The 42,288-nt window shown below is 71.1% G+C and carries 37 protein-coding genes; 17 read left to right on the top strand and 20 right to left on the bottom strand.

Translation table 11 applies throughout. From position 1 onward, the window contains the following. Together Q0116_RS04185 and Q0116_RS04180 are read left to right on the top strand one after the other, a co-directional pair. The coding region (locus tag Q0116_RS04185; protein ID WP_297885801.1) for a M20/M25/M40 family metallo-hydrolase at positions 1–731 on the top strand (731 nt) is incomplete at its 5' end. Between the two features lie 210 nt (positions 732–941). Next, on the top strand, positions 942–1,547 hold the full coding sequence (locus Q0116_RS04180) for an isoprenylcysteine carboxylmethyltransferase family protein (RefSeq protein WP_297885799.1): 606 nt from the start codon (positions 942–944) through the stop codon (positions 1,545–1,547). A gap of 44 nt (positions 1,548–1,591) precedes the next feature. On the opposite strand, the gene Q0116_RS04175 is transcribed toward Q0116_RS04180, so the two are convergent. Together Q0116_RS04175 and Q0116_RS04170 are read right to left on the bottom strand one after the other, a co-directional pair. Further along, the gene (locus Q0116_RS04175) at positions 1,592–2,047 is read right to left on the bottom strand and encodes a Rieske 2Fe-2S domain-containing protein (protein ID WP_297885797.1); all 456 of its coding nucleotides are present in this window, start codon (positions 2,045–2,047) and stop codon (positions 1,592–1,594) included. Positions 2,048–2,051: 4 nt separating this feature from the next. Then, a complete protein-coding gene (locus tag Q0116_RS04170; RefSeq protein ID WP_297885795.1) occupies positions 2,052–3,422 on the bottom strand; it encodes a geranylgeranyl reductase family protein in 1,371 nt (456 codons plus the stop codon). Between the two features lie 167 nt (positions 3,423–3,589). On the opposite strand from Q0116_RS04170, the gene fer reads away from it, so the two are divergent. Next, entirely contained in the window at positions 3,590–4,390 is an 801-nt protein-coding gene (gene fer / locus Q0116_RS04165; protein WP_297885794.1) for a ferredoxin Fer, read from the top strand. A gap of 37 nt (positions 4,391–4,427) precedes the next feature. On the opposite strand, the gene Q0116_RS04160 is transcribed toward fer, so the two are convergent. From Q0116_RS04160 to Q0116_RS04140, 5 genes are all read right to left on the bottom strand, one after another. Beyond that, positions 4,428–5,480, bottom strand: coding sequence for an ABC transporter permease (locus tag Q0116_RS04160; protein ID WP_297885792.1), 1,053 nt, complete (start codon positions 5,478–5,480; stop codon positions 4,428–4,430). Continuing rightward, entirely contained in the window at positions 5,473–6,792 is a 1,320-nt protein-coding gene (locus tag Q0116_RS04155) for an ABC transporter permease (protein ID WP_297885790.1), read from the bottom strand. Before Q0116_RS04155 ends, Q0116_RS04160 begins: the two co-directional genes overlap by 8 nt. Continuing rightward, positions 6,789–8,396, bottom strand: coding sequence for an ABC transporter ATP-binding protein (locus Q0116_RS04150; RefSeq protein ID WP_297885788.1), 1,608 nt, complete (start codon positions 8,394–8,396; stop codon positions 6,789–6,791). Before Q0116_RS04150 ends, Q0116_RS04155 begins: the two co-directional genes overlap by 4 nt. 173 nt (positions 8,397–8,569) lie before the next feature. Then, positions 8,570–9,721 (bottom strand): BMP family protein, encoded by a 1,152-nt coding sequence (locus Q0116_RS04145; protein ID WP_297885786.1) that lies wholly within the window; start codon positions 9,719–9,721, stop codon positions 8,570–8,572. Positions 9,722–10,004: 283 nt separating this feature from the next. Then, entirely contained in the window at positions 10,005–11,468 is a 1,464-nt protein-coding gene (locus Q0116_RS04140) for a phosphomannomutase (protein ID WP_297885783.1), read from the bottom strand. Between the two features lie 83 nt (positions 11,469–11,551). Between Q0116_RS04140 and Q0116_RS04135 the strand changes: the two genes are divergently transcribed. Further along, the gene (locus Q0116_RS04135; protein ID WP_297885782.1) at positions 11,552–11,830 is read left to right on the top strand and encodes an acylphosphatase; all 279 of its coding nucleotides are present in this window, start codon (positions 11,552–11,554) and stop codon (positions 11,828–11,830) included. A gap of 22 nt (positions 11,831–11,852) precedes the next feature. Here Q0116_RS04135 and Q0116_RS04130 read toward each other — a convergent pair whose 3' ends face one another. Further along, positions 11,853–12,326, bottom strand: a complete 474-nt coding sequence (locus Q0116_RS04130; protein ID WP_297885780.1) for a hypothetical protein — start codon at positions 12,324–12,326, stop codon at positions 11,853–11,855. A 128-nt stretch (positions 12,327–12,454) separates the two neighbouring features. On the opposite strand from Q0116_RS04130, the gene Q0116_RS04125 reads away from it, so the two are divergent. Next, positions 12,455–13,357, top strand: coding sequence for a hypothetical protein (locus Q0116_RS04125; RefSeq protein ID WP_297885778.1), 903 nt, complete (start codon positions 12,455–12,457; stop codon positions 13,355–13,357). Between the two features lie 424 nt (positions 13,358–13,781). Here the strand turns inward: Q0116_RS04125 and Q0116_RS04120 are convergent, their stop codons facing one another. Next, positions 13,782–14,201 (bottom strand): helix-turn-helix domain-containing protein, encoded by a 420-nt coding sequence (locus Q0116_RS04120; protein ID WP_297885776.1) that lies wholly within the window; start codon positions 14,199–14,201, stop codon positions 13,782–13,784. Positions 14,202–14,270: 69 nt separating this feature from the next. On the opposite strand from Q0116_RS04120, the gene Q0116_RS04115 reads away from it, so the two are divergent. Beyond that, positions 14,271–14,720: a DoxX family protein gene (locus Q0116_RS04115; protein WP_297885774.1), complete on the top strand. Its 450-nt coding sequence runs from the start codon at positions 14,271–14,273 to the stop codon at positions 14,718–14,720. Between the two features lie 180 nt (positions 14,721–14,900). Beyond that, a complete protein-coding gene (locus Q0116_RS04110) occupies positions 14,901–15,383 on the top strand; it encodes a VOC family protein (protein ID WP_297885772.1) in 483 nt (160 codons plus the stop codon). An 85-nt stretch (positions 15,384–15,468) separates the two neighbouring features. Here the strand turns inward: Q0116_RS04110 and Q0116_RS04105 are convergent, their stop codons facing one another. Further along, positions 15,469–15,900, bottom strand: a complete 432-nt coding sequence (locus Q0116_RS04105; protein ID WP_297885770.1) for an SRPBCC family protein — start codon at positions 15,898–15,900, stop codon at positions 15,469–15,471. Between the two features lie 470 nt (positions 15,901–16,370). Between Q0116_RS04105 and Q0116_RS04100 the strand changes: the two genes are divergently transcribed. The 4 genes from Q0116_RS04100 to Q0116_RS04085 all read left to right on the top strand — a co-directional run bounded on the left by Q0116_RS04100 (position 16,371) and on the right by Q0116_RS04085 (position 21,128). After that, a complete protein-coding gene (locus tag Q0116_RS04100) occupies positions 16,371–16,886 on the top strand; it encodes a DUF21 domain-containing protein (RefSeq protein ID WP_297885768.1) in 516 nt (171 codons plus the stop codon). A 153-nt stretch (positions 16,887–17,039) separates the two neighbouring features. Next, a complete protein-coding gene (locus Q0116_RS04095; protein WP_297885766.1) occupies positions 17,040–18,077 on the top strand; it encodes an ABC transporter ATP-binding protein in 1,038 nt (345 codons plus the stop codon). Next, positions 18,074–20,089 (top strand): PrsW family intramembrane metalloprotease, encoded by a 2,016-nt coding sequence (locus Q0116_RS04090; RefSeq protein WP_297885764.1) that lies wholly within the window; start codon positions 18,074–18,076, stop codon positions 20,087–20,089. Before Q0116_RS04095 ends, Q0116_RS04090 begins: the two co-directional genes overlap by 4 nt. Then, entirely contained in the window at positions 20,082–21,128 is a 1,047-nt protein-coding gene (locus Q0116_RS04085) for an ABC transporter permease (protein WP_297885762.1), read from the top strand. The genes Q0116_RS04090 and Q0116_RS04085 overlap by 8 nt, the downstream gene beginning before the upstream one ends. Before the next feature lie 32 nt (positions 21,129–21,160). On the opposite strand, the gene Q0116_RS04080 is transcribed toward Q0116_RS04085, so the two are convergent. Further along, complete coding sequence (locus tag Q0116_RS04080) at positions 21,161–21,820, bottom strand: trimeric intracellular cation channel family protein (RefSeq protein WP_297885760.1); 660 nt, start codon at positions 21,818–21,820, stop codon at positions 21,161–21,163. Continuing rightward, positions 21,817–22,632 (bottom strand): DUF2797 domain-containing protein, encoded by an 816-nt coding sequence (locus tag Q0116_RS04075; RefSeq protein WP_297885758.1) that lies wholly within the window; start codon positions 22,630–22,632, stop codon positions 21,817–21,819. Before Q0116_RS04075 ends, Q0116_RS04080 begins: the two co-directional genes overlap by 4 nt. Before the next feature lie 136 nt (positions 22,633–22,768). On the opposite strand from Q0116_RS04075, the gene Q0116_RS04070 reads away from it, so the two are divergent. Together Q0116_RS04070 and Q0116_RS04065 are read left to right on the top strand one after the other, a co-directional pair. Beyond that, a complete protein-coding gene (locus Q0116_RS04070) occupies positions 22,769–23,134 on the top strand; it encodes a BsuPI-related putative proteinase inhibitor (protein WP_297885756.1) in 366 nt (121 codons plus the stop codon). A gap of 53 nt (positions 23,135–23,187) precedes the next feature. Next, entirely contained in the window at positions 23,188–23,637 is a 450-nt protein-coding gene (locus tag Q0116_RS04065; RefSeq protein WP_297885754.1) for a hypothetical protein, read from the top strand. A gap of 1 nt (position 23,638) precedes the next feature. On the opposite strand, the gene menD is transcribed toward Q0116_RS04065, so the two are convergent. Beyond that, on the bottom strand, positions 23,639–25,552 hold the full coding sequence (gene menD, locus Q0116_RS04060; RefSeq protein ID WP_297885752.1) for a 2-succinyl-5-enolpyruvyl-6-hydroxy-3-cyclohexene-1-carboxylic-acid synthase: 1,914 nt from the start codon (positions 25,550–25,552) through the stop codon (positions 23,639–23,641). 99 nt (positions 25,553–25,651) lie between these two features. After that, a complete protein-coding gene (locus Q0116_RS04055; RefSeq protein ID WP_297885750.1) occupies positions 25,652–26,044 on the bottom strand; it encodes a DUF5830 family protein in 393 nt (130 codons plus the stop codon). Positions 26,045–26,173: 129 nt separating this feature from the next. Between Q0116_RS04055 and Q0116_RS04050 the strand changes: the two genes are divergently transcribed. Further along, positions 26,174–26,539: a hypothetical protein gene (locus Q0116_RS04050; RefSeq protein WP_297885749.1), complete on the top strand. Its 366-nt coding sequence runs from the start codon at positions 26,174–26,176 to the stop codon at positions 26,537–26,539. A gap of 347 nt (positions 26,540–26,886) precedes the next feature. On the opposite strand, the gene Q0116_RS04045 is transcribed toward Q0116_RS04050, so the two are convergent. Continuing rightward, the gene (locus Q0116_RS04045; RefSeq protein WP_297885748.1) at positions 26,887–27,570 is read right to left on the bottom strand and encodes a helix-turn-helix domain-containing protein; all 684 of its coding nucleotides are present in this window, start codon (positions 27,568–27,570) and stop codon (positions 26,887–26,889) included. 342 nt (positions 27,571–27,912) lie between these two features. Between Q0116_RS04045 and Q0116_RS04040 the strand changes: the two genes are divergently transcribed. After that, entirely contained in the window at positions 27,913–29,016 is a 1,104-nt protein-coding gene (locus Q0116_RS04040) for a TIGR04053 family radical SAM/SPASM domain-containing protein (protein WP_297885746.1), read from the top strand. Positions 29,017–29,035: 19 nt separating this feature from the next. Here Q0116_RS04040 and Q0116_RS04035 read toward each other — a convergent pair whose 3' ends face one another. From Q0116_RS04035 to Q0116_RS04015, 5 genes are all read right to left on the bottom strand, one after another. Then, positions 29,036–31,120, bottom strand: coding sequence for a prolyl oligopeptidase family serine peptidase (locus Q0116_RS04035; RefSeq protein WP_297885744.1), 2,085 nt, complete (start codon positions 31,118–31,120; stop codon positions 29,036–29,038). 123 nt (positions 31,121–31,243) lie between these two features. Next, the gene (locus tag Q0116_RS04030) at positions 31,244–32,602 is read right to left on the bottom strand and encodes an MFS transporter (RefSeq protein ID WP_297885742.1); all 1,359 of its coding nucleotides are present in this window, start codon (positions 32,600–32,602) and stop codon (positions 31,244–31,246) included. A gap of 214 nt (positions 32,603–32,816) precedes the next feature. Next, the gene (locus Q0116_RS04025) at positions 32,817–35,720 is read right to left on the bottom strand and encodes an exodeoxyribonuclease V subunit beta (protein ID WP_297885740.1); all 2,904 of its coding nucleotides are present in this window, start codon (positions 35,718–35,720) and stop codon (positions 32,817–32,819) included. Then, entirely contained in the window at positions 35,717–38,299 is a 2,583-nt protein-coding gene (locus tag Q0116_RS04020; RefSeq protein WP_297885738.1) for a PD-(D/E)XK nuclease family protein, read from the bottom strand. The genes Q0116_RS04025 and Q0116_RS04020 overlap by 4 nt, the downstream gene beginning before the upstream one ends. Before the next feature lie 89 nt (positions 38,300–38,388). Beyond that, a complete protein-coding gene (locus tag Q0116_RS04015) occupies positions 38,389–39,579 on the bottom strand; it encodes an amidohydrolase family protein (RefSeq protein WP_297885736.1) in 1,191 nt (396 codons plus the stop codon). Between the two features lie 405 nt (positions 39,580–39,984). Here Q0116_RS04015 and Q0116_RS14340 point away from each other — a divergent pair, with 405 nt between their 5' ends. Together Q0116_RS14340 and Q0116_RS04010 are read left to right on the top strand one after the other, a co-directional pair. Continuing rightward, positions 39,985–40,407 (top strand): helix-turn-helix domain-containing protein, encoded by a 423-nt coding sequence (locus Q0116_RS14340; RefSeq protein WP_343230108.1) that lies wholly within the window; start codon positions 39,985–39,987, stop codon positions 40,405–40,407. Positions 40,408–40,444: 37 nt separating this feature from the next. Then, a partial coding sequence (locus Q0116_RS04010; RefSeq protein WP_297885734.1) for a PAS domain S-box protein occupies positions 40,445–42,288 on the top strand: 1,844 nt, incomplete at its 3' end.

The following is a 42,288-nucleotide window of genomic DNA, read 5'->3' as shown; positions in this document are numbered from 1 at the left end:
TGGCCGAGTCGGGCCACCTCGACGACGTCGACTACCTCTACGCGGTCCACGTCGGCCTCGATCACCCGTCGGGCGAGGTCGTCTGCGGCGTCGAGGGGTTCCTCGCGGTGCGGCACTTCCTCGCGGAGTTCACCGGCGAGCCCGCGCACGCCGGCGCCCGCCCCGAGCAGGGCCGCAACACGGTCCAGGCGATGGCGGCCGCGGTCCAGAACCTCTACGCCATCCCGCGGCACGCCGACGGGCCCACGCGCGTGAACGCCGGGCTCGTCGGCGGCGGTACCGCGACGAACATCATCCCGGAGGAGTCGCACATCGAGGGCGAACTCCGCGGACAGACGACCGAGCTCGCGGAGTACATGTCCGACCACGCCGACCGGATCCTCGGCTCCGCCGCGGAGATGCACGACTGCGAGGTCGACGTGTCCACGCTCGGCGAGGCGCCCAGCGCGACGAGCGACGACGCGCTCGCGGCCCTCGTCCGCGAGTCCGCGGGCGACGTCGAGGGCGTCGCGAACATCGTCGACAGCGACGAGCTCGGCGGCTCCGAGGACGCCACGTACCTGATGAACCGCGTCCAGGAGCAGGGCGGGCTCGCCTGCTACCTCGGCGTGGGCACCGACCACCCGGGCGGCCACCACACGACCGACTTCGACGTCGTCGAGGACGACCTGTCGGTCGGCATCGACGTGATCGCCGGCGCGATTCGGCGGGTCGCCGAGACGCAGCCGTAACGACACCGAGTCTGTAGGGGCACTGATTTCAACCGTAAAACCGACCGATTCGATGTCTGTGAGGGCGCTTCGGAACGCGAAATCTATGCGCCGCATCCCACCTACCTCTCGCGGCGCGCCTCCGAACGGAGTGACGGGGCCGCAGGCTCAAAAGGTCGGATAGTTGAACGGAAAAGAAATTTCAAACAGTTATCCGTACGATATGAGACGATGCTGGCGTACGTCCCGCTCGCCGTCGGGCTCCTCTGTGCCACGGTCCTCCTCGTTGGATTCACCGCCACCGCGCTCGGAGACGACTACCGGTTCTGGCCGCCGGGCACGGACGAGCGAAAACGGCGCGTGTACCTGCTCTGTTCGAACGGCTTCGTGTTGTGTACGCTCCCCACCGTCGTTCTCGATGCCGGCAGCGTGACAATTCCGCTCTGGTCGCAGGCGGTCGGTGGAGTAGTCGCCGTCTTCGCGGCCGGTCTACTCATGAGATCGGCCGCCGACCTGGGGGAGAAGGAGACGGAGGGACGGGTCGGAGAACTTCGTACGGACGGGCTGTACCGCTACACGCGAAACCCGCAGAACCTCGGAGGTATCCTCCTGTGGTGGGCCTTGGCGATTGCCTCGTCGTCACTCCTCGTCGCGATACTCGCCTGCGCCATCACCGCCTGGATGGTCGCACAGTCCCTCATCGAGGAGCCGTGGCTCCGAGAGCGGTACGACGGATACGCCGAATACGCCGAAAGCGTGCCGCGTTTCGTCGGGATACGGTCAGTACGTCGGGCTGCGGACGCGATTCGATCCACTCGGGCCGACGCCGATTCGTAACACTGGTGTCCCCGGGAGGGTATCCGTTTCGCCGAGCGCTCCGGTCAGAACGTCAGGTGCGAACTTGACGACGGGCCCTCGTCGCCGTCGCCGCCGTCCTCGTCCGGCAGCCCCTCGCGGAGGTAGTTGAGGTCGCCGTCGGTCAGGAACACCGCGCCGTCGCGGACGGTCACGTCCACCGAGCGGAGCGTCGTCCCCGCCGCCTCGCCGTTGTCGCAGGACCCCTCGCAGGCGTCGAACGCCGAGCCGTGCTTCGGGCAGACGACCGACCCGCCGCGGGTGACCGCGCCGACGCCCTCGCGGTGGAGCCGCTGGTCCTCGTGGGTACAGCGGTTGATCCACGCGCGGACGGGCTGATCCGGACTCGCCCCCTCTTCGTCCGGCTCGTCAGCGCAGGGCACGAGGAGCACCTCGCGGTCCGCGTCGCCCTCGCGGGCCGTGAACGCCCACGACCCCCGCTCGCGGACGGTCTCGACGGTGGTGAGCCGGTACCCGCTCACGGCCTCAGTACTTCGCGTCGGCGCCGGTCGTCTCGTACACGCGGTCCATGATCGAGTCGCGCTGACGGGTCCAGTTCGCCATCGCGGCCGGGCTCGTCGGGTACTCGTCGTAGTGGCCGATCAGCTCGTCGGCCAGCGACTTCGTCTGGTAGAAGTTCCGGATCGTCCCCCAGTAGCCGAAGCTCTTGACCGCGGCCTTCAGCTTCAGCCCGAAGGACATCGAGGTCGACCCCTCGTACAGCGCCTCCGCCAGCTTCTCACCCGGCAGCGACGCGAGGAGGCCCATCAGGTTGTCCACGTCGACCGCGGTCGCGAGGACGTTGTACACGTCGAGACCGGCGTACCGGCCGCCGAAGTGGTCCATCACGCGGGTGTTGTACCGCCAGAGGTTCTCCTCGCTGACGTCGCCGTCCGAGATCGCCTTCACCGCCTGCTCGCCGGCGTACTTGCCCGCGTACGCCGCGCCGGCGATGCCGCCGCCGGTCGTCGGGTTCACGTGCCCCGCGGCGTCGCCGACCGCCATGTACCCCGGCGCGACCGCCGAGTCGTACGGGCGTCGGGTGGGCAGCGCGGCGCCGAGCTTGTCGCGCACCTCCGCGCCCTCGAACTCGGGGCGGTCCCGGAGGTCCTTCTTCAGCGACTCGACGAGCTGCATCGGCTCCTCCGTCATCTGGAAGCCGAGGCCGGCGTTGATCTCCGTCGCGGTCCGCGGGAAGTACCAGAGGTACCCCGCCGCGCGGTCAGTCGCCTTGAACACCAGCGCGTCGTCCCACTCGACCGGCTCCGGGACGTCGACGATCTCGCGGTACGCCGAGCAGAACTGCGAGTACCGGACGTTCGTGTCGAAGGTCGTCCCCGCGAAGTCCGCCTTGTCCTGGAGCAGCGAGAGCGACCCGGCGCCGTCGATCACAATGTCCGCCTCGTACGTCCGCGGGTCGCCCTTCCGCACCGCGTGGATCCCGGTGACGCGGCCGCTCTCGTCCTGTCTCACGTCGTTGATGACGGTGTCGTAGTGGAAGTCGACGCCCGCGTCCTCGGCCCCGGAGATGAGCTGGCGGCCGTACTCCCAGCGGTCGATGACGGCGAGCTCGCCGGGGACGGGGATCTCTAGGACCGTGTCCTCCTGCGGGATCTCGAAGCGACCGTGGTCGACGCCGGTGTTCGTGAACGCGGGCTCGAGTCGGTCCTTCGGGATCGCCTCCGGGAAAGCGTCGGCCCCCTTCAGTGCGTCACCGCAGGCGATGTGGCCGGCCTCCTCGGCGTCCTTCCGCTCCACGATGACGACGTCGAGCCCCTCGTTCGCGATCGTCGCGGCGGCGTAACAGCCGGCGGTCCCGGCCCCCGCCACGACGACGTCGTACTCGTCGATATCCATTACCGGACCGTGTCGTGCGCCCGTCAAAACTCTTTGCTCCCGTTTCGGTCGGGTTCGATGGGACGGATTTCGACCGCCGGCCGGCCCCGACGCCGCCCGGCGATGCCGGCGGCCGAGCCTAACTGTTCAGGCTCACCGTTTAACGGCTCCGAGACGGACGATCGGGTATGGGTCAGCTCGATCAGACCGACGCGGACCTGGTCCGGGCGTGGCTCCCGGAGGTCCGCTCGGCGGACGCGACCGCGGCGCTGATGATCGCCGTCGCGTACGACAGGGGGATCGGCACGGCGGAGCTCGCCTCGTGGTACGACCGCTCCGAGGAGTGGATCGAGGAGACGGTCGCGGCGCTCGACTCGTCGCGGTTCGTCTCCACCGTCGCCCGGCTCGAGGGGGTGAACCTGGAGGCCGTCGCCGCGGAGTCGAACCTCGCCCCGGCGACGGTCCGCGACTGGTTCGACGCGCTCGCCGACGAGCCGGTCGACGAGGCGGCCGACGTCGTCCGGCGGTACGCGGAGGGGTCGGTCGAGCCGGTCCGGACCGGATCGCCCTCGACCGTCTACCACCTCGACCGCGACGCGCTGACGGAGCGGGGGTGGTCGCTGTCCGACGACGACCTCTTCGAGAAGGCGGCCGACGCGGACCTCGACCTCCCGGAGTACGGGCGCTTCCTCGTCGAGCCCGGCGAGTCGATCCTGGAGGCGGCGGAGCGGGGCGGCCGCTCGTGGCCGTACGCCTGCCGCGGCGGGGCCTGCTCGAACTGCGCTGTCGTCGTCGTCGAGGGCGACGTGGCGATGCCGGGGCAGTCGATCCTCTCCGACGAGCAGATCCGAGAGGCGAACGCCCGGCTCTCGTGCGTGGGAGTCCCGATCACCGACGAGGTCAAGATCGTCACGGGGATCGGCGACACCGAGGCGTTCGCCGATCTGCGGCTGCCGTCCCCGACCGAGGGGGCGGGGGCGTCGGACTGACGCTCCGGCCGCGGCGATGGCCGCCCGGGAGCGCGACCTACTCTTCGGTCTCGTAGTGCTCGCCCGCTGCCTCGGGGATCTGCGTCCGTCCGACCAGCGTGAGCACGACGATCACGACGACGTACGGGATCGTCTGGACGAGCGTGTCGGGGATCGCGTACCCGAGCTGCTGGAGCCGGATCTGTGTCGCGTCGAGCCCGGCGAACAGCACGCCGGCCCCGAGCGTACCGAGCGGATTGTAGTTGCCGAACAGGTACGCGACGATGGCGATGAAGCCCTTGCCCTGAACCATCGTCTCGCCGGAGCCGACGAACTGCCCGATCGACAGCGCGAGCGCCGAGCCGCCGACGCCGGACAGCACGCCGGAGAGGAGCACGCCGGCGTACCGGACCCGAGAGACCGAGACGCCGACGGTGTCGAGCGCCTTCGGGTTCTCCCCCGAGGCGCGGAGGTGCTTGCCGAAGGTGGTCCGGTTCAGGAGCCACCACGAGCCCAGCGTCGCGATCACGACGAGCGCCGCGAAGTACCGCCAGCCGACGCTGGCCCCGAGGTTCGGCGTGTTGACGCCGCCGAAGAGCACCCGCGACAGGAACGGCGCGAGCCCGAGCGCGATGAGCCAGACCGCCAGCCCGGCGATGATCTGGTCCGCCTTGAACTCGATACAGACGACGGCGAACACCGCGGACAGCGCCGTCGACGCGGCGATGCCGGCGAGGAACGCGACCGCGAGGGCGGGGATACCCAGCACGCTGTTCCCGATCCCGACGACGGACGCCGCGTAGATCGAGACGAACGCCGAGATGATGAGCAGCCCCTCCAGGCCGATGTTGATGACGCCGGACTTCTCCGCGAAGATCCCCCCGAGCCCGGCGAGCACGATGGGCGCCGCGAGCCGCGCCGTCGACGTGGCGGTGCTTGTCGAGAACGCGATGCCCGCGAGGTCGCCGGCGACGGAGTCGGGGAACGCCGCGCCGACGATACCGAGCAGTCCGAACACGACGACGACGCCGACGACGAGCGACCGCGTGTAGTCGGACTCGATCAGGTCGTCGAGGATCGGGATCGAGAGGTCGGCGATCGGGTTACGCATCGGCCTCACCTCCGTCGGTCCCGACGGCCCCGTCCGTCTCGTCGGGGTCGGTCCGGACCCCGCCGCCGGGACCCCCGGCGCCGATGCCCGCGTACTTGCCGATCATCCGGAAGAACTCCGGCATCGCGACGAACAGGATGATGAGCCCGCGCAGCACGCCCACGAGCTCGGTCGGGACGTCCGTCCGGAACCCGATCTCCAAGGCGCCGCCCTTCAGAATGCCGAAGAGGAAGGCGGCCGGCAACACTCCGATGGGGTTGTTCCCGGCGAGTATCGAGACGGTGATCCCGTCGAAGCCGAGGCTCGGGATCGAGGCCATCCACCGGCCCTCGGACATGAGCACCCACACCGAGCCGCCGATGCCGCCGAGCGCGCCGGACAGCGTCATCGCGCGGACGGTCGTGAGCTTCGCGTTCACGCCGCCGTACTCCGCGGCGGCCGCTTGGACGCCGCTCGTTCGGACGTCGTAGCCGAACGACGTGTGCTCGATGAGGTAGTAGAGCGCCCCGATGAACGCGATCCCGACGAGGAGCGCCACGACCGCGAAGTCGGCCGACTGCGGGAAGAACCACGGCAGGAACTGGGCGTACTCCGGGACGTACTGCGTGGCGACCACGGACGACCCCTCGGCGCGGAACACCTCCAGCACGAGCACGTACGCGACGTTCGCCGCGACGAAGTTCAGCATGATAGTCGTGATCACCTCGTTGGCGTCGGCGTACGCCTTGAGCGCGCCCGGGATGGCGCCCCAGAACCCGCCGCCGACCGCGCCGGCCGCGGTGCCGAGCACGATCAGGACCGCACCGCCGACGGGACCCTCGGGCAGCAGCGGCGCGGCCGCGATGACGGTCAGCGCGGTCGCGAGCGCCCCGACGACCAGCTGGCCCTGCGTGCCGATGTTGAACAGGCCGGCCCGGAACGCGACGGCGACCGACAGCCCGGTGAAGATGAGCAGCGTCGTCTCCGAGAGCGTCAGCCCGAGCGAGAGGTTGAACGGCGTCCAGTTCGGGTTGAACAGCCCGGGTTCGCCGACGGCGATCGGGTTGCCGAACGCGCCGTTGAACAGCACGACGTACACCTGTATCGGGTCGTAACAGAAGCCGATCCCGGTGAGCGGCATCGTCCACGCGGCCGTCGAACACTGGGCGATCCTGCCCGAGATCAGCACGATGACGAAGCCGACGGCGATCGAGAGGAGGATCGCGGCGACGCTTATCACCAGCCGCTCCGCGACGCTCCGGTCGACGAACGGCGCGATCAGTCGGGAGACGACGGAGGGGGTCCCGCCCGCGTCCGGTCCGGCGTCGCTCACGCGTCCACCTCGTCGCCGTCGGCCGTCGGGTCGCCCGCGATCTGGTCGGTCGCCTCCTCGTGGAGGGAGGCGGCCTCGACCGAGTCGTCGTCGGGCGTCTCGCCCGCCATCAGCAGCCCGATCTCCTCCTCGGTGACGGTCGCCGGGTCCACGACGCCGCTGAACTCACCCTCGTGGATCACGGCGAGCCGGTCCGAGAGGCCCTGGACCTCGTCGAGCTTCGAGGACACGAGCAGGACCGCCTTCCCCTCCGCGCGCAGTTCGAGCAGCCGGTCGTGGAGGAACTCCGTCGAGCCGATGTCGACGCCGCGGGTCGGGTGCATCGCGACGACGAGGTCCGGGTCGCGCTCGAACTCGCGGCCGACGATGAACTTCTGCTGGTTCCCTCCGGAGAGCGCCTCCGCCTCCGCCGCGGCGTCGGGCGGCCGGACGTCGTACTGCTCGATGACGGACTCGGCGTGGTCGCGTGACGCGCTCCAGTCCAGTCGCCCGCCCCGAGCGAACGGCTGGTCGTGTTGGCTCCCGAGGATGGCGTTCTCGGTGAGGTCGTACGACATCACCAGTCCGCGCTCCTGTCTGTCCTCCGGGATGAACGCCATCCCGCGGTCGATCCGGTCGCGGCGCGTCGTCCCCGAAAGCGACTCGCCGAGGTAGTGAATCTCGCCGTCGGCCAGCTCCCGCAGCCCGGTGATCGCCTCGACGAGCTGGGACTGCCCGTTCCCGTCGACGCCGGCGATGCCGAACACCTCGCCGGCCCGGAGCTCGAACGAGAGGTCCGAGACGGCCCGCACGCCGCGGTCGTCGTCGACGTCCAGCCCGCTGACGCTCAGCACGCGGTCGCCGGCCTCCTGCGGCGTCGTCGCGGGCTCCATCAGCACCTCCCGACCGACCATCATCTCCGCGAGGTCCTCCCGGGTCACGTCTTCCGCGGCGACGGTCCCGACGTTGACGCCGTCGCGGAGGACGGTGATGTCGTCGGCCGCCGACAGCGCCTCGCCGAGCTTGTGGGAGATGAAGATGATCGTCTTCCCCTGCTCCGTGAGCTCTTCGAAGACGCCGTACAGCTCCTCGACCTCTTGCGGGGTGAGGACCGCCGTCGGCTCGTCCATGATGAGCACGTCCGCCCCGCGGTACAGCGCCTTCAGGATCTCGACGCGCTGCTGTTCGCCGACGGAGACGTCCGCGATCGCCGCGTCGGGGTCCACGTCGAAGCCGTAGCGCTCGCTCAGTTCGACGACCGCCTCGCGGGCCGCCTCCTTGTCGACGCGCAGCCCGCCCCACGTCGTCGGCTCGTTGCCGAGGACGACGTTCTCCCACACCGTCATCGGGTCGACCAGCATGAAGTGCTGGTGGATCATACCGATACCGGCGTCGATCGCGTCCCGCGGAGAGTCGAACGACTGCGGCTCGCCGTCGAGGCGGACGGTCCCCTCGGTCGGCTCGTAGAGTCCGTACAGCACGTTCATCAGCGTGGTCTTTCCGGCCCCGTTCTCGCCCAGCAGGGCGTGGACGCTCCCGCGCTCCACCGCGAGATCAACGTCGTCGTTCGCGACGACCCCGGGGAATCGCTTCGTGATGCCGTCCAAGTGGACCGCCGGGTTCATTCACCCGTAACTCCGTGGCAGTCCCTAAAAACGCGCGGATTCGCGGCCGAGGGACGCGAGAGCTGTCACTCGGCGAACCGTACCGCGAAAAAGTGGAAGTTCGGCCGCCGCGTCGGACCCGGTCCGGAACGCTCGCCGCGTCGGACTCGGACCGAGCGCTCGCCGCCCTCGGCTCAGTTGCTCGTGGTGTCCGGGACGTCGATGTCGCCGGCGATGACGCCGTCGCGGGCGTCGGAGACCGAAGACACGATGTCGTCGGGGACGTCGTCGCCGATCTCCTGTCCGTAGACGCACTCGACGCCGTTGGACTCCAGCCCGAGCGCCGTCGTGCTACCGCCCTGGTGGTTGTCGTCGATGACGTTCGAGATCGACTCGTACACCGCGGTGTCGACGCGCTTCACCATCGACGCCACGATCACGTCGGCGAACGACTCCTCGGAGACCGACTGGTCCTGGTCGACGCCGAAGGCGAACCGGCCCTCGTCCTGCGCGGCCTGGAAGACGCCGACGCCAGTCGCGCCGGCCGCGTGGTAGACGATGTCGGCGCCGCTCTGGTACATCGACAGCGCCGCCTCCTGGCCGCCCGAGGGGTCGGCGTAGCTGCCGACGTAGCTCGTGATGACGTCGACGTCGTCGGTCGCGTAGTCGACCCCGGCCTCGAAGCCGGCCTGGAACCGGCGGATGACGGGACTGTCGACGCCGCCGACGAACCCGACGTTCGTCGAGTCGGGGTCGGTCGATCCCGCGCCGGCGGAGAAGTCGGTCGTGGACAGCTCCCCGGCGAGGACGCCCATCAGGAACGACCCCTCCTCCTCGCGGAAGAGGTAGTTCGCGACGTTCGGCTCCTCGACCACGGTGTCGACGATCATGAAGTCCTGGTCGGGGTACTGCGGCGCGGTCTCGGAGAGCGCGTCGCCCTGGTTGAACCCGATGGTGGAGACGAGGTCGTAGTTCGGGTCGGTCGAACTCGCGTACCGCTGCTGGAACTGCGAGAACTCGCCGGCGCCCTCCGGCTCCGCCTCGTTGTACTCGATGCCGAACTCCTCTTCGGCCTGGAGGATGCCCTGCTGGGCCGCGTCGTTGAACGAGTTGTCGCCCAGTCCGCCGTCGGAGTAGACGATACCGACCGTCGCCGGCGGCGAGTCGGACCCGTCCCCGCCGTCGGAGCCGTCAGACCCGTCGGAGCCGTCGGAGCCGTCCGTGCCGTCCGAGCCGTCGGACTCGTTCTCGCCGTCGCTCGGCCCGCCACCGCACCCCGCGAGGCCGACGAGGCCCGCTGCGCTTGCCGCTTTGATGAACCGCCGCCGATCGAAGTCGGATGCCATCTCACTCGTAACCCCGTCGGAACGCGGCATAAATTCGTCGTTCCCGCGCCGAGAGGGAGGCACGTTCGTGAAACGAGACGGCAGAATACCGGGTAAAAGCGGGCCTCGATCGGTGTTCCGATCCACGGACCCGTATCATTCACGGTCGTAAACGGGGACAGAACGCGAGGCCACCGACGCGCGCAGCGCCCGGGCCGTCTTCCGTCGACGTTGCCCATGACGCCTTCGCCGCCGACACGCCCTCGCCGCCCACACGTTCTCTCCGCCGACACGCCCTCGCCGCCTACGCCGCCGCGACCGCGGTCTCGACCACGTCCTCGACGTCGGCGACGAGCTCGTCTACGTCGTCGCTCTCGGCGTACACCCGGACGTACGGCTCCGTGCCCGACGGGCGCACGAGCGTCCACGAGGCGTCGTCGAACTCCAGCCTGACGCCGTGGTCGGTGTCGACCGCGGCCGCGGGGAACGCCTGCGGCAGCGCCGTCTCCAGCCGGTCCATCACCGACTCCTTCGCGTCGTCCGGGCAGCCGACGCTCACCTTCCGGTAGGGGCGCTCCGTGACCGGGGCGCGGAGCGCCGCCAGCCCCTCGTCGGCGACGAGGCGGGCGATCACCGCGGCGGAGGCGACGCCGTCGATCCACCCGCCGGAGGCGACGTGGATGTGCTTCCACGGCTCGGCCGCGAAGACGACGCGGGTGTCGGCGGCGCCCTCCGCGCGCACCGCGGCGATCCCCTCGTGGAGCGCGCCGAGCCGCACGCGCTCGACGCGGCCCCCGGCGTCGCGGACGCGCTCGTCGATCCGCCCGGAGGCGTTCGGCGTCGTCACGACGACCGGGTCCCCGGCGTCGCTCGCGCGAGTGTACCGCTCCGCGAGGACCGCGAGGACCGTGTCCTCGTGGACGACCTCGCCGTCGGCGTCGACGATCACAATCCGGTCGGCGTCCCCGTCGTGACCGATCCCGAAGGCGAACCCCTCGGTCTCGTCCGCGTCGGCGTCCGCTCCCGCTCCGCTCCCCCCGTCTGCCGGGCGCCCGGGACTCTCGACGCCCTCGTTGGCGTCCGCGACGAACGCGCGCAGATCGGCGAGCGTCTCCGGCGTGGGCTTGCTCCCGCGGCCCGGGAAGTGGCCGTCGACGTTGCCGTTGAGCGTGACGACGTCCGCGCCGAGCTCGCGGAGGACGGTCGGCGTCGCGGGCGCGCTCATCCCGTTGCCGCAGTCGACGGCGACGCGGAGCCCGTCGAGGTCCGCGCCGAAGCCGGCGGCGTACTCGCGCACGTGTTCGAGGTAGTCGCCGAGCGGGTCGACCCGGGTCGCCGCGGTCCACTCGTCCCACGGGGCCACCGGCGCCTCGTCGGCGACCCGCGACTCGACGGCGCGCTCCAAGTCGCGGTCGAACTCGACGCCGTCGCGGAACAGCTTGATCCCGTTGTCGGTCGGGGGGTTGTGCGAGGCCGTCAGCATCACGCCGTGACGGCCGCGCGAGGCGTGCGCCAGCGCCGGCGTCGGGAGCGGTCCCGCGCGTCGGACGGCGACGCCGCCGGCGGAGAGGCCGGCCTCCATCGCGGCCGCGAGCGCCGGGCCGGTCACTCGCCCGTCGCGGGCGAGCACGACGGTGGGGTCGGGGGTCGACTCGTCGGCTCGGTCCCGGATCGCCGCGCCGACGGCCCGCCCGACGGCGAGCGCGAGCGACGGCGTGACGCGGTCCTCGACGCCGCCGCGGATGCCGGCGGTTCCGAACAGGTCCATGTCGCCCACGTCGGCGCGCGGGAGTTAGTAGGCGTCGGTTGCGGGCGGGCCGTTTAACAGGGAGCGCGTCGCACCACCGACCGATGACCGACCGCGTTCGCGCGCACGTGTTCGTCTCGGGCCGCGTTCAGGGCGTCTACTACCGGGCGACGACCCGCGACACGGCCCGCGAGACGGGCGTCGACGGCTGGGTACGGAACCTCGACGACGGCCGGGTCGAGGCCGTCTTCGAGGGCCCAGAGGGAGACGTCCGCGACATGGTCGAGTGGTGCGAGACCGGAAGCCGGGCCGCCGAGGTCGACGACGTCGACGCCGAGTACGGAGAACCGGAGGGCGAGGACGGGTTCGAGGTGAGGTGGTGAGCGAGCGCCCGCCCCGGTCGTCTCAGTCGTCGCCCGTCAGCGCGGCGGCGTCGCCGGGGCGTTCCCGCACGCCGAGCTCCTCTAGCGCACGCAACACCACGATCGCCTCCACGACGTCGCGCTCCTCGGTGTAGGGGTCGTCGACCGCGTCGAGGGTCGCCTCGGCCTCGTCCGCCAGGCGCGCCTCCAGTTCCGTCTGGTCCGTCTCGGCCTTCGTCGCCGACAGCAGCGCCTCATGGTCCTCGCGGAGGTCTAGGGAGACGTGCGCCGCGTTACACCGCGAGAGCGGGTGCGCGTCCATCTCGATGGCGAGGTCGCTCACGAGGTCCCAGTCGTCGGCGCAGAAGCGGAGCGTGACCGTGCCGACGACGTCGCGCCACGCGATGGGCCCGCCGTTCTCCATGAGCCGGAGCGCCCGCGGCGGCACTGCGATCCGGGTGTGGGTGTCGTCCCGGCCGCACAGGCAACAGGGGGTGTTCTTCAGTCCGGCGTACACAGCGCTCCGTACGCGCCGGAGAAGGGTGTGCGTTTCGGCGGGCAAGCACCTTTCGCCCGCGCCGGGAGCGCCGTCGCCGAATCGAGGTCACACAAAACACATACGCCGTCGGAGGGTCGGAAGAGGTGATGAATCGCCCGTCACCCGAACTCCTCGCGGCCCTCTGTCTGTTCGTCGTCGGAGTCGGGGTCGTCGCCGGCGCCGTCGCGGGCGCGACGGACCCGGCCCCGGTTACGTACTCGGTGGATCGAACGGACAGCGAAGTCCACCGCTACGCGGACCTCTCCGGGGCGGCGCGGGACGTCGTCGACGCCGGCTCTGATCGCGGTGAAGCCTCCGTCAAGGCTGCCGGCGATCGCGACGAGGTCGCCGTCGACGACCTCCCGTCCGAGTTCCGGTCGGGGGCTTGGAACTTCGTCAGGGACGACGGCGAACTGGCGTGTTTCTTCCCGACGGACGACGCCGACTCCGGAGACGTCAGCGTCGCGTTCGTCGACTGCGAGGGGTTCGCCTTCGAATACGATGACCTCTCCGAACGGGGACAGCGCTTCTTCACGGTGGCGGCGGACTCCGACGACGGCGGCGTCTCGATCTCGAAGCCGGTTCCCTCGGGGCTGGACGTCGCTCCGGGAGACACCGGGATCGACATCGAGGAGGCTCCCGAGGAGGGGGGCCTGTACTACGTGTTCGCGGACGAGCGCGTCTACGAGTTCACGCTCTACGGACCGGGCCCGCTCGGCGGGTTCGGCGCGCTCATCTATGCCGCCTTCGTGACCGCTCTCGGCCTCGCCCTCATCGCCGGCAGCGCCTACGGCTATCGGGTCTCGGCGGTCCACGCGCCCGCGGCCGCCGCGGTCGGTGGGTGCGTGTACCTCGTACAGCCGGCCGTCGAGGCCGCCGGGCTGTTGCGATGGTCGATACGGCTCGACGGGTACAGCCCGTGGGGGATCCCGCTCGTGATCGCTCTCGCCGTGGGCGGGGCGGCGTACGTTATCCCGGACCTGTACGCGTTCGCGCGAAAGTACGTGTGAGAGCGACGCAGCGGCTGCGCGACGCGGCGGCACGATTTACAAACCGATGAGCCTGCCAGCGCCGCTCATCGATTTGTGAGGCGGTGGCGCGTGCCTCCGAGCGTCCAACGGACGCGAGGAGCACGCGCGAGGGAGTCGGCGGGCCGGAGCGAAGCGGAGGCCGGCCGACGAGGCTGGGGAGGTGTGAGGCTGCGGTGCCGTACGGGGCGGGACTCAAAGGGGCGGTCGCGAGGGCGGCGCAGGCGACGTAAGCACCGCAGGGAGCGAGCAGCGCGAGCGACCGAGGAGCGCAGCGAGCGTGCGCCGCCCTCGCGACTGGGGCTTTAGATGCCTACATCGACGATTCGCTGTTAGTAGTTTATAAACAAACAGCCCGGGAACGGATGTCTATTTATAAACGAAATCCAATCCTGCTAACACACGCTTACGCGTCGCACTCGGCGAGCCACTCGTGGGCCCACGAGTCGATCTCCTCGAAGACGGGGGCGAGCGACTCGCCCTTGGCGGTCAGGCTGTAGTACGTCGCCACCGGCGAGTCCTCCTCCAGTCGCCGGTCGACGAACCCGGTCTCTTGGAGGTCGTCGAGGACGCGCGAGAGCGTGCGGGCGTTCGCGTCGGTCTCGCGTTTAAGTTCGTTGAACCGCGACTCGCCGTTCAACAGCTCGTGGAGGACGACGAGCCGCCACTGCGACCCGATCTGCTCGATCGAGTCGACGACCGGGCAGGGCGTGTCGGGCGTCGTCGCCGCCGCCGTCGCGTCCGTCTCCGTCGCCTCGCCAGCCGCTTCAGCCCCCGAATCCGCCGTCTCCGCCGACTCCGCCGCGGAAAGGTCCTGTGATGACATCGGTGTTACCTACTAACTCTATTGTCCGGGAAGCGATAAATGGGTTACGCCCGTATAGCAGGTTACACGATGTTAGCTGAATTCGCGACGCTACCGCTCCAGTTCGACACCCCACTCGCGGGCGAACTCTTCCTGCTCGGCCGGATCCTGTTCGGCGCGACGCTCGCGTTCATGGGCCTCAACCACTTCACCGACCTCGAGACGATGGCCGGCTACGCCGAGTTCAAGGGCCTCCCCGCGCCGAAGTTCTCGGTGATCGCCTCCGGGGCCGTCCTCGCCCTCGGCGGCCTCGCCGTCGCCGCGGGCGCGTTCCCGGTCCTCGCCGCGGGCTCGCTCGCCTTCTTCCTCATCGTCTCGGCCGTGACGATGCACGACTTCTGGTCGATGGACGACCCAGAGGAGAAGCAGAACGAGATGACGAGCTTCCTGAAGAACGTCTACGGCGCCGGCGCCGCGCTCGCGCTGCTCGCGGTCGGCGGCACCGCGTGGCCGTACGCGGTCGGGCTGGGCCTGTTCTGAGCCGCGGCCGAAGCTGCTGACCGTCCCGATCCTCGGCCGAGCCGATTGACCGTATCGAACGACCGAACCGCCCGAACGACCCGTTCCGCGACCGCCGCGCCTTGTTCCCGGCCACCGACACGACGGCCCCGGAGTCGCCAGTACGACTAACTGCCCTCCCGACGACCGATCACACGCACCATGACCGACGCGCCGCCGACGACGGGGCTCCACCACGTCACGAACATCTGTACCGACATGGACGAGACCCAGTCGTTCTACGAGGACGTGCTCGGCTGGCACACGGTCAAGCGGACGCAGAACTACGACGACCCCGGGACGCCGCACTACTACTTCTCGTCGACCCCGGAGGGCGAGCCCGGGACCACGGTCACCTACTTCGAGTACCCCCGCTCGCAGGGGACGCCCGGCCCCGGCGCGAGCCACCATTTCGCGTTCGGCGTCGAGGACGAGGCGACGCTCCGCGAGTGGAAGGAGCACCTCGAGGGCCACGACGTCCGGGTCTCCGAGGTGAAAGATCGGACCTACTTCAAGAGCGTCTACTTCTCGGACCCCGACGGGCTCGTCTTCGAGCTCGCGACGCGGGGGCCGGGGTTCACCCGCGACGAGGCGGAGCCGGGCAGCGCGGTCATCGACCCGTTCGAGGGCGGTCACGAGGAGTGAGACGGGCGGGCGACGACGCGCGCTCGACGGGCTGGGTGGGACGACTGCGCGCGCTCGGCGTGCTCAGCCGGCCCCGTCGCCCGACTCACTCGGCTCCTTCGACGAGCGCCGCGAATCGGTCGAGCGCCCGCCGACAGACGGGGACGTACGGGGCCGCGACCAGCGGGACCTCGATAGCCGCTCGACACCGACCCGACTCTCCCGGGTAGCGGTCGATGCGATGGCCCGTCGCGGGCACCCCGGCGACTCGCCAGTCCCAGCGGAGCCGCGTCGCGGCCGTCACGCGGAAGGGGACCCAGCGGCACGCGACCCGGACGCGCCCCGTCGTCCCGGTCTCGACGTACCGGTCGGTGCTCTCGACGCCCCGAACGGACGGGCTCCACTCCGGCCACCGCTGCGTGTCGCGGAGCGCCGTCGCCGTCCGCTCCGCCGGGGCGTCGACGTCGCGACCGACCGCGAGCGTCGCCCCCTCGCGGACCACCGCGGTTCGGGCGTCGCGCTCGGCTGTGGTGTCCACGCAGCGTCGTCCGACGCCGGCGACCCTCATCGCTGCGGTCCGCGAGAATCTCCGCACGTTCGTGCGGTTCGATGCGGTCCGAGCCCGCCTAATTGGCAGTTCGTCCATCGACCGAGGAGGCCCCTCGCGAGAGAATATTAATACCTTATATGGTATCAGGTCTCATTATCTCTTTCCACGAAGGGTTAATACGGGGGTCCGGGCTACCAGCTGTCAATATGGCAAGCGATCGCGATACCATGAAAGACGTCTCGCACACCGCACCGAACGACACCTCCGCCGACGCCGTCTGGGAACGAGGACGAGGACCGGTCGAGGAGGAGGAAGAAGAGGAGTAACGCGGGCCGACCGTCTTCTCTCGCCGGGCGACTCCCCGGCACCGCTCGCCGCCGACCGGTGAGCGGCGCAGATGCGCCGCACCTGCCGGACCCCTCCGACACCCTCTTTGGGGTTCTCTCTCGACACGCGACATGGTCGGAGTCGCACTCGGCGCGGTCGGCGTGGCGGCGGTGATCGTATTACTGGGGTTCAGCGCGTTCTTCTCCAGCTCCGAGACCGCGATCTTCTCGCTGCCCGCCGAGTGGTTCGAGCGGCAGGCCGACGCGGGCGACCCGCGGGGAGCCGTCCTGAAAGGGCTCCACGACGACCCGCACCGCCTCCTCGTGACCCTGCTCGTCGGGAACAACGTCGTCAACATCGCCATCTCGAGCGTCGTGACCGTCCTGATCGCGAGCTACCTCCCCGCCGGGCCCGCGATCGTGGTAACGACCCTCTGTACGAGCGTCCTCGTCCTCGTCTTCGGCGAGATCGTCCCGAAGGCGTTCGGCCTCGGCAACGCGGAGACGTGGTCGCTGCGCGTCGCGTCGCCGGTCCGGCTCGTCGAACGCGTCCTCTCGCCGCTCATCACGCTGTTCGACGGGGTGACGCGCCGGATGAACGCGTACATCAGCGGCGACGGGAGCATCGAGAAGCCGTACACGGAGTGACGAGTCTTCCGACGGGGACGGACATCCAGGCGATCGTCGCCCGCGGCGTTCTCTCGGTCGCTCGTGCGGCTCGCAGTCCCCCGCCCTCGCCGCGTTCTCGGGGCCGATAACCGCGGGCGTGGGTTTAACCCGCGAGCCGGCGGAAGCGCAGGCATGATCGAGGTGTCGGGGCTGCGGAAGACCTACGGCGACTTCGCGGCCGTGGTCGACAGCGACTTCGCCGTCGACGACGGCGAGGTGTTCGGGATCGTCGGTCCGAACGGGGCCGGAAAGACGACGACGCTCAAGGTGATCGCCGGCCTCGTCGAGCCGACCGACGGCGAGGTGACCGTCGCCGGGTTCGACGCCTCGGACCCCGAGATGCGCCGGCACCTCGGGTTCCTGCCGGAGGAGTCGCCGCTGTACGAGGAGATGACCGCGCTGTCGTACCTCCGCTTCTTCGCCGACCTCTACGACGTGCCCCGGGAGGTGGCCGACGAGCGGATCGAGGCCGCGCTCGACCGGCTCGAACTCGACCATCGCGAGCGCCGCCTCGGCGACGTCTCGAAGGGCATGAAACGCAAGGTCGCCATCGCGCGCTCGCTGGTCAACGACCCGGACGTGCTGGTGTACGACGAGCCCGCGTCCGGGCTCGACCCGGTGACGACCAACTCCGTGCTGGCGTTCACCCGCGAGCTCCGCGAGACCGGGAAGACGGTCGTCTTCTCCGCGCATAACCTCTACCACGTGGAGTCGGTCTGCGACCGCGTCGTGGTGATGAACGAGGGCCGGATCGTCGCCCGCGGCAGCGTCGACGGGATCCGCGAGCGACACGGCGAGACGACCTACCGCGTGTTCACGGACGTCGAACCGACCGCGACGCTCGCGCTCGCCGACCTCGACGCGGCGACGGCGGAGGTCGGCGACCGCTACCGGACGACCGTCCCGGACATGGACGCGGTCGCGGCGGTCCGCGAGGCGGTCGCCGACGCGGGCGGCGAGGTCGTCGACATCCGGAGCCGCGAGCCGAGCCTCGAAGACGTGTTCCTCGACATCGTCGGGCGACCGATGCCAGGGAGATTCACCGGCGACATCGGTGACGACGCCGACGGAGACGAGGACGACGGAGCGGACCGGGAAAGCGACGGCGGCGGAGACGGCGACGAGGGGGCGGAGACCGCGGCCGCGACGGCGACGGAGGCGACCGAGTGACCGATCGGCTGCGCCGCCTCGGTCGCCGGATCGCCGTCGCCGCCCGTCGAGTGCTCCGCGTCGCGAAGTGGGAGTCCGCCCGGGCGTCCGGCGGCGTCGACCGGAAGACCCTCGCCGCGGGGGTCGCCCTGCTCCTCGTCGCCGGGGGGGTCGTCGGCGTCGGCGTGGCGACCGGCGTCGCCGGCCTCGACGTCGACCGCGACGTCTACCGCGTCGGCGTCGACCCCGGCTCGCCGTACGCGGACGCGATCGAGGCGGAGCCGTCGCTGCGCGCGGTCTCGGCCGGCCGGGCGTCGCTCGGCGACACCGCAGACGCGGTCGTGGTGACGGTGGTGCGACCCGGATCCGAAGACGGGGGCGCGATCGATCCCGGGGACGTCGAGTCGGTCGTCGTCCGCGCGACCGACACCCAGAAGGGCGAGGCCGCGGCCGCGTCGGTCCGCGAGGCGGTCGAGGCGCACAACGAGCGCCTGATGCGCGCCGAACCGAACCGGACGGCCGCGTTCCCGGTCACCGTCACGCTCCGGTACGTCGGTCGGACGACCGGGTTCGACGAGGGGACGACGCTCGGCGGCGACGGCGACCAGACGAGCGACTCCGACGGGTCGACCGGCGGCGGGTCCGACGGCGGCGACGGCGGAAGCGACGGGGAGGGCGGAAGCGACGGTGACGGCAGCACGACGGACGGAGTCGGCTCCGTGGGCGGCAGCGATGGGTCGGACGGCGACGGCGGCTTCGCGGTGCCCTCCATCGGCGGCGCGGCGTTCGGCGCCGACACGGTCGGATCGCCGGGCTCGATCACGCCGCCGTTCCCGTTCACCTCGCTGCTCCTCGCCTTCGTCTTCCTCGTGCCGATGAACTTCCTGATCCAGGCGTACGGCTCCTCGATCCTCGACGAACGGACGAACCGCCGGGGGGAGCCGCTACTCGTCACGCCGCTGTCGCCGGCGGAGATCGTCGCCGGCAAGACGCTGCCGTACGCCGCGGCCGCGGCGGTCGTCACGACGCTCATCGCGCTCGCGGTCGGGGGCGGGGCGCTGTCGGTGATAGCGGTGGCACCGGTCGCCGCGACCTTCCTCGGCGCGACGTTCGTCGGCGCGATGTTCGCGCGGTCGTTCAAGGAGCTCACCTTCGTCACGGTCGGGGTGAGCGTCCTGCTGACGACGTACGCGTTCGTGCCGGCCATCTTCACGAACGTGACGCCGGTCGCGCTCGTCTCGCCGCTGACGCTCGTCGTCTTCGACCTCCAGGGCGAGGCCGTCTCGGCCGGCGAGGTGCTCTTCTCGACCGCGCCGATGGCGGTCGGCGCGGCGCTGCTGTTCGGCCTCGGGCTCGGCGTCTACCGCGAGGAGGACATGTTCTCGCAGAAGCCGGTGACGCGGAAGTTCCTCGACGCGCTCGCGGTCCGCCTCTCCCCGGTCCCGACCGGCGGCGCGCCCCTCGACCGCCGGCGGCTCCGCGCGCTCGGAGGCGTGGCGTTCCTCACCGCCTGTACGATCCCGTTCGTGTTCGTCGCGGAGCTGCTCGCCGTCGCGGTGCTGTTCGCGCTGCCGGTGACCGTGTCGATCCCGGTGCTGCTCGTCACCATCGCCTTCATCGAGGAGGTCGCCAAGAGCGTCGGCCTCTACGCCGGCTTCGAGCGCGGCGTCTTCGAACGGCTCGACGGCGTCGCGGCCGGCGACGGCGACGGGACCCTCCGCGTCGCACTCGCGGTCGGGCTCGCCTCGGGGACGGGGTTCTTCCTCGCGGAGAAGGCCACCGCGGTCGTCCAGGCGGTCGGGCTCACCGACCTCTTCCTCGGCCGGGCCGCCTTCGGCGACGTGGCCGGCCTCTCCGGGCTGCCGCCGCTCGCGCTGGCCGCGCTGTTCTTCGCGCCGCTGGCCCTCCACGCGGTCACCACCGGCCTCGCGAGCGTCGGCGCGAGTCGCGGGCGGACCGCCTACGCGCTGGCCCTGACGCTGGCGACGCTCGGGCACGCCGCCTACAACGCGGGGGTGGTGAGCCTTGGATAGCCGCCTGACGATCGCCGGGCGGGAGCTCGCCGGGCTGCGCGCCGAGAAGACGATCCTGCTGGCGATCGGGATCCAGCTGTTCATCGCGATGTTCTCGTCGTTCCTCGTCGTCGGGCTCGTCTCGATGTACGACCCCGGCGCACTCGACGGCGCGCAGGTCGAGGTCGCGGCCGCGGGCGACGCGGTCGACGACTTGGAGCGCGCCGCCAGCGAGGTCCCGGGCGCGTCGGTCACAGCGTACCCCGACGCGGACGCGGCCCGGGGCGCCTTCGAGCGGAACGCGGCCGACGCGGTGGTGGTCACGACTCGCCGGGAGTCGGGCCGGGTGTCGGCGGTCGTCACCGCCCCCGACGCCACCGTGGAGACGACGGTGATCGTCGTACAGCTGCGCGAACTCCTGCGGACCTACGAGCTGAACGAGCGGGACGCGCGCGCCCCGTTCCTCGAAGATTCGCCGCTGCCGCTGCCGGAGCGGAGCGACACCAGCCCGTACTTCACGTTCACCTACACCGTGTTGATCCCGCTCCTCGTCTTCCTCCCGGTGTTCATCTCCGGGTCGCTCGTCGTCGACTCGATCACCGAGGAGATCGATCAGGGGACCATGGAGCTGCTCCGCGTCGCGCCGGTCACGCTGGCCGAGATCGTCGACGGCAAGGCTGCCGCGGCGATCGGGATCGCCCCCGGGCAGGCGCTGATCTGGCTCCTCCTCCTGGAGGCGAACGGCACGTCGGTCGCGAACGTCGGCCCGATCCTCGCGCTGATGACAGCGCTGACGGCGCTGGTCGTCGCCGTCGCGGTCGGTATCTCGGCGGTCGCGCCCGACCGGCGGGCGGCCCAACTGCTCTACTCGGTCGCGGTCCTCGTGCTGTTCGGCGGCGCGACGGCGATGGCCGGCGGGCCCGCGAACGCGGTGGCGCGGCTCGCGATCGACAGCGCCGACGCGGCGACGGGCGTCCTCGTGGTCGCCTACGCCGTGATCGCCGGGGCCGCGTACCTCGGCGTCCGTCGCGTCGTCGCCGCTGAGGGACTGGGTCGCTGAGGGATCGAGTGCGGTTCGGTCGGCGAGCCGGGTCAGTCGACGAACCGGTCGCCGATCCGCTTCGCGGTCGGGAGCCGCCAGCCGCGGGCGACGGCGACGAGCCGGAGGCCGACCGTCACCGCCGCGCAGGCCGCGGCGGCCAGTCCGGGGGGCGCGCCGACAGCGCCGACCGCCCAGTACGCGACGCCGCCCAGCACCGCGCAACTCGCGTAGAAGTCCTCGAAGAGGATGAACGGCGCCCGGTCGAGCAGGACGTCGGCGAGCGCGCCGCCGCCGACGGCGTTGATCGTCGCGACGGTCACAACCCCGAACGCCGAGACGCCCGCCTCCGTCGCGACGATGGCCCCGGTGGTGGCGAACGCGGCGAGGCCGACCGCGTCCGCGACGACCGTCACGGGGTGTTCGTCGGGCGAGGCGAGCCACGCGCTCAGGCCGACCGCGAGCGCGACCCCGACCAGCCCGAGGAGGACCTCGACCGGCGAGCGCAGCGCGAGCGGGACGCGCGAGACGAGGAGGTCGCGGGTGACGCCCCCGGCGAACGCCATCGCCAGCCCGACGACGGCGACGCCGAAGAGGTCGAACTCCTCGCGGACCGCCTTGCTCGCGCCGACCAGCGCGAACGCGACGAGCCCGACCGTGTTCATGACGGCGAACGGGTCGCCGAACAGCGTCGCCAGGACGCCGCCGGTCATCCGCCGAACGCCCCGAGGCTCGACTGGAGCTCGCGCTCCGGGACGGCGTCTGTCAGCTCGTAGCCGACGAGGTCGCGCGCGTCGACCGCGTACGTCGAGCCGCCGCGGTCGAGCACCAGCACTCGCCCCTTCCACCCGCGGACGGTCCCCGCGGCCATCGTCTCGGCCACGGGCCGGTCGCCGAGGTCGAGCCCGTAGTCGAACGCGAACCGCTCGATCGGGTCGAACCGGTCGAGGAGTTCCTCCCACGCCGCCTCGTCGACCGCACGCCCGAACCCGTCGAGCTTCGTCGGAACCCGGACGCGGTCGACGAGGTCGTCCCCGGCGGCCAGCTCCGCCTCGACCTCGCGGGCGATCCGTCCGTCCGGGAACGTCCGGACGAGTGCCGCGCGGTCGGCCCCCTGCTCGCGGAGGCGGGTCCCGAGCCGCCACTCGCGGGTGACGCCGACCTTCAGCACGTCGGGCGCGAACGCAGCGAGGTACATCGCGTGGCTCTCGTGGCAGTCCATCTCGTCTTTCAGACACGTCCCGGTACACCGGGCGCACACCCAGACGCCCGAGTGCTCGTCGCAGTAGGGCGCGTCCGCGGCGTCGCAGGCGACGTGGTCCCCCTCGTTGACAGTCCCCGCGCAGCGCCGCTCGCCGAGCCCGAAGGCGAGCTCGGTCCCCGGGTCGGCGGCCACGAAGTCGACGTTCCCGTCGCTCGCGACGTAGAGCCCGCCGCCGACCGGTCCGGCGGACTCGGTGACCCGACCGCCGTCGGACTCCGGCGAGTCGCTCGCGGCGTCCGTCTCGTAGCCGACGACCTGCACGCCGAACGGTAGGGGGAGCCGAGTTTTATAGCCGTCGTCGGGGCGCGCATTCGCCGCGCCGCGAGGCGGTCGTCTCTCCCGGGGTATCGTCCCCGCCCGCCGAGGTATTTTATCCGCGGGCGTCGCAGACGGAGGCATGCTCGACGCGGCGCTCGCGGCGACCCGGACCGACGACGGCGTGGCGCTCTCCCTGCGGATCGAGAACGCCGGGCAGGAACGGGTGACGCTCGACTTCCGGACGGGCCAGCGCGCGGAGTTCACCGCGTACCCCGCGGAGGGAGACGTGGCTGAGTCCGACGGATCGCGGGCGGAAACGGTCTGGCGCTACGGCGCGGGGCGGATGTTCACGCAGGCGCTCGGCAGCGAGACGCTCGCGCCCGGCGGGGCGGTCGAGTACGAGGCGACGTGGCCCGATCCCCCGTCCGGCACCCACCGCGTCGTCGGCGAGGTGACGGCGACGGAGCGCGACGCGCGGGCCGAATCGGTCGTCGACGTGGCGTGACGCCGGCCACTCGGATCGGATTTTATAAGTGAATCCCGCGTCGGTTCGCCGGTATGCGCACGGCAGCCCTCCCCCCGGCGGTCGCCGCGGTCGTCGCGCTCGCGGTCAGCGGGATCAGACGGCTCGCGCCGATACTGCTCGAGTCGTCGGTATCGCTCCCGTCGGCCGAGACGCTCTCCGTGTACGTCGCGAGCGGTCGATTCGCCGCGTTCCTGCTGATCTACGGCCTGCTGTTCGGCGTCGCGCTCCTCGCCGGACTGCGCGACGCGGACGTCTCCGCCACGTCGACTGCGCTGGCGACGGGCGCGAGCGCGACCGCGGCGTTCCTCGTCGGGTCGGCCGCCGCCCTCTGGTTCCTCGGCCCAGACCGGGGTCCGGTCCTCACCGCCGCCCTCGCGCTCGGCGCGAGCCTCGGGATCGGGGTCCAGTTCGCCGTCGTCGCGTACGCGGGCGTCACGCTCGGCGGGAGCCGGCGCGGGGACCCGGGTCCGACCCGCTCCTGACCTACTCGCCGCCCGCGTCGCCGTGGACCGCGTCGTCGACCGCGGCCGCCAGCCGCTCGCGCGTGCGGTGGCTGGCCTCGGCGTCCGTCTCGACGTCGATCAGGTGCGACCCCGGCTCCTCGTGACTCCGGGAGACCGCGGCGGCGACCTCCTCGGCGACCGCGTCCGCGCGCTCCGCCGGGCTCTCGCCCCGGTCGGCGAGCGCGTCGGGGCGCGCGTCGATCCGCTCGTACTCGAGGCCGTGGAGCGCCGCGAGCGGCTCGAAGTCGAGCCCGTGCGGGGTCCTGAACGACTCGGTGAACGGGGGCTCGAACGACTCGATCGGCAGCTTGTGGAAGATGCCGCCCCCGTCGTTGTTGACCGTCACGACCGTGGCGTCGGCGTCGCAGCGCTCGACCGCGAGGAGCCCGTTCGAGTCGTGGTACAGCGCGAGGTCCCCGAGGACGAGCGTGAGGTCGTCGGTCGTCCCGGCGCGCGCGCCGAGCGCGCTGGAGACGATGCCGTCGATGCCGGAGACGCCGCGGTTGCCGAGGGCGGTGACGCTCGCGGTCGTCGGCCCGACGAACCGGTCGAGGTCGCGGACGGGCATCGAGTTCGAGACGAACAGCGTCGCCGGGTCGGGGAGCGCCTCGGCGACCGCGCGGAGCGCGTCCCCCTCGTGGAACCCGGCGTCGACGTCCTCAATCGCGGTCTCGTCGTCGGTTGTGCCCTCGTCGCCGACCGCGACCTCGGCGTCGATCCCGTCCCACTCGCGGGCGTGGACCGCTTCCGCGACCCGGTCCGCCTCCTCCCACTGCGCGCGCCAGTCCGCGTCACCGCTGCCGCCCCCGACGAGCCGCGAGAGGCGGGCGCAGAGCCGGCTCGGCTCGGCGACGACGAGGTCGGTCGCGGCGAACTCGGCCTCGCGCCACCGCCCGGCGGGGTCGACCTGGTACTGGTCGGCACCGGTGGCGGCGAGGTACTTCCGGAGCCGCTTTGAGGTCGGCGAGGCACCGAGCCGGAGCACGACGTCCGGATCGGTCCACGACTCCTCCTCCTCGTCCGCGAGGTCGGCCGAGAGGTACGCGTCGTAGCGCCCGATCACGGGCGCGACGCGGGTGTGACCGCCGTACCGGAGCCCGGAGAGCGGGTCGGCGATCACCGGGAAGCCCGTCGCGTGCGCGAGCGCCGCGACCGCCTCCGGGTCGATGCCCGGCGGGTCGGCGGGGCCGGCGACGATCAGGCCGCGGCTGGCCTCGCTCAGCTCGCCCGCGAGCGCCCGGAGCTCGTCGTCGCCCGGTTCCGGCGCGCCGGCCGTCACGTCGACGTAGGGGCCGTCGCGGCCCAGTTCGGCCGCGGCCGGCAGGTCGTCGGGCACGTCGCCCGGGACCGGCGTCGGCTCCAGCGGCTTCTTGAACGGCACGTTGAGGTGGACCGGCCCCTGGTCGGCCCCCTCGGCGGTCGCGACGGCGCGCGCGACCGTCGTGCGGAGCGACCGGAGCGCTCGGTCGTTCGCGGCCGGCTCGGGGAGGTCCTTGTAGAACCGGACCGCGTCGCCGTACAGCTTCTCTTGGTCCGCGGTCTGGTTCGCCCCCGAGTCGCGGAGCTCCGGCGGCCGGTCCGCGGTGAGCGCGAGCAGCGGGACGCGGGCCTCGCTCGCCTCCATCACGGCGGGGTGGTAGTTGGCGGCGGCGGTGCCCGAGGTACAGATCAGCGGCGTCACGCGGCCGGTCCGGCGAGCACGGCCGAGCGCGAAGTACGCGGCTGAGCGCTCGTCCAACTGGGAGAACACCGTGAGTTCCTCGTGGCTCGCGGCGGCGACGGTCAGCGGCGTCGAGCGACTGCCCGGCGAGGCGACGACGGCGTCGACGCCCGCGGCGACGAGCTCGTCGACGAGCGCGTTCGCCCACAGGACGTTCCGGTTCGGCGCGGTCATTGCCGTCGCTTCGGCCGCCGACGTAAATACTCCGGCGGGTTCGGTCGACGGTCGGCGGTCCCACGCCCGGCCGGCCCGCGAGCGCGCCCGAAGCCGCCCTCACTCCGGCTCCGACGTCGACTCGCGCCCGGTCACCTTCCGGACGCACGAGGAGCCGAACGGTCCGAGTTCGCCCGCGTCCAGCCGGACGAAGTGGCCCGTCGAGATCGAGGTCCCGCAGCGCCGGCAGTCGAAGTCGCCCTCGCGCTCGACGACCTGGCTCTCGTACTCGACGTAGGTACCCCCGGTGTTGACGCGGAGCCGAGCGCCGTCGCGGTCGATGACGCCGCGCTTCTCGGCGGCGTCGAGGATGTCGCGCGTGAGCGCCGGGCTCGTCGTGATCGTCTCGATCCGGTCGACCGCCGCGGCGAGGTCGAGCGCCTCGCGTTCGACGTGGGCCAGCAGCTCGACGCCGAGTTCCAGCTTCTCGTCGCGGGTCGACGGCTCCGTCACGGCCGGCGAAACGGTTCGATCCCTCTTAAGTCGGCTGGATGGCGGTCCGAACGCCGGCGCGGGGACCGGCCGCGGCCGTCGCCCGCGCGGAACCGGCAGTTTCACGTCCGCCGCCCGACAGTTCGGGTCGTGTCCCGCACCCGCGACCGGTCCCGGCGTCGCCCGGCGTACCGCCGCCGGCCGAACGAGTTCTACTGGCTCTGGATCGCGGCGACCGCGACGTACGGCGTCGGCGACATCGTGTCGACCGTCGCCTTCCTCCGATACGTCCCGACGATCGACGAGGCGAACCCGGTCGTGCGGTTCGCGCTGGAGTCGTTCGGCCTCTCCGGGCTCGTCGCGCTGAAGATCGCCGTCTACCTCGTGATGCTCTGGATCAGCGTCGAGGGGGCGCGCGAGGGCGACGGACTCCTCTACTACTTCCCGCCGGTGCTGCTCACGATCACCGGGACGTACCTCACCGCGAGCAACGTGCGCCTGCTGTGGCTCGCTTGAGCGGGCGACGGCCTCGTCCCGGGGTCCCCGAGACCGACATCGACTCTCGGGCGCGGCACCGAACCGATCCCGCGCTCGCTGACACCCCGGACGCCGCCGCGTCGCGGGGAGCGTCCGCGACCCCGAGAGCCACGTCGAGTTCTACGGCGAGACGCTCGGGCTCCGCCTACTCCGCCGGACGGTGGACTACGAGGGCGGCTTCCAGTAGCGGATCTCGTTCGGTCGCGGACTCACCGTTTCCCGTCCCAGCACAGTCCCTCGCCTCCGCATCTCGACTGGTCCGCCGCCGGCGGCTCTGAGCCGGGCGATCCGGACGCGTCGGGGTTCCTCGACCCGTTCTCAGCCAGTCACTGGATCCGCTCGATGCCGTCGTCCTCGGGCGCTTCGAGCCCGGCCGGGCGGCGCGGGAGGTCGTCGACGAACTCGCGGACGACGGTGCGCTCGACGCGCTGGAGCACCTCGCTACAGGTCGACTTGGCGATCCCCACGTGGTCGGCGACCTCCGTGAGCGTACACTCCCGGGGGACGTCGTAGTAGCCGCGGTCGACCGCCTCGAAGAGGACCTCGCGCTGGCGCTCCGTGAGCGACCCGCCGGGGTTGACGCGCTGTTGGACGTACTCGACGTCGAACTCCGCGCCGACGTCGCGCAGGGCGTCGCCGAACTTCGCGACGCGCTCGTGGTCGCCGGTGAGGTCGATGCGCGCGACGCCGTCGCGGATCTCGACCGGCATCTCGATCGGGACGCCGGCCCGGCGCGCGACCATCTGTAAGAGCGGGACGAGCGCCTCGACCTGGACGGTGACCATCCCGTCGTCCCCGGCCATCACCGAACAGTGGGTGACGACGTCGTGCGCCTCGACGGCGTCGAGGATCGGCTCCGTGTCGTCGGCCGTGATCCGGACCAGCGCGAACCCCGCGCCGTCGTCGGGCGTCGCGGTCAGCACCTGGAACCGGGCGTCCGGGAACTCCCGCGAGACGTCGCCGACCCACGGGCCGTCCGGGATCGTCACGCGGAGGCGTGCCTGTGCCATGCCCGCGGATTCGCCGCCGGGGTGGAAGTACCTTCGGCTGCGCTGTCGCCGGAACACGTTCGTCACAAACCACGCGGGGCGCGCGGCCGAAGCGGCGGACATGGGATCCGACACCGGCGATCCGACGGCGGTCGAACGGGCGGTGGCCGAGCGGACCGACGCGGTCGTCACGGCGATCTGGCGATCCGGCGGGGGCGACCGATCGGTCGAGGGCGCTGCCGACGACGCCGACGCGACCGCGGCGTGGGGGCTCTCGATCGGCGGAATATTCGTCCCGAGCGGGCGGGGGAACACGTTCGGGGACGACCCCAAGCGGGTCGGGACCGTAGCCGGTCGTAAGCGATGTTCGACGACCTCGACACGGACCGGCGGCCGCTGGTCCTCGTCTGGGAGGTCACGCAGGCCTGCGGGCTCGCGTGTCGGCACTGTCGGGCCGACGCGCGGCCGCAGCGGCACCCCGACGAGCTGACGACCGCGGAGGGGAAGCGACTGCTCGAGGAGGCCGCGGCGTTCGGCGACGGCCAGCTCGTCGTCCTCTCCGGGGGCGACCCGCTCGCGCGCGACGACCTCACCGAGCTGGTCGCGCACGGCGACGACCTCGGCCTCCGGATGACGATCACCCCGAGCGGCACGCGGTCGCTCACGCCGGAGCGCGTCCGCGACCTCGGCGACGCGGGAATCGCGCGGATGGCGCTGAGCCTCGACGGCCCGACCCGCGAGCGCCACGACGCGTTCCGCGGCGAGGAGAGCTACGCGGACACCGTCGCGGCCGCGCGCGCCGCTCGCGACGCCGGGATCCCGCTCCAGATCAACACCACCGTCTGCGCCGACACCGTCGACGACCTCCCCGCGATCCGCGACCGCGTCCGGGACCTCGGCGCGGTCCTCTGGAGCGTCTTCTTCCTCGTCCCGGTGGGCCGGGGTCGCGTCCTCGACCCCGTCTCCCCCGAGCGCGCGGAGGCGGCGATGGCGTGGCTCCACGAGGTGGCGAATGAGGAGCGCTTCGGCGTCAAGACCACCGAGGCCCCCTTTTACCGCCGCGTCGGCATCCAGCGCGCCGAGGACGGCGACACCGACGCGGGGGCCGACAGACGGGGCGGGATCACGGCCGGCCGCGGGTTCGCGTTCGTCAGCCACACCGGCGAGGTGTACCCGTCCGGCTTCCTGCCCGAGTCGGCGGGGAACGTCCGCGACAGGTCCGTCGTCGACGTCTACCGGAACGCCGACCTGTTCGAGTCGCTCCGCGATCCGGACGGCTTCTCGGGCAAGTGCGGGGCCTGCGAGTTCCGCCACGTCTGCGGGGGGAGCCGCTCGCGGGCGTACGCCGTCACCGGCGACCCCACCGGCAGCGACCCGCTGTGTCCGTACGTGCCGGACGGCTACGACGGGGAGCTGCCGGAGCGCCAGCGAGGGAACGACGGGGGGCAGTCCGGAACCGCCGACTGATCCCGGCGTCGCCGGCGACTCACTCAGGCCGTTCGCCGACGAGGAGCTCGAGGTCGGCGACGCTGCCGGCCGGGTCGAAGTCGAACGCCGCGCCGTAGAACGCGAGTTCGGCGGCGTGCGCCCGGGCGACGTTGTCGGCGTCACGGAACCCGTGGCGCTCCTCCGGAAACTCCACGTACGCGTACGGCGTCTCGTTCGCGACGAGGGCGTCGATCATCGCCTCGGCCTGCGCGGGCGGGACCACCTCGTCCTCGCCGCCCTGTAACAGCAGCAGCGGCGCGGTGACCCCCTCGGCGTGCGCGACCGGCGACCGCGCCTCGTAGACGTCGGCGGCCTCGGGGAGCGGGCCGACGAGCCCGTCGAGGTAGCGCGACTCGAACTTGTGGGTCTCCGCCGCCAGCGCGCGGAGGTCGGCGACGCCGTAGTAGCTCGCGCCCGCGTCGAACGTATCGTGGAACGCGAGCGCGGCGAGCACCGCGAACCCGCCCGCGCTCCCGCCCGATATCGCCAGCCGGTCCGGGTCGGCGAACCCCTCGTCGGCGGCGTACCGGGCGGCGTTGACGCAGTCGAGCACGTCGCGGACGCCCCACTCCCCCTTCAGCGCCTCGCGGAAGGCGCGACCGTACCCCGTCGACCCCCGGTAGTTCACCGCGAGCACCCCGACGCCGCGGGTCGTCCAGAACTGGACCGTCGACGACAGCGACGCCTCGGACCGGCTCGTCGGTCCGCCGTGGACCCTGACGAGGAGCGGCGGCGCCGCGTCGGCGGGCGCCTCGGCGTCGGGGTTGTGGGGCGGGTAGTAGTGGCCGTACGCGGTCGCGTCGTCGGCGCCGACCGCGTCGCCGGTCGGGAAGGTGACCGACTCCGGCTCCGAGACGTACGCGGGGTCCAGCGCGTCGTCGGTCGACTCGCGGAGCCGGCGCGGTCCCCCGTCGTCCGCCTCCGGCCGCCACGCGACGACGGCGCTCGGCGCGTCGGTCCGGTGGCCGACGAAGGCGACGCGATCGCCGTCGGAGCGGATCGACGCCGGCCGGAAGGAACTGTACGGGAGGCCCGGGTCGGCGAGGTCGCCCGTCTCCGGGTCGAGCAGGCGCAGGCTCGGGTCACCCCCCTCGGTGACCAGCGTGGCGATCCGCCCGTCGCCGAGGAACGCGAACGTCGACACGCCGAGAGTCCACATCGGCACGCCGAACGCGGCCGAGGTCTCGCGGAGGGCCTCGGCGTCCCCGGCCGTCGGGAGTGCGGCGTCGCCGTCGCGCCCGCCCGCCGCGTCGCCGCCGGAGTCGGCCCGGAACCGGTAGAGGTTCCACCAGCCGGTGGGGTCGGCGGCCGCGTGGAGGACGCCGTCGGGCGACCACTTCGGCGAGACGACCGACTCGTCGGGGCCGCCCGCGACGACGCGCTCGTCGCGGACGTCGCCCGCCTCGTCGACCGCGGCGACGACGAGTTCGGTCCCGTCCCACGGCATGTTCGGGTGGTTCCACCGCAGGTACGCGATCCGGTCGCCGTCGGGCGCCGGCCGCGGCGCGGCGTAGAAGTCGTGCCCCGCCGCGACGACGACCGGGTCCGAGACACCGGTCTCCGGAGCCGGGTCGGGGGACAGCGGGAAGCGGACCAGCTCGTTCCGGGGCTCCTCGTCGGTTTCCGGCCCGACGTGACGCTCGCGGACGGCGTAGACGGTCTCCCCGTCCGGAGCGAGCCGCATGTCGGCGTAGCGGTGGGCCATCTGCTTCGGCGGCTCCGGCGTGACCGGGGTCGGTTCCGCGTCTCCTTCGGCCGCGCTCCCGTCCGCGGGCAGTCGGTAGAGCCGCTGGTCGTCCATGCTCGCCGCGAGCACTGTCCCGTCCGCGACGAGTACGTCGCCGCCGCCGTACTGGTGGACGAGCGTGCGCACGTCGAGTTCCTCCGGCGTCACCGCTGTCGGACCGGCGCCGGGGTCGTCGACCGGGGCGCGGCAGACGACGCCTCGACCGCCCTCGGACGGGCGGCGTTCGAGCCAGTAGACGTGGTCTCCGTCGGTCTCGACGGACGCGAACGACCTGACGTCGGCGGCGACGTCCTCCGGGGCGACCGGCGACGGCCACTCGCCGTACGGTGTCGGCATGGGATCGATGAGCGTCGCCGCTCAATTAAACCTACGCGAGCCGCCCACCCGAGCCACCGATCGGGGTCCGGCGCACGGGCCGGTGGTCGCCCGCGTCCGGTCCCCGCTCCGGGGCGTCTCGCCTCACGCGTACGCCTCGAACTCCTCGCCGAACGCGAGGAAGTAGCCGGTACCGACGAGCCCGATGACGGCCGCGACGGTGAACGCAACTTCGGGGCTGACGAAGTCCCACAGGTACCCCCCGACCGCCGCGCTCGGGATGACGACGGTGTTCCGGAGCAGGTAGTACGTGCCCGTGACGCGGCCGCCGGATCCGCTCTCAGCCGGGCCGACGATCAGCGCCTTGTGCGACGGGAGTCCGGCGAACCGCAGCCCCGAGAACGCGAAGACGGCGACCATCACCGCGGAGAGCGGCAGGACCGACCCCGCGAGCGCCGGCGCGTAGATCAGCACGACCGGGAAGACGGCGTACACCGCGAACCCGACGGCGACCACCGGCTTGAGCCCCACGCGCTCGGCCAGCTTCGAGGCGGGGACCATGATCAGCAGCGCGACGAGCATCTCGACGCCGAGGAGGTAGCCGAAGAACGCCTGCGGCGAGAGGCTCACGTCGTACGAGAACCCGCCGAGCGCGACGGTGGTGTCCAGTCCGACCTGGAAGAACTGGGTAACAACCAGCACGAAGAACACGTACACCATCCCGTTCGCGAACCGCACGAGCGTGTCCCCCACGAGCAGCGGCCGGAGCGGGGCCGGCATCTCCCGGAGGTCGCGTCGGATCCGCTCGACGCCCGCGAACGAGTCGCCGAAGGAGTCGCCGCTCGCGTCGTAGAGGACGTGCTGGACGAGCGTGCCGAGGGCGCCGACGGCGACCCCGACCGCGAGGACGAGCCGGAAGCTCGCGGTGAACTCCGCGCGGAGCCCGATGAGGACCGCGGCCAGCACCGGGCCGACGAGGAACGCGGTCCGCCGGAACGTCTCCGTGCTGGCGAAGCCGGCGGCCAGCCGCGAGGGGTCCGTCGCCTGCTTCACGACCGCGAACGTCGCGCCGAGGCCGAACGACTTCCACGCCTGCGCGAGGACCAGTCCGACGAAGATCCACACCCACGGCTCGACGACGACCCCGGCGACGTCGACCGCGCCGAGGCTCGGCGCGACGAGCCAGACGACGAAGCCGAGCGTCGACAGCAGGCCGAAGAGCGTCAGCGCGTACCGCGAGCCGAGGCGGTCCGAGACGGCGCCGCCGGGGTACGGGTAGACCGCCGAGATGACGTTGCCGAACGTGCCGAACAGGCCGACCGCGAACCCGGACGCGCCGAGCGCGACCATGTACTCGGGGAGGAACCGGTTCGTCATCTGGAACCCGAGGCTGAACGCGAACATCGCGACCGATAACACGAGCACGTCGCGCTCCAGCGCGAAGAACCGGCGGAACGCGTCGAGCGGGCCGGACGACTCCGCGTCGGCGGCGTCGGCGCTCACGGGCTCGACCCCCGCGGTCCGGACCGGTCGCGGTCGTCGGCGCCGGCGCGGGTCGGACCTCTGGCGAGGAGCGCCATACGCGTCGTCCGGTTCGCGTCGGCAAAAATCCAACCCCGTCGCCCGGGCCGGGGTACGGGACGCGGGGCCCGGCTCGCTTCGCGTCGCGCCGAGTGGAGGCCAGCGATTCCGGCGGCGACCGGACCGCCCGAGTGCGTCAGTCGGACGCCGCGTCGGCCGCGCGGACGAGCGATCGCAGCGCGTCGAGGCCGAGCGGCTCGATCGCTTCGCGCGTCCCGTCGCTCGTGTAGAACAGGCTCGTCTCGACCTCCCTGTCGCCGAACCAGTCGTCGAGGACGTGGTAGTAGACGCTGAGCTGTTTCCGGTACTCGGGCTGCGCGCGCCGCGTGGCGTCCGTCTTGTAGTCGACGACGTCGACTCGGTCGTCGGTCACGCAGACGAGGTCCGCGATCCCCGAGACGGTGACGCGGCGGCCGTCGACCTCGATCGGGAGCGTGACCGGCTCCTCGACGTGGAAATCGCCCGAAAGCCCGTCGAGGAACTCGACGACCCGCCGCTCGTGGCCGTTCGACGGCGTCACGTCGTCGCCGAGAGCGTACGCCTCCGCGAAGTCGTGGACGCGGGAGCCGAACGCCATCCCCCCGGTCTCGGTCTCGCTCTCGGCGGCGGCTCCGACCTCGGGACCGGCCTCCCGCCGCTCGCCGGTCTCCTCGAACACCGTCTGGTCCATCAGCGAGTGTGGGGTGTGGCCGACCGGTCCGTCCGGGGCCGTCACCGCGAACGGCCGCTCGGCGTCGGCCGGCTCGTCGCGGTCGAACGGCTCGACGTCCGGGTCGACCGCCTCGACGGCGACCGGGAGCCCCTCGAGGAAGGCGTTCGGGTCCTCGCCGGCGGCGAACACGACGTGGCTCTCGGCGCGCGTGATCGCGACGTAGAGCAGCCGGCGCTCCTCGTCGTACTCGCGGGGCAGACACCGCCGGATCACGTCGTGCCGCCAGTTGTCGTAGACGTGCGGGTGGGTCCCCGCCTCCGAGTACAGCTTCCGCTGTCGGAGGCCGACCGGGTCCCGATACTCGAAGACGCTCGACCCGCCCGCCCGCGGCGGGAAGCGCCCCTCGTTCATGTTCGCCAGCACGACGATCGGATACTCCAGCCCCTTCGCCGCGTGGATCGTCTGGACGGTCACCGCGTCGTCGCCCGCGGTCGCGCTGACGTCGACGGTGGTGCCGGTCTCGATGCCACGCTCGATGAGCCGGATCAGGTCCCCCCGCGTCGCAGTCGTGGCGTCGTGGACCGACTGGACCGCGTGGAGGAGGGCGTCGGCCGTGTCGCCGGAGAACCCGTACCGGTCGAGGACGCGGCGCGCGACCGCGCCGACCGACGCCAGGTCGCGGAGTTCGTCGCGGAACGCGGCCGCGTCGGCCGGGTACGACCCCGTCTCAAGCACGCGGTCGATCTCGTCGAACGCGTAGCCGATCTCCTCGAGGATCACCGCCCACCCGCGGTCGGCGTCCGACTCGAGGACGCGGAGCCACGCGAGCAGGAGCTTCGCCGGGTCGGTCCGGAACAGTTCGATCCCGCCGTCGTAGGCCATCGGGAAGTCGTACTCGTCCGCGACGGCCAAGAGGTCGCGGCCCCACTCCCGCGTCCGCGTGAACACCGCAATATCACCGTGCTCCGGCGGGCGCGGCTCGCCGTCCGCGTCCTCCACGGCGTACTCGTCGTTGCCGACGATCTCCCGAATCTCCGCGAGGACCGCCTCGTGTTCGTCCTCGTGCGCAATGCCCTCGACGACCGTGTTGTCGAAGGCGGCGTTCGAGGAGAGTTCGACGACGTCGTCGAGGGGGGCGTCGACGGTCTCGCCGCCCGTCGCCGGCGTCGCGATCGCCCGCTCGGAGAGGTCGATGACCGACGCCGTCGACCGGTAGTTCTCGCGCAGTTCGATCCGCGTCGGGTCGGCGGCGTCGACGGCGGTGCGGTCGGCGTCGGCGTTGAGGTCCGCGGCGAACCGCTCGAGCCGGTCCTCGAACTCCAGGATGTTGCGCACGTCCGCGTACTGGAACGAGTAGATGCTCTGCTTCCAGTCGCCGACGACGCAGAGGTTGGTCCCCGCCGACAGAAGCAGCGCGAGCTTGAACTGGATCTCGCTCGTGTCTTGGAACTCGTCGACCATCACGTACTCGACCTGCGCCGCCTCGCGGGCGCGCTCGTCCTCGCAGAGGAGGACGAACGCGAACAGCTGGAGGAAGCTGAAGGAGAGGTAGTTGCGCCGGAGGGCGAACCGGAGGTACTCGACGTAGACGTCGTGGACGAACGTCTTGAGGTCCTCGCGGTCCTCGCGAAAGACGTCTCGCGCCACGTCGTCGTCGAGCCGCTTCGTCCCGCGGCCGCCGCGGAGCTCCGACTTCGAGGGCGCGTCCGGGAGGTACGTCTTCCCGCGGCCGAAGCGGCTCAGGTCCTCCCGCAGCGGGGACTGCTTCCGCCCGTCGTTCCGCGGTCGATTCGCGGCGTCGAAGCGCTCCGCGAACGCCGCGAGGTCGCCGTCGAGGTGCGACTCCCCGTCCCGGTACCAGCCGTCGGTCGTGGGGAAGATCCCCTTCGACGCGAGCTCGTCGATCAGGTCGAGCAGTTCGCCCGGCGCCGGGAGCGCCCGGTAGAACGCGGCGTGTTCCGGGTGCTCGTCGCGGAACCCGCCGAAGAACTCGCGGAAGCGCTCGGCCTCGACGAGGTCGTCGTCGACGATCCGCGTCGACCCCGTGATCCGCTCGTCGAGACCGAGGTGCGTCGGGGCGGCGTACCCGTGCTCGCGGAGGAGTTCGTGACAGTGCGAGTGGAACGTCCGGATCGGGGCGTCGGCCAGCTCGCGCACCCCGTACGCGCTGTGGTCGACGACGCGCTCTTTCATCTCCGTCGCGGCGCTCCGCGTGAACGTCGCCAGCAGCACGTCGTCCGGGTCGACGCCGGGTCGGTCGACGATCCGCCCGTAGCGGCGGGCGATCGCGAACGTCTTCCCGGTGCCCGGGCCGGCGTCGACGAGGTACGTCCCCTCGGTGCTCTCGATGAGCCGCCGCTGCGCCTCGTTCGGCGTCGGGTCCGTCATCGGTCGCCCTCCAACAGCAGGTCGCGGTTGTCCACGCGCCGGTAGTTCGGACCGCCCGAGAGCCCGTCCACCGGGAACCGCTCCTCGCCGGCGCGCCGCTCGGCGAGCTCCGCCAGCCGCTCGTCGACGAACGACTCGAACGCGTCCAAGTCCTCGCGGAAGAACGCCCGCCTGCGGACGCCGTTGAGCTCGCGGACCGCCTGGTCCGCCCCCTTCTCGGCGTCGACGTCCGACGACGTGCGAGCGTCGACCGCGTCGGTGAACCGCTCGGCGAACTCCGAGGCGCGCAGCTCCCCCTTGTCCGTCGTCTCGGGGAACGACAGCGGCGCCACGACCGCCTCGTACGCCTGGTAGCCGAGGTCGTCGAACGTCTCTCGGCAGTCGGTGTACCCGTCCAGCAGCCGCTCGTAGGCCTCTCGCGAGCCGACGTACTCGTCGAACGCGACCGGGTGGTAGGTGACCGTCGTGAGCGCGTCGTCGAGGTCGGCGTCGCCGGCGATCACGTCGTCCATCGGTTCGAGGAAGTGGAAGAAGGTGAACTCCAGCCGCTCGTCCGGGCGGAGCGTCCGGTAGTAGGTCAGGTACAGCGCCGCCTGGAAGTCTGGCGCGTCCGCCGGCGGGTCGACCGCCGCGCCCCCGACGACCTGCGACGCCCGCTTCCGCGAGCCGCTCTTGTAGTCGAGCAGCGCGGTCGGCGAGCGCACGAGGTCGATCTTCCCCTTCACGCCGAGGGCCTCGTCCTCGAACCAGCGCTCGGTGAGCGGGGAGTCGACCGGCTCGTCGAAGTAGTCCGCGAAGAAGTTGGTCCCCCACCCCGAGGCCGGCGTGAGGAACTCGTCCGACGCCGGTCCGTTCTCGGCCAGGTACTCCGCGATCAGCTCCAGCCCGATCCGGTACTTCCGGCGGCGGAGCGGCTCGTCCGCGGGCGCGACGAACGCCTCGGTCTCGGCGAGCACGGCGTCGACGAGCTCCGCGGTCGGCGTCTCCGAGACGAGGTCGGGGTGGCACGCGGCGAACTCCGCGAAGTCGTGAAAGAGGTTCCCCTCGACGAACCGCTCCTGATCGGGCCGATCGAGGAGCCGCCCGAAGAGGTAGTCGCGCGGGCTGTTGACGTAGCCGTTGAGGGCTGACTGGCTGATCGTGTCGTCCGATCGGGGCTCGACATCGAGGGGATCGTAGTCGAATCCGGTCCCCGCGGAGCGGGGTCGCCGCCGGTGTTCGACCGAGTCGAGGTCGCTGAACCGCTCGTACTCCTCGTCGAGGAGGTCGCCGAAGTACAGGCAGGGCGTGACCGGCTCCCCGCCGGCCGCGTCGCGGACGAGGTAGTACTGCCGGTCGCCGCTCTGGAGGAGTCGCTGAAAGCCACCGACGTACCGCTCGAACTGGGCCTCGGTGTCGACCCACGGGCGCTGGGGGGCCGAGTGCGTCCACGCCTCGTCCATGCCGAGGTGGAAGACGACGGGGCGGTCCACGTACGCGGAGGACTTCGCGTCGGCGAGGAGGACGCCCTCGTTCTCCCTGTCGACCGGGACCTCGTATGTCTGGAGATAGTACGCCAGCCGGTCGACCGCCGCGCTCGTCACGGGGGCGTCGGCGAGCCCCAACCGCTGGAGTTCCTCGTCGAAGCGCGGCAGTTCGACGCCGGCTTCGGCGGCGTAGGCGTCGAGCGCCTCCCCGAACGTCCGCTCATCGATCCCGGCGCGGAACCGTCGGAGCCACGCCAGCTCCGGTCGGTCGACGGCGTCCAGCCGCCGCTCCCGATCGGCGAGCGGTACGTCGACGCCCATCTGCGCGAGCACCGGCGCGGCGTCGCCGACGGTCGCCTCCGTGCCGCGAAATCCGAGCCGGAGGAGCCGGACGAACGCACGGTGGTGCGGGTCGTCGGCGAACCCGGGACCGCCGTAGAAGGGGATTCCGGCCGCCTCGAACGCGGACTCGACGAGCGAGGAGTACCGGCTCCCGCCGTCGAGGACGACGGCGACGTGCTCGGCGTTCTCCGCCGTGACCGCGTCGAGCAGCGCGCCGACGATGTCCGTCGCCGACTCGAACACGTGGAACGGGGGGTGGTCGAACGCCTCGTCCGCGAAGAGGTCGACCCGGTCGCAGGTCTCCGGGAGGACGCTGCGTTCCAGGGCGGTCAGCTGCTCGGCACCGACGACGGCCACCGAGCGACCGTCGTCGACCGTGTACTCAGTGAGCCGCTTCGACGTCGTCCGGAGGGAGCGCATGACCTCGACGACGTCGCGAGTCGCGTCGTCGACGTACGCGTCGTAGTCGAGGACCGCGTCGAGGCGGCCGCGGTGCTCCCAACACTGGAGCACGTTCCCGACGGCGTACGCGACCGCCTTCCAGTCGTGGTCCGTCCGCTCGATCGCTTCGAGAAAGGCGATTCGGTCCTCCGCCCGTTCGCGTCGACCCGCCGCGAGGCGCCGCGGCGTGGTCGCGAACGTCCCGAAGTGCGGGCGGTCGAGGCGACGGTTGATCGCGCTCGCGAGCGGGGCGTCGGGGGTCACGACGAGGTCGTAGTCGCGGAGTTCCGCGTAGAGAGCGTCGACGGGGGTCGCGCGGCGGATGGGCACGACTACGCGAGAGACGGACGGGCGACTAAAAGATAGCGGGGCGGGCCACGGTCGGCTCGGGGCGAGGGCCGTCGTCGCCGACGCGCCGGCTACCAGTCGTACTCGTCGCGGGGGTCGACCGCGTCGCGCTCGCGGTCGAACACGTGTTCGCCGTCGACGAACACGTGTCGCGTCCGGCTGTCGTTCTCGTAGAAGACGCCGTCCCAGACCGCCACGTCGGCGTCCGTGCCGACCTCCAGCGTGCCGACGCTGTCGTCGATGCCGAGGATCTCGGCCGGATAGCGCGTCACCGCCTCTAGCGCCTCGTCCGCGGGGAAGCCCTCGCGGACCGCGAGCCCGACGCAGACGTCGAGGTGCTGTTGGGGGAGCACGGGCGCGTCCGTCTGGATCGCGACCTTCACGCCCGCCTCGCGGAGGATCGCCGGCGTCTCGAAGGTGATGTTCCGGAGTTCGTACTTCGCGCCCGAGTACAGCGAGGGGCCGACGATCGCGGGCACGTCCCGCTCCGCGAACTCCTCGGCGATCAGGTGGCCCTCGGTCGCGTGTTCGATCGAGAGCGACTCGATGCCGAACTCCTCGGCGATCCGGAAGACGGTCATGATGTCGTCGGTGCGGTGGGCGTGGACGCGGAGCGGGAGCCCCTCGGTGAGGACGCGGGCGAGGTTCTCCATGCCGAGGTCGCGCTCGAACGGATCGCCCTCGTTGCGGGCCTGCTCGCGCCGGTCGACGTAGTCCTCGGCCTCCATCAGCGCCGACCGGAGGGTGGCGGCGACGCCGGGACGCGTCGAGGGCTGGCGGCCCTGCTCCTCGCCGTGGAAGCGCTTCGGGTTCTCGCCCATCGCGGCCTTCATCCCGTCCTCGCGGATCAGCATGTCGTCGGCGGTGAGCCCGTGGGTCTTCATCGAGCAGATGATCCCGCCGATCACGTTGCCGGACCCCATCCGCGCCGAGACGGCGGTGACGCCGTTCTGGAACGCGTGTTTCAGCTCCTCGTCGCGCGGGTGGAACCCGTCGAGCGCGTTGACGTGCGGCGTGACCGCCGAGGTCCCCTCGTTGACGTCGCCGTCCTCCGGTTCGCCCCACTCGGCCATGCCGGCGTGGCTGTGCGCGTCGACGAGCCCCGGCGTGACGTGGTGGCCCGAGACGTCGATCACCGTCGCCTCCTCGGGCGGCTCACCGTCGTCGAGGGAGACGATCTCGCCGTCGTCGATGACGACGGTCGCGTCGATCGTTCCCCGCTCCGTTGCCGTGTGGACGGTCCCGCCGACGAGCGCGTACATGGAATGGAGTTCGCCGGCACGGTACTAAACGGTTCAGGAGGCGGCTCGTCCGGCCGGAGATCGGCGTCGGGTCGCGACGTCTACCAAAGCGAGTCCTCGACTTGCTGGGATGTCTCGGTCGCGCTGAGGGACGTGACAACCGGATGGACGCTGCCGGTTCGAGTTCGCCTGTCCAACGAATCGACCTCCGAGGCGTGAAGCGTCCGAATCCGAGGCGGGCTGAAAACAGTAGTTCCAACGGGAGTTCGCGTGGAAACGACGTATGAGCCCCGAACTGCTCGGCGTCGTCGCGTGGTCGAGAGTTCGGATACCGATGAGCATCGGTGTACGAACGGGGCAACCGATACTGATTGGAAGTTAGTCTTTCACTCGTGATAATATTCGGTTTACCGAGGATAACAATTCATGAAACCCGTACGAGCACTCGGCCGGGAGTACAGTATGGAAATTCTCGGAGCGGCCGGAGAGCCGGCCTCGGCAACTCAGCTCAGTAATTCGCTGGACATCCCAATCGCGACCTGCTATCGCCGTGTCAGTGAACTGGTGGCAGTCGGTCTCTTGAGCGTCGTCTCTGCGGACGAAGGGGACGCGTCCGGCGCGACGTTATATCGGAGAACGACCGACGCTGTGGGTGTCAGATTTGCCCCGGTACCCTCGGTCTTCGCGTGGACGTGTGTCCGGGAAGCAGTCGGCACCGACGCGTCAACGCTTGAACGCTCCACCCAGACCGAAGCCCAGGGACCGACCGGATCCGCCCCAGCGGGAAGGACCGCCCAGAATGCCGCGGCGACCCCGGAACGACGGCCTCCAGCGCGGAATAATCAGTAACTCAACAATTTATATTCATGGAAGGATTTACGATCGCATGACCGGCACTCAATCGCCTCTGACCGCCCCCGAGCGGTATCTCGCCCTTTCGGCGGAGCTCGACAGAGCGGAAACGGTTGAGGGGGCGGTCGACCGTACGGTTGAGTTCGTGGAAGCCGCCTTTGACCACGCGGTAGCGAGCGTCTGTACGGATGACCCATCGACGGAGACGGTCACCGCCCTCGGATCCGCTGTCCCCTCTTCGGCCGCAGACGATCGCGTTCCGGACCAGATACCGGACTCGATCGTCAGGCAGGTAGGTGATCGTGAGGGCGACCGCACGGTTGAGAATATGCCCGAAGCGACGGTCGGCGACGACCCGTCTGACCCGGTACAGATCGAGGCGCTCGCCCCCGTCGGGCGCGACCGAGTGCTACGCGTCGGCACGGAACGGGAGCGGTTCGATGACGAAGAAATTCCCATCATCGAAGCGATTGCGGCCAAACTCGAAACGACGTTGTCTCGGATCGGTAACCGACAGTCGTCGACCACGGACTGCGATATCGCTCGTGCGCTGTTCGACCAGTCGGACAGGGCCACATTCGTCAGCGATACCGACGGGGCTCTCGTGGCCGTTAACCGTGCTGCGGTCGAATTAACGGGGAGCGATCGCAAAACGCTTCTGCGGAGCGGGCTCGCCGATATCACCGGGGACACCGCGGCGGCGATCCGGGAACACCTCGACGACGCCATCACCGGAGCGTCGGAACCGTCCACGGCGTCGCTTGAGCGTGTACAGCAACCGGATCTCACGGTTACCCTCACGAGTCAACCATTCGACGTCGACGGGGCGAGCTACGTCCGCACTGTGGCGCACGACACATCGCCGGGTGCGGAGTCCGATTTGGGAGGACACGGGGAACCGATAGAAGCTGACATCAGTGCGCTCCGTCGGCTGAGCGAACTCGCGGTCGATTTCGAGAAGTTCGACGAGGCTATCGAGCGCCTGCTGTCACTCGGGTGCGAATACTTCGATCTCGACACGGGCATCCTCTCACACGTCGACGGAGACGACTACGAGATCGACACCGTGGTTGACGCGACCGGGACACACGAGGCGGGCGCGGTGTACGATCTCGGGGGCACGATGTGCGATGCGACGCTCGCCGGCGACGTGACCGAACCGCTCGCGTTTGCCGACATCGAGGAAAGCGATCATGAGAACCACCCGGCGTCCGAAAGCGCCGTCGCGTACATCGGAGCACCTGTGATCGTCGACGGCAGGGCCTACGGGACGGTGAACTTCTCGATGCGGAGGGCGCGTGCGGAAGCGTTTCGCCCGGAAGAGACGGAGTTCGTACAACTCGTCGCGAAGTGGATCGGGACCGAGATCCGACGTCGCCGTCGGTTCGAGGAGCTGGAGCGGTATGAGACGATACTCGAGGCCGTCGATGACCCGGTGTACGCGCTGGACACCGAGGGGCGTTTCACGTACGTCAACGAGGCCGCAAAACGGGAGTTCGGGTATGGAACGGAGATCATCGGCAAGCGCCCGTCGATCGGTATGAACGAGTCTGACGTGAAACAGATCCGGGGGCAGATCAAGGAGCTGAGGACCACGGACAGGCGGTCGACGACCGCCGAGTTCGAACTCGAAACGGCCGATAGTCACCGGAAGATCGTCGAGAATCGACTTGGGCTGGTCGGTGACGACGAGTTCCGCGGTACGGCCGGCGTACTCAGGGACATCACTGCTCGAAAGAACCGACAACAACAGCTGGAATCGTTCCAGCAGGCAATCGACGAGGCGGTAGACGGCGTCGCGATCCTCGACGGTGACGAGTACGTCTACGTCGACCAGACGCACGTCGACATGTACGGCTTCGACGACAAGGAGCAGCT

This window comes from uncultured Halorubrum sp. (assembly GCF_937146585.1).
GTDB lineage: Archaea > Halobacteriota > Halobacteria > Halobacteriales > Haloferacaceae > Halorubrum > Halorubrum miltondacostae.
The sequence above is the reverse complement of the archived record's forward strand: the minus strand, read 5'-3'. Positions and strand labels throughout refer to the sequence as shown.

Bases quoted from the DNA above. Each gene is read 5' to 3' on its own strand.
- Q0116_RS04180 (WP_297885799.1), top strand. From the start codon at position 942: ATGCTGGCGTACGTCCCGCTCGCCGTCGGGCTCCTCTGTGCCACGGTC.
- Q0116_RS04170 (WP_297885795.1), bottom strand. From the start codon at position 3,422: ATGGATATCGACGAGTACGACGTCGTCGTGGCGGGGGCCGGGACCGCC.
- fer (WP_297885794.1), top strand. From the start codon at position 3,590: ATGGGTCAGCTCGATCAGACCGACGCGGACCTGGTCCGGGCGTGGCTC.
- Q0116_RS04160 (WP_297885792.1), bottom strand. From the start codon at position 5,480: ATGCGTAACCCGATCGCCGACCTCTCGATCCCGATCCTCGACGACCTG.
- Q0116_RS04150 (WP_297885788.1), bottom strand. From the start codon at position 8,396: ATGAACCCGGCGGTCCACTTGGACGGCATCACGAAGCGATTCCCCGGG.
- Q0116_RS04145 (WP_297885786.1), bottom strand. From the start codon at position 9,721: ATGGCATCCGACTTCGATCGGCGGCGGTTCATCAAAGCGGCAAGCGCA.
- Q0116_RS04140 (WP_297885783.1), bottom strand. From the start codon at position 11,468: ATGGACCTGTTCGGAACCGCCGGCATCCGCGGCGGCGTCGAGGACCGC.
- Q0116_RS04135 (WP_297885782.1), top strand. From the start codon at position 11,552: ATGACCGACCGCGTTCGCGCGCACGTGTTCGTCTCGGGCCGCGTTCAG.
- Q0116_RS04125 (WP_297885778.1), top strand. From the start codon at position 12,455: ATGAATCGCCCGTCACCCGAACTCCTCGCGGCCCTCTGTCTGTTCGTC.
- Q0116_RS04120 (WP_297885776.1), bottom strand. From the start codon at position 14,201: ATGTCATCACAGGACCTTTCCGCGGCGGAGTCGGCGGAGACGGCGGAT.
- Q0116_RS04115 (WP_297885774.1), top strand. From the start codon at position 14,271: ATGTTAGCTGAATTCGCGACGCTACCGCTCCAGTTCGACACCCCACTC.
- Q0116_RS04110 (WP_297885772.1), top strand. From the start codon at position 14,901: ATGACCGACGCGCCGCCGACGACGGGGCTCCACCACGTCACGAACATC.
- Q0116_RS04100 (WP_297885768.1), top strand. From the start codon at position 16,371: ATGGTCGGAGTCGCACTCGGCGCGGTCGGCGTGGCGGCGGTGATCGTA.
- Q0116_RS04095 (WP_297885766.1), top strand. From the start codon at position 17,040: ATGATCGAGGTGTCGGGGCTGCGGAAGACCTACGGCGACTTCGCGGCC.
- Q0116_RS04080 (WP_297885760.1), bottom strand. From the start codon at position 21,820: ATGACCGGCGGCGTCCTGGCGACGCTGTTCGGCGACCCGTTCGCCGTC.
- Q0116_RS04070 (WP_297885756.1), top strand. From the start codon at position 22,769: ATGCTCGACGCGGCGCTCGCGGCGACCCGGACCGACGACGGCGTGGCG.
- Q0116_RS04065 (WP_297885754.1), top strand. From the start codon at position 23,188: ATGCGCACGGCAGCCCTCCCCCCGGCGGTCGCCGCGGTCGTCGCGCTC.
- menD (WP_297885752.1), bottom strand. From the start codon at position 25,552: ATGACCGCGCCGAACCGGAACGTCCTGTGGGCGAACGCGCTCGTCGAC.
- Q0116_RS04045 (WP_297885748.1), bottom strand. From the start codon at position 27,570: ATGGCACAGGCACGCCTCCGCGTGACGATCCCGGACGGCCCGTGGGTC.
- Q0116_RS04040 (WP_297885746.1), top strand. From the start codon at position 27,913: ATGTTCGACGACCTCGACACGGACCGGCGGCCGCTGGTCCTCGTCTGG.
- Q0116_RS04035 (WP_297885744.1), bottom strand. From the start codon at position 31,120: ATGCCGACACCGTACGGCGAGTGGCCGTCGCCGGTCGCCCCGGAGGAC.
- Q0116_RS04025 (WP_297885740.1), bottom strand. From the start codon at position 35,720: ATGACGGACCCGACGCCGAACGAGGCGCAGCGGCGGCTCATCGAGAGC.
- Q0116_RS04015 (WP_297885736.1), bottom strand. From the start codon at position 39,579: ATGTACGCGCTCGTCGGCGGGACCGTCCACACGGCAACGGAGCGGGGA.
- Q0116_RS14340 (WP_343230108.1), top strand. From the start codon at position 39,985: ATGAAACCCGTACGAGCACTCGGCCGGGAGTACAGTATGGAAATTCTC.